The organism is Scytonema sp. HK-05, from assembly GCF_963872035.1.
Taxonomy (GTDB): domain Bacteria; phylum Cyanobacteriota; class Cyanobacteriia; order Cyanobacteriales; family Nostocaceae; genus Kalymmatonema.
On record NZ_CAWMYC010000079.1, the window covers coordinates 57,672 to 115,342 of the forward strand.

Annotated in this window: 51 protein-coding genes and 1 pseudogene (2 of these 52 cut by a window edge); 27 read left to right on the forward strand and 25 right to left on the reverse strand. The window is 42.5% G+C overall.

Features of this window, described 5'->3' with window-relative positions; all coding sequences use genetic code 11:
* The 4 genes from AACT52_RS10715 to AACT52_RS10730 form a co-directional block, all read right to left on the reverse strand.
* On the reverse strand, positions 1 to 152 hold the 5' end (the start) of the coding sequence (locus AACT52_RS10715) for a hypothetical protein (RefSeq protein WP_073630716.1). Its footprint begins 802 nt before the window's first position; only the first 152 of its 954 coding nucleotides appear in the window; its start codon is at positions 150 to 152; the stop codon falls past the left edge of the window.
* Between the two features lie 180 nt (positions 153 to 332).
* Positions 333 to 3,311 (reverse strand): GUN4 domain-containing protein, encoded by a 2,979-nt coding sequence (locus AACT52_RS10720; RefSeq protein ID WP_073630718.1) that lies wholly within the window; start codon positions 3,309 to 3,311, stop codon positions 333 to 335.
* Positions 3,312 to 3,417: 106 nt separating this feature from the next.
* A complete protein-coding gene (locus tag AACT52_RS10725) occupies positions 3,418 to 3,597 on the reverse strand; it encodes a hypothetical protein (RefSeq protein ID WP_233153909.1) in 180 nt (59 codons plus the stop codon).
* A 64-nt stretch (positions 3,598 to 3,661) separates the two neighbouring features.
* A complete protein-coding gene (locus AACT52_RS10730; RefSeq protein ID WP_073630720.1) occupies positions 3,662 to 4,999 on the reverse strand; it encodes a CHAT domain-containing protein in 1,338 nt (445 codons plus the stop codon).
* Positions 5,000 to 5,547: 548 nt separating this feature from the next.
* Here AACT52_RS10730 and AACT52_RS41340 point away from each other — a divergent pair.
* Both AACT52_RS41340 and AACT52_RS10740 read left to right on the forward strand, forming a co-directional pair.
* On the forward strand, positions 5,548 to 5,778 hold the full coding sequence (locus AACT52_RS41340; protein WP_073630722.1) for a ParA family protein: 231 nt from the start codon (positions 5,548 to 5,550) through the stop codon (positions 5,776 to 5,778).
* Complete coding sequence (locus tag AACT52_RS10740; RefSeq protein WP_073630724.1) at positions 5,744 to 6,229, forward strand: ParA family protein; 486 nt, start codon at positions 5,744 to 5,746, stop codon at positions 6,227 to 6,229. Before AACT52_RS41340 ends, AACT52_RS10740 begins: the two co-directional genes overlap by 35 nt.
* A gap of 76 nt (positions 6,230 to 6,305) precedes the next feature.
* On the opposite strand, the gene pgmB is transcribed toward AACT52_RS10740, so the two are convergent.
* Positions 6,306 to 9,179, reverse strand: a complete 2,874-nt coding sequence (pgmB, locus tag AACT52_RS10745) for a beta-phosphoglucomutase (RefSeq protein ID WP_073630726.1) — start codon at positions 9,177 to 9,179, stop codon at positions 6,306 to 6,308.
* A 29-nt stretch (positions 9,180 to 9,208) separates the two neighbouring features.
* On the reverse strand, positions 9,209 to 11,620 hold the full coding sequence (locus AACT52_RS10750; RefSeq protein WP_073630728.1) for a sucrose synthase: 2,412 nt from the start codon (positions 11,618 to 11,620) through the stop codon (positions 9,209 to 9,211).
* A 542-nt stretch (positions 11,621 to 12,162) separates the two neighbouring features.
* On the opposite strand from AACT52_RS10750, the gene AACT52_RS10755 reads away from it, so the two are divergent.
* Both AACT52_RS10755 and AACT52_RS10760 read left to right on the forward strand, forming a co-directional pair.
* Positions 12,163 to 12,381 carry a hypothetical protein gene (locus AACT52_RS10755; protein WP_073630730.1) on the forward strand — a complete coding sequence of 73 codons (219 nt, stop codon included), beginning with the start codon at positions 12,163 to 12,165 and terminating at the stop codon, positions 12,379 to 12,381.
* 804 nt (positions 12,382 to 13,185) lie between these two features.
* Positions 13,186 to 14,151, forward strand: a complete 966-nt coding sequence (locus AACT52_RS10760; RefSeq protein ID WP_073630733.1) for an orange carotenoid protein N-terminal domain-containing protein — start codon at positions 13,186 to 13,188, stop codon at positions 14,149 to 14,151.
* 24 nt (positions 14,152 to 14,175) lie between these two features.
* On the opposite strand, the gene AACT52_RS10765 is transcribed toward AACT52_RS10760, so the two are convergent.
* A complete protein-coding gene (locus AACT52_RS10765) occupies positions 14,176 to 14,565 on the reverse strand; it encodes a type II toxin-antitoxin system death-on-curing family toxin (RefSeq protein ID WP_073630735.1) in 390 nt (129 codons plus the stop codon).
* A complete protein-coding gene (locus tag AACT52_RS10770) occupies positions 14,552 to 14,743 on the reverse strand; it encodes a DUF2281 domain-containing protein (protein WP_233153910.1) in 192 nt (63 codons plus the stop codon). Before AACT52_RS10770 ends, AACT52_RS10765 begins: the two co-directional genes overlap by 14 nt.
* 169 nt (positions 14,744 to 14,912) lie before the next feature.
* Between AACT52_RS10770 and AACT52_RS10775 the strand changes: the two genes are divergently transcribed.
* A complete protein-coding gene (locus AACT52_RS10775; protein ID WP_073630739.1) occupies positions 14,913 to 15,182 on the forward strand; it encodes a DUF433 domain-containing protein in 270 nt (89 codons plus the stop codon).
* Between the two features lie 78 nt (positions 15,183 to 15,260).
* Here AACT52_RS10775 and AACT52_RS10780 read toward each other — a convergent pair whose 3' ends face one another.
* Together AACT52_RS10780 and AACT52_RS10785 are read right to left on the reverse strand one after the other, a co-directional pair.
* On the reverse strand, positions 15,261 to 17,285 hold the full coding sequence (locus AACT52_RS10780; RefSeq protein ID WP_233153911.1) for an AbiA family abortive infection protein: 2,025 nt from the start codon (positions 17,283 to 17,285) through the stop codon (positions 15,261 to 15,263).
* A 169-nt stretch (positions 17,286 to 17,454) separates the two neighbouring features.
* A pseudogene (locus AACT52_RS10785) lies at positions 17,455 to 17,643 on the reverse strand (LL-diaminopimelate aminotransferase); the annotation flags it as partial.
* A gap of 176 nt (positions 17,644 to 17,819) precedes the next feature.
* Between AACT52_RS10785 and AACT52_RS10790 the strand changes: the two are divergent.
* A complete protein-coding gene (locus AACT52_RS10790) occupies positions 17,820 to 18,050 on the forward strand; it encodes a hypothetical protein (protein ID WP_071838395.1) in 231 nt (76 codons plus the stop codon).
* Positions 18,051 to 18,207: 157 nt separating this feature from the next.
* On the opposite strand, the gene AACT52_RS10795 is transcribed toward AACT52_RS10790, so the two are convergent.
* Positions 18,208 to 19,449, reverse strand: a complete 1,242-nt coding sequence (locus AACT52_RS10795; RefSeq protein ID WP_073630745.1) for an LL-diaminopimelate aminotransferase — start codon at positions 19,447 to 19,449, stop codon at positions 18,208 to 18,210.
* 192 nt (positions 19,450 to 19,641) lie between these two features.
* Positions 19,642 to 20,820 carry an RNA-guided endonuclease InsQ/TnpB family protein gene (locus AACT52_RS10800; RefSeq protein ID WP_073630843.1) on the reverse strand — a complete coding sequence of 393 codons (1,179 nt, stop codon included), beginning with the start codon at positions 20,818 to 20,820 and terminating at the stop codon, positions 19,642 to 19,644.
* Positions 20,821 to 20,883: 63 nt separating this feature from the next.
* Here AACT52_RS10800 and AACT52_RS10805 point away from each other — a divergent pair, with 63 nt between their 5' ends.
* Positions 20,884 to 21,030, forward strand: a complete 147-nt coding sequence (locus AACT52_RS10805) for a ribbon-helix-helix protein, CopG family (RefSeq protein WP_073630747.1) — start codon at positions 20,884 to 20,886, stop codon at positions 21,028 to 21,030.
* A 140-nt stretch (positions 21,031 to 21,170) separates the two neighbouring features.
* Here AACT52_RS10805 and mtnC read toward each other — a convergent pair whose 3' ends face one another.
* From mtnC to ttcA, 3 genes are all read right to left on the reverse strand, one after another.
* The gene (gene mtnC / locus AACT52_RS10810) at positions 21,171 to 21,899 is read right to left on the reverse strand and encodes an acireductone synthase (RefSeq protein ID WP_073630749.1); all 729 of its coding nucleotides are present in this window, start codon (positions 21,897 to 21,899) and stop codon (positions 21,171 to 21,173) included.
* A 67-nt stretch (positions 21,900 to 21,966) separates the two neighbouring features.
* Positions 21,967 to 22,485, reverse strand: a complete 519-nt coding sequence (locus tag AACT52_RS10815) for a pentapeptide repeat-containing protein (protein ID WP_073630751.1) — start codon at positions 22,483 to 22,485, stop codon at positions 21,967 to 21,969.
* Positions 22,486 to 22,551: 66 nt separating this feature from the next.
* Entirely contained in the window at positions 22,552 to 23,346 is a 795-nt protein-coding gene (ttcA, locus tag AACT52_RS10820) for a tRNA 2-thiocytidine(32) synthetase TtcA (RefSeq protein WP_073630753.1), read from the reverse strand.
* Positions 23,347 to 23,401: 55 nt separating this feature from the next.
* Here ttcA and AACT52_RS10825 point away from each other — a divergent pair, with 55 nt between their 5' ends.
* Both AACT52_RS10825 and AACT52_RS10830 read left to right on the forward strand, forming a co-directional pair.
* The gene (locus AACT52_RS10825; RefSeq protein WP_073630755.1) at positions 23,402 to 24,106 is read left to right on the forward strand and encodes a TIGR04283 family arsenosugar biosynthesis glycosyltransferase; all 705 of its coding nucleotides are present in this window, start codon (positions 23,402 to 23,404) and stop codon (positions 24,104 to 24,106) included.
* A 273-nt stretch (positions 24,107 to 24,379) separates the two neighbouring features.
* Complete coding sequence (locus tag AACT52_RS10830; protein WP_073630757.1) at positions 24,380 to 25,927, forward strand: mercuric reductase; 1,548 nt, start codon at positions 24,380 to 24,382, stop codon at positions 25,925 to 25,927.
* Positions 25,928 to 25,977: 50 nt separating this feature from the next.
* Here AACT52_RS10830 and AACT52_RS10835 read toward each other — a convergent pair whose 3' ends face one another.
* Positions 25,978 to 27,252: an RNA-guided endonuclease InsQ/TnpB family protein gene (locus tag AACT52_RS10835; protein WP_073630759.1), complete on the reverse strand. Its 1,275-nt coding sequence runs from the start codon at positions 27,250 to 27,252 to the stop codon at positions 25,978 to 25,980.
* Between the two features lie 62 nt (positions 27,253 to 27,314).
* On the opposite strand from AACT52_RS10835, the gene AACT52_RS10840 reads away from it, so the two are divergent.
* Positions 27,315 to 27,482, forward strand: coding sequence for a hypothetical protein (locus tag AACT52_RS10840; RefSeq protein ID WP_198940900.1), 168 nt, complete (start codon positions 27,315 to 27,317; stop codon positions 27,480 to 27,482).
* Positions 27,483 to 27,669: 187 nt separating this feature from the next.
* Here AACT52_RS10840 and AACT52_RS10845 read toward each other — a convergent pair whose 3' ends face one another.
* Entirely contained in the window at positions 27,670 to 28,848 is a 1,179-nt protein-coding gene (locus AACT52_RS10845; RefSeq protein WP_233153912.1) for a PAS domain S-box protein, read from the reverse strand.
* Between the two features lie 851 nt (positions 28,849 to 29,699).
* On the opposite strand from AACT52_RS10845, the gene mgtE reads away from it, so the two are divergent.
* Together mgtE and AACT52_RS10855 are read left to right on the forward strand one after the other, a co-directional pair.
* Positions 29,700 to 31,100 (forward strand): magnesium transporter, encoded by a 1,401-nt coding sequence (gene mgtE / locus AACT52_RS10850; protein ID WP_073630761.1) that lies wholly within the window; start codon positions 29,700 to 29,702, stop codon positions 31,098 to 31,100.
* Between the two features lie 451 nt (positions 31,101 to 31,551).
* Positions 31,552 to 33,033 carry a N,N-dimethylformamidase beta subunit family domain-containing protein gene (locus tag AACT52_RS10855; RefSeq protein ID WP_233153913.1) on the forward strand — a complete coding sequence of 494 codons (1,482 nt, stop codon included), beginning with the start codon at positions 31,552 to 31,554 and terminating at the stop codon, positions 33,031 to 33,033.
* Between the two features lie 60 nt (positions 33,034 to 33,093).
* On the opposite strand, the gene AACT52_RS10860 is transcribed toward AACT52_RS10855, so the two are convergent.
* A complete protein-coding gene (locus AACT52_RS10860; protein ID WP_073630765.1) occupies positions 33,094 to 33,351 on the reverse strand; it encodes a hypothetical protein in 258 nt (85 codons plus the stop codon).
* A 186-nt stretch (positions 33,352 to 33,537) separates the two neighbouring features.
* A complete protein-coding gene (locus AACT52_RS10865; protein ID WP_073630767.1) occupies positions 33,538 to 34,392 on the reverse strand; it encodes an SDR family oxidoreductase in 855 nt (284 codons plus the stop codon).
* Between the two features lie 902 nt (positions 34,393 to 35,294).
* On the opposite strand from AACT52_RS10865, the gene AACT52_RS10870 reads away from it, so the two are divergent.
* On the forward strand, positions 35,295 to 36,899 hold the full coding sequence (locus AACT52_RS10870; RefSeq protein ID WP_073630769.1) for a peptide ligase PGM1-related protein: 1,605 nt from the start codon (positions 35,295 to 35,297) through the stop codon (positions 36,897 to 36,899).
* Positions 36,900 to 36,991: 92 nt separating this feature from the next.
* On the forward strand, positions 36,992 to 38,767 hold the full coding sequence (locus AACT52_RS10875; protein WP_073630771.1) for a serine/threonine-protein kinase: 1,776 nt from the start codon (positions 36,992 to 36,994) through the stop codon (positions 38,765 to 38,767).
* 468 nt (positions 38,768 to 39,235) lie between these two features.
* Here the strand turns inward: AACT52_RS10875 and AACT52_RS10880 are convergent, their stop codons facing one another.
* Together AACT52_RS10880 and AACT52_RS10885 are read right to left on the reverse strand one after the other, a co-directional pair.
* Positions 39,236 to 41,527: an NACHT domain-containing protein gene (locus AACT52_RS10880; protein WP_073630773.1), complete on the reverse strand. Its 2,292-nt coding sequence runs from the start codon at positions 41,525 to 41,527 to the stop codon at positions 39,236 to 39,238.
* A gap of 71 nt (positions 41,528 to 41,598) precedes the next feature.
* Complete coding sequence (locus AACT52_RS10885) at positions 41,599 to 42,675, reverse strand: CHAT domain-containing protein (protein ID WP_272937090.1); 1,077 nt, start codon at positions 42,673 to 42,675, stop codon at positions 41,599 to 41,601.
* Positions 42,676 to 43,348: 673 nt separating this feature from the next.
* Here AACT52_RS10885 and AACT52_RS10890 point away from each other — a divergent pair.
* Positions 43,349 to 43,912 (forward strand): pentapeptide repeat-containing protein, encoded by a 564-nt coding sequence (locus AACT52_RS10890; protein ID WP_073630777.1) that lies wholly within the window; start codon positions 43,349 to 43,351, stop codon positions 43,910 to 43,912.
* A 209-nt stretch (positions 43,913 to 44,121) separates the two neighbouring features.
* Complete coding sequence (locus tag AACT52_RS10895; RefSeq protein WP_073630779.1) at positions 44,122 to 45,306, forward strand: M20 family metallopeptidase; 1,185 nt, start codon at positions 44,122 to 44,124, stop codon at positions 45,304 to 45,306.
* 113 nt (positions 45,307 to 45,419) lie between these two features.
* On the opposite strand, the gene AACT52_RS10900 is transcribed toward AACT52_RS10895, so the two are convergent.
* Positions 45,420 to 46,469, reverse strand: a complete 1,050-nt coding sequence (locus tag AACT52_RS10900; protein WP_073630781.1) for a hemerythrin domain-containing protein — start codon at positions 46,467 to 46,469, stop codon at positions 45,420 to 45,422.
* Between the two features lie 257 nt (positions 46,470 to 46,726).
* Here AACT52_RS10900 and AACT52_RS10905 point away from each other — a divergent pair, with 257 nt between their 5' ends.
* The 4 genes from AACT52_RS10905 (at position 46,727) to AACT52_RS10920 (ending at position 48,821) form a co-directional block, all read left to right on the forward strand.
* Positions 46,727 to 47,467, forward strand: coding sequence for an LmeA family phospholipid-binding protein (locus AACT52_RS10905; protein ID WP_073630783.1), 741 nt, complete (start codon positions 46,727 to 46,729; stop codon positions 47,465 to 47,467).
* Between the two features lie 29 nt (positions 47,468 to 47,496).
* Positions 47,497 to 48,039, forward strand: a complete 543-nt coding sequence (locus AACT52_RS10910) for a DUF2231 domain-containing protein (protein ID WP_073630785.1) — start codon at positions 47,497 to 47,499, stop codon at positions 48,037 to 48,039.
* A gap of 163 nt (positions 48,040 to 48,202) precedes the next feature.
* A complete protein-coding gene (locus AACT52_RS10915) occupies positions 48,203 to 48,613 on the forward strand; it encodes a ribosomal maturation YjgA family protein (protein WP_073630787.1) in 411 nt (136 codons plus the stop codon).
* The gene (locus AACT52_RS10920) at positions 48,597 to 48,821 is read left to right on the forward strand and encodes a DUF167 domain-containing protein (protein WP_069349174.1); all 225 of its coding nucleotides are present in this window, start codon (positions 48,597 to 48,599) and stop codon (positions 48,819 to 48,821) included. The genes AACT52_RS10915 and AACT52_RS10920 overlap by 17 nt, the downstream gene beginning before the upstream one ends.
* A gap of 333 nt (positions 48,822 to 49,154) precedes the next feature.
* Here the strand turns inward: AACT52_RS10920 and AACT52_RS10925 are convergent, their stop codons facing one another.
* Entirely contained in the window at positions 49,155 to 49,778 is a 624-nt protein-coding gene (locus tag AACT52_RS10925; RefSeq protein ID WP_073630791.1) for a glutathione S-transferase family protein, read from the reverse strand.
* Between the two features lie 203 nt (positions 49,779 to 49,981).
* Between AACT52_RS10925 and AACT52_RS10930 the strand changes: the two genes are divergently transcribed.
* The 3 genes from AACT52_RS10930 to gatC all read left to right on the forward strand — a co-directional run bounded on the left by AACT52_RS10930 (position 49,982) and on the right by gatC (position 52,133).
* Positions 49,982 to 50,674, forward strand: coding sequence for an SOS response-associated peptidase (locus AACT52_RS10930; RefSeq protein ID WP_073630793.1), 693 nt, complete (start codon positions 49,982 to 49,984; stop codon positions 50,672 to 50,674).
* 431 nt (positions 50,675 to 51,105) lie between these two features.
* Entirely contained in the window at positions 51,106 to 51,627 is a 522-nt protein-coding gene (locus AACT52_RS10935) for a photosystem I assembly protein Ycf3 (RefSeq protein ID WP_073630795.1), read from the forward strand.
* Between the two features lie 215 nt (positions 51,628 to 51,842).
* A complete protein-coding gene (gene gatC, locus AACT52_RS10940; protein WP_073630847.1) occupies positions 51,843 to 52,133 on the forward strand; it encodes an Asp-tRNA(Asn)/Glu-tRNA(Gln) amidotransferase subunit GatC in 291 nt (96 codons plus the stop codon).
* Between the two features lie 204 nt (positions 52,134 to 52,337).
* Here gatC and AACT52_RS10945 read toward each other — a convergent pair whose 3' ends face one another.
* Positions 52,338 to 52,499: a ribbon-helix-helix protein, CopG family gene (locus AACT52_RS10945; protein ID WP_083630250.1), complete on the reverse strand. Its 162-nt coding sequence runs from the start codon at positions 52,497 to 52,499 to the stop codon at positions 52,338 to 52,340.
* 56 nt (positions 52,500 to 52,555) lie between these two features.
* Between AACT52_RS10945 and AACT52_RS10950 the strand changes: the two genes are divergently transcribed.
* A complete protein-coding gene (locus AACT52_RS10950) occupies positions 52,556 to 53,737 on the forward strand; it encodes an RNA-guided endonuclease InsQ/TnpB family protein (RefSeq protein WP_073630797.1) in 1,182 nt (393 codons plus the stop codon).
* Positions 53,738 to 53,811: 74 nt separating this feature from the next.
* Positions 53,812 to 54,798 (forward strand): glutathione S-transferase family protein, encoded by a 987-nt coding sequence (locus AACT52_RS10955; protein WP_073630799.1) that lies wholly within the window; start codon positions 53,812 to 53,814, stop codon positions 54,796 to 54,798.
* A 63-nt stretch (positions 54,799 to 54,861) separates the two neighbouring features.
* Here AACT52_RS10955 and aroA read toward each other — a convergent pair whose 3' ends face one another.
* On the reverse strand, positions 54,862 to 56,208 hold the full coding sequence (gene aroA / locus AACT52_RS10960) for a 3-phosphoshikimate 1-carboxyvinyltransferase (protein WP_073630801.1): 1,347 nt from the start codon (positions 56,206 to 56,208) through the stop codon (positions 54,862 to 54,864).
* Between the two features lie 127 nt (positions 56,209 to 56,335).
* On the opposite strand from aroA, the gene AACT52_RS10965 reads away from it, so the two are divergent.
* Both AACT52_RS10965 and AACT52_RS10970 read left to right on the forward strand, forming a co-directional pair.
* Entirely contained in the window at positions 56,336 to 56,848 is a 513-nt protein-coding gene (locus tag AACT52_RS10965) for a hypothetical protein (protein ID WP_073630803.1), read from the forward strand.
* Positions 56,849 to 57,203: 355 nt separating this feature from the next.
* Positions 57,204 to 57,671, forward strand: partial view of an RNA-guided endonuclease InsQ/TnpB family protein gene (locus AACT52_RS10970; protein WP_198940901.1) — the 5' portion only. Its footprint extends 219 nt past the window's final position; the window shows 468 of its 687 coding nt (coding positions 1-468); it begins with the start codon at positions 57,204 to 57,206; its stop codon lies off the right edge, out of view.

Consider the following 57,671-nt stretch of genomic DNA (forward strand, 5'->3'; position numbering starts at 1 on the left):
ACGGTTACTACTGTTGTTGATAGTTTTACAAAAATAAGACTTACCCAAAGATACAAATGGACAAGGTATGATTCCTGGTAAATGCTAGCAGTTTCAGTAAATTTTTCGTAGCCTAATGAAAAAAGAAATGTAATCACACGCTCGCGTGCCAAGCTTCAAGTGGCTGAGTAACAAAGATACAGCACCATCTCCTCCTGGAGAACCACGGCAATATCACGTGTCAAACTTAGCCAACCGTTTCACCTCCAATGTCCTTTGATAATTATCCCCCATACGACTCAGCAAAGCCTCTCCATTCTCAGTAAAGCCTAGGACGATGTAAAGCTTATAGGTTAAACTTTACAATCCTGGATGCGAGAGAAGAGAGATAGAAATTTAGTCAAAGGCACAGAACGAACCAACAAACGAGGATCACGAACGAGGATCCCAGAACGCCAAAGAACGAAGAACGGGAGGTGTCCCACAGGAGCAGTGGTATCAAAAGTAACTTTTGAGTAATCTATCCAGGTTTGATTCACTTTCCACCCTACGCGATCGCCAAAGTTATTCCATAGTCTCTCATTAGGCTTGCTCGTACCTCCCAAATTTTTGTAAATGTCCTTCTGAACGCTAAAACCAAAACGCCCCTCGCTCGCATATATCCATAGAAAATCGATTCGACAGAGATCATCACATGGGAAATTTTCGATATCTTCTAAGCCTAAGTAGCCTCGGTTTTCTTTCTTACTTACCTGCAGCATTACAGAAACTATTTCCTCATCAGCTTGTCTCCATTCTCCGCTTAATAGGTAATTAGCAAGTTGACTGTATCTCAAAGGGATTTGAAACTTAACAAGGCGAATTGCACTGTCTGCAAACTGTTGGTCATCTTTGATAGGATGCTGAATTCTTTCCGACGGTGTTGGCAACCTGTAAAAAGTTAATGATTCAGTAAGCTGATTATTTAAACCTTGTTTCTCACTCCAAGATTTTAGCCAGACACAAAATCGATATTTATCTCCCTGGTTGATGCCTGAAATTATTTTTTTGGCATCTCCAGATGGAAATCGCTTACTATGCCAATGTTGAGGTTGGCGAGCTTCCCCTGTCTCATCAAGAAAAAGTTGATACTCAGCACAAGTTATATAGCTATCATTATCAATTTCTAGTTGCTCATCAATTCTGACTAGGCTACTTAATCGTCGTGCTAGTTTGACTTGAGCTGCTAGTTGAAAAATCTCTGGATCATTGGACTTTAATCCAGCCTCCAGCTTATCTGCAAGCTGTTGCCTGACTTGTGGTTCAACTCGCAAACCTTCTTCTTGACAATCTAAGGCAAGTTTTAGCGCCAAAACAGTCGGATTCTCCAAAGCAGCACAGATAATTTGTGTGGCTCCACTTTGGGCAGTATAAAGACGAATCGTTTCATGCCACCAATCATCGTTAATTTTATTTGTTAGTAATAATTCTTGATTGGTTTCTTTAATCTGAACGGCAGCTAAGTATTCTTGAAAACTTTTGTGAGCGAACTCGTATCTGTCTTTTTCTCTTTCCACTAATAAACCGCTGACATTTTCTATATTTTTGATAAATTGTTCTGGAGTTTGATTGTTGCTGGCTACTTTGGTTAACTCACTTTGGATGAGAGAGTATCCCTGTGCTGGAGTGAACTCACGGGTTTCCTTTTTCATTAACTCTAATGCTAACACTTGGAGTACAGCTTTCTTTTGCTCGGCGGTTAATACATCAGGAATACCTTTTGCCTCCTGTCGTCGTCCTAGGAGAACATCACAAATTTCAGCATACAACTCTACCCGCCGTCCTGGTAAAGCACCACGATAACAGTGAACTGTAGCAATCATGGTAAGCAGTAGTGGATTGAATGCCATTGCTGCTAAAGGTAGGGAATTTTTAATGCGTTCTATTAAATCATTGGATTGGTTTCGCGCTAACCGCCTTACACCTATGTCGTCGTTTCTCACGTGGCTCATAATTTCTCGTTGTAAATACCAATTGTGAATAAAGGTCTCTACCTGTCCTAAGCTAAATGGTTGTACTTCTACAATTGTCTTAATTTCTTCTAAAGAATCGCTTTCACTCCTTAATCCATGGGGTCTTGAAGTCAGAAGAAAAAACGCATTGCGATATGTTTTAATTTGTTGATTTATCCAACGACTGACTGAACGGCGAACTTGAAAATCTGCCACTTCATCAAGTCCATCCAACATCACCAAACATTGCTGGGCATTTAATTTTCTTTCAAACCACTGTGGCGGTGGGTTCAGTTGGCTAATGGATTCTTGACGTTCAATCAATTCTGATAATTTCGGTGGATGTGCTTTAGAAATTTCTGTTTGAATATTGCCCTCACGCAGATATACCAGTATGGGAATCAGCTTTGGTGCTTCTCTATGTTGAAGACGCTGGGTATTTTTGGCATAGGTGAGGGTCAAGTGTTGTAATAGAGTTGTTTTTCCCGAGCCAGGCGAACCAATGATTGCTAGACTAGAATAAGCAGATGTTTTTTTGTTTGCCACTAAAATATCCCAAATGCTGCTGAGATTATCAGTCATGCTGCTAGACTGAATCATATTCGGTAAAATTTTATCTGGGCTTTTTGGCAAAACTTTTAATGGCACAAACACTTTATCTAAAGCAAAGGTAAACTCTCCCTTAGTTTTTAATCCTTGAGTTTTATAGTCGCGGCAACTATAAATTAAACTCTCGTAATACTGGCGCTGAAATGGAGAGGTTAATTCCCACACCAAAACTTCAACTCGACTCCACAATATATCTGCAAGATATTCTGCTAATTGGTTTAAACTTAGTTCTGAATTCTGGAAAAGTCGATTTAGGAATTTAATCAAGAATATTGCGGCTAGGGTTAGGAGCGACAAAACGACTGTTAAAAACAAAGACCAGAATGCTTTATCCAATTGAAAGGTAATAATTACAAAATGAAGTGTTATGAATAAACCAACACTTATAAAAAACATTAACAGCCAAATTAATGAAGCTCGCAAAACTCGTTGGTTATTTGGTTGAATAACGTTTGATGTGCTCTGAGGCGGTAGTTGTTCAGCAATAGCTTTCAGTTTTGGGTTTCCCGGATTCTGATTGTGTGCAGCACAAATCAAATTGGTACCCCATCCCTCTGAGTTAGCTACTTTTATTAATTCAAAGACAATATTTTGTAAACTTCCTTCACCTGCAATTGCTCTGAGATTTTTATCTAATTTATATGACAACATTTCCTCTAAAGATGCTGTATTGGGAAAAGCATCAATCAAAGCTTCTTGTAGTTCTTGCAATTGTTTACTAGATAATTTCATATGTTTTATATAAATGGCTCACATACGAAAGTCGGAGTATTTTGAAAATTGTTAGTGCTAAGGGCTATGAGGAAATTAATTGGTTTAATTTTAGGTTCGACCAGTCTTATCGTTTTTTCAAAACTGGTATCGCTCCTTGCGAAAGGTTTTCCATCTCAATAGCAACCATGCCTTCATCAAAGGCTCGTTGAAATACATCTTGATTGTGGGAGATTTTATAACCCAGTCCATCATAAAATCCTTTAGCAAACTCAATTGCTGCACTGTCTTGAATTGGATTATTCATACCGATCGCATAATCAATGTATTGGCTAATAGCGACAGCAGGTCTTGCGGAGATACATATCAAATTACAGCCCACTCAAAATTATTCCATCTCTAGCCCGCATATAAAGCACTGGTGTAGCAAAGTCGCGTTTATCTAATCCGACATCCTGAGAAATGGCATTACGGGTTGTTTGGATGGCAGCGTCTACGGGGTAGCCCAGGGCAAGGGTGCGGTAGAATTCATCAGCAAAAAGCTTGGCGGTGTCGTCAAGGATAGAATATTGCATGGCGACTACTGCTGGTATTCCCCGTCGCACCAGGTTGGGTGCTATTCCTGCAAAAATTTGTTGCTCCGACACCTCTGCCCCTTGACAGGAATTGAGCACAGCTAACCCCAAGTTGCGGTTGCCCAAGAAGAAGTTGGCGAAACCTTCATCATCCAACAATTTAGCTGCCTTATTGGTATCTTCCAGCGCTATGTAGCCTTTATTGTTCTCAAAAACACCGTGTCCAATGAAGTGGAATACATTATAGGGTTTTTCACGCAACTTTTGATTAATGTTACGGATGGTAGCTTCTTGTATAATATCTAACTCTATTTTACCTACTTCTATGTGCTTTTTCAGAGCTGACCGAATAAGCGTTTCTTCGCCAGTTGCATCTAATGTAGCTAAGTCAGTAGGGGATGAAATAACGAGTAGCACTTTCAGGGGTAAATTGGCGGCTATAATGTCCCGTTTTTGCAGGGGAACATCAATATAGCGAGAGAGCACTGTTTGGGTGTTGTTTCCTAAAAAGGTGTTGGTTTCTTCGTCATAGAGGAATTCCCAGGGGAGCGCGGCTAATTGAGGAGATTGAAATATTAAGCGCAAGCGAACGCTGTCTTCATTTGCTTGTGCCCCTGCCATAGTAGCATGGAAGCGAGCGTTAATTTGGTTGGGAAAAAGCGCTTGGTAAAGTTGGTTTCCTAATCTTTTGAGTAACTTATCATTTGTCTTTTTAGACTCAATCAGTTCTAACGCCAGTTCAATTTCGTTCATTTCCAAGCGGAATTCACCCGAAACATCACCTTGCTCTGAAGAAGCGCGAATTTTGTTATTGTTATCAACTAATATTTGAAAATCTTGGTATTTCATAGAAGGGATTTCCGCATTCAACAATTTTTGAGCAATCGCATTCAACTTTGAATTTCTAGGGTTTTCTTTCTGTGCAGCACGAATTAAATCTTCAATCCATCCCTGAGCATTTGCTGTTTGTATTAATTTAAAGACAATATTTTGTAAACTTCCTTCGCCTGCAATGGCTCTGAGATTTTTACCATCTAATTCATACGCCAACATTTGCTCTAAGGATGCTATATCTGGAAAAGCATCAATCAAAGCGTCTTGTAGTTCTCTACGTTGTTGACCGGATAAATTCATATTTATCAATCCCTGATATTTTTGCTACAAGTTGGAAATTGTTGTGGCAGGTTCTGTGCGATCCGGATGGGTGCTCGTAGGCAGTTGGGTTATTGCGCTTCATACCCGTTTGACTATTTCATTGCTTTGTCTTTTGTCACAAATTCAGGATCGCAAGCACCATCTGCCGTCCTTATCTTTTTGTACTGTAGACGATTATAGGAGCAAATCCGAGGACGTTTTGAGAATGATTATCTTCTTACCTGACAAAATGAAGCCCCTTATACCGCAAAATAAAGGGGCTATTTTCTCGGCACTTTATTTGGGTACCTTACATTTTGCACCAATAAAAATTGATGTAACTTCATTACTCAGTAATAAACTGAAACTCTTGATTTTGCCATAAAAGTCAATAAAAATAAGGTAGCTTTTTCAGGCATATTTTTACGTTGCCTGCGTTTGTACGGTGAGGTGCAAGATATCAGGTACCCAAATATTTACACATCCACAAATTCATAATAAATGTGTGCAGGTGCGGTATGATGCGTTTAACTTCATGAGGGAAGATTATGCCGATCATCTCTCTAAGCTCATTTAAAGGCGGGGTTGCCAAAACAACTTCGGCTATCTACCTCGCCTCACTGTTCTCTAAGGACGGTGCAACCCTGGTCATTGATGCTGACCCCAACCGCTCAGCAACAACTTGGGCAAAACCTGGGGGGACTGCCGTTTCAGGTGTGCGGCGAGAAGGAAGCTGCAAAACTGATGCGATCGCAATCGTTCGAGTTCATTATCTTTGACACACCAGCTAGACCCAATGATGTAGAAGTTGAGGAATTGGCGAGCGGTTGTGATTTACTCATTGTGCCAACTCCACCAGACCTGTTGAGCATGGACGCAATGGCACTTATGGCGAAATCCCTACCGGAGGATACCAATTGGAGAGTGCTGCTCACGATGGTTCCACCACCGCCACAAAAGGACGGGCTTGAGGCAATAAAAGCACTCAAGACTCAGGGTTATCCTGTCTTTAGCCGGGGGATTCGGTTTTACAAAGCATATAAGGACGCGGTGACTAGTGGGGTTCCTGTCTACAAAGTTCGAGGGGGTAAAGTGGCATGGCGGGATTGGACAGAACTAAAAGTGGACACGAGATTTATTATCTGCACGGCAGTTGCTTCAACGGGGGGAACCCCCGCAACGCACTGCCTCCTTTATCTGCGTGCATCTGCGGTTCTAAATATCCATTAATCATACTTTTGCAAGAAGTCTAATGTAGAGACGTTGCATCCAACGTCTCTACACGTGTGCTGTCTTTGTTTGCGTTTTACTTACTACTGTTCAATTTCTCTCGTAGTTCCGTCCAGTGAACACCCGCGAGACTAGGTAAGACAACGTGAGCTGCTCCCACTCGTTCAGTAGGACCAAGTCCCACAGCCCACATTCCAGCCGCAAGCGCCGCCTCAATACCTGATGCTGCATCTTCGACAACGACACATTGCTCAGGTTGAAGTCCTAACTGTTCAGCTGCGTAGAGAAATAAGTCGGGTGCAGGCTTGGATTGCGTCACGCTATAACCGTCAGCGATCGCATCAAAGTAATCGGCAATTCCCAGTTTCTCAATCACTGTGCGAGCATTTTTGCTTGCAGAGCCAAGCGCTATCTTGATACCAGCTTGCTTCAACTCATCTAACAACGCAATTGCCCCAGGTAATAAATCCTTTGGTGTGACTCTTTGGATAAAATCCACATAGTAGCGGTTCTTGCGCTCCATCATCTCCTGGATCTGCGGTTCTGAGTATTGCTTTCTACCAATTATTTTCAGCACCGAACCGCGACGAGATACACCCCGCAGCGCTTCGTTTGCTTCGCGATTAAAGGGTAATCCTTCTTCATCTGCCAGCTTCTGCCAGCCTAAGTAGTGGTATTCTGCGGTATCGGTTATCACACCATCTAAATCGAAGATAACTCCCCGAATATCGAGAGGCGTTAAGTGATCTTGCCCAGGACGTAGGTCAAACTCGTGCCACTCGCCGCGCCAATGCAGCTTGAACTGCAAACGTTTCCAGCCAGGAGGCAGTTGTGGCGTTGCTACGGGTCCATTTTCCCCAAGTTGGACACCACCAAACCCCAGAACCACGGCTTGCCAAACACCACCAGCACTAGCCCCATGAATTCCGTCGTCAGCGTTGCCACGAACATCTTCTATATCTACCAATGCGGCTTGCATAAACCGTTCGTAAGCCTCTTTTGATTTGCCCAAATCTGAGGCTAAGATGGCGTGAATTGCTGGTCCCAATGACGAACCATAAGTAATGTCCGTACGCGGTGCGTAGTAGTCCCAGTTTGTCTGTAGTATTTCTTGGGTGTAGGGAAATTCCTGCGATTGTCGCATTAAATACAGAAGCATCAACACATCTGGCTGCTTGAGAACCTGCCGCTTGTTTCCTCCCTCAATGCCCAGAATGGCTTGCATTGAACGGGTGCGTGGTTCGTAGTCAGCCAAGTTGATATCTTCTAACTTGAAAAATCCCTCGAACTGCTCGATCAGTCCTGTGGATGAATCGTAGGAAATCCATATATTGGTAATGATGTCTTGCCAACGGGAAAGCCGTCCTGAAGTCAGTTGCAGTTTCTGCTGTAATGTGCTGAGTCGGTCGGGGTACGTGTTATGCAGCCAGTCATACACGGCGATCGCCTTCTCTAAGTGCCATTGCACCATCCGGTTCGTAAACACGCTATTGTCTGCGAGTTCGTGGTACTCATCCGCTCCAATCACCCCACGAATTTCATACCGTTCGTCCTTGGTATCATACTCAACGCGACTCCCCCAGAACACAGCAGTATCCAAAATAATTTCCGCGCCGCAGTCCCGCATCCACTCGTCGTCGCCCGTAGCTTGCCAATAGTTCCAAACCGCGTAAGTGATATCAGCGCTAATATGGATTTCGCGATCGCGGCACCAAATCCTAATGTCTTCTCCGTAAAAATCATTAGGAGGTAACCAACGTGGTGTCACTTCATCACCAGTCTCGGCGCTTTCCCAAGCATACATTGCCCCTTTATACCCGTAGTGAGATGCCTTGCGTCTCGCTCCATTTAATGTATGGTAGCGGTAAGAGAGCAAGTTACGAGCAAGTTTTGGTTGAGTGTAAGTGAAAAAGGGCAGAATAAAAATCTCTGTATCCCAGAAAACATGACCGCGATAGCCAAAACCCGAAAGTGTTTTCGCAGGTATACTGACTTTGTCATCATACAGTGGGGCACTAATCAGCAATTGAAAGATACTGTACCGGACGGCAAGTTGAGCTTTCGTATCCCCTTCAATCAAGATGTCGCTTTTGTGCCAAGCTTGCTCCCATGCTTGTACATGGGCGTCTATCAGCACCGGATACTCAGGCAGTTGAGCAAGTTTTTCACAAGCGGCTTGAGTTGGATTATTCACATCTCGCGATGTAAAAACTGCCACCAGCTTATCCACCGTTATGGTTTGTCCTGACGAAGCCAGGAATGTGGTCGTCAAAGTAGGATAGCCTGGTGGACTGGTGACTTGTATCGGGGCATCAGTTCCCGATACTGTGATTCCCACAGCCATCCCCAAGGCGATGCGGGTGTTGCGAGTCTGGAGGTGCAGCCATGTTCCTTGGTCGAACTTGCCCTGATCGATCAATTCCCAGTGGTTGAAACCTTGATTTTCTGGATAGCCGTTGATGCTAGCCTGAACTTCAATGAAACCGTCAAAATCTACTGGCGTTAGCTGACAGCGCAGCCCCAACACATGCTCATCCGCCCGACTGGCAAAGCGTTCAAAGTAAAGGTCTATTGTTTTCCTGTTTGGGCTTCGCCAACGTATCTTACGGCTGAGAATACCTCGATGCAGGTCAAGCTGCCGCTCATAGTTCAATATCTCGCCGCGTTCCATCCGGAAGCGTTCCCCATCAACTATGATAACCAGCGGTAGCCAGTCAGGACAGTTGGCAAGTTCGGTGTATACAAGAGGAACATTATCATAGACCCCATGAATGAACGTTGCTGGCAAGTCATTCGGAAAACCTTCCTCAAAACCACCCCGTGTTCCCAAGTAACCGTTGCCAATTGTGAAAACGGTTTCTCTGTGGTGAATCTTGTTGGGGTTAAGCTGGGTTTCAATGAGTGTCCAATCTGTATAAATAAAGTGGTGGGAATAATCTTTTTGATCCATAACAAACCAGGGTTTTTGAGATGAAACCGTTACCTTTGCATGTGTTGTTCTAGAATTTTTTCAGCCCTAGGTTTGTAGAGCAGATGGAATAAACTTTCCAGATAACGAGATCTGGCTTCGCCGCTTTCTTGATTGACAAAGTTCCAAAAGCTATAGATTTTAGCTAACAATAACAACTGCTTGCTGTGTAACTGCCAGTTATATTTGTTACGGATGTGCTGAATCGCCCACTCTGATATTTTATCCCAGTGTTCTAAATAAGCATTGCACTGGTCAACAAAGTTCAATATCTTCTTAGCTGTTCCTTCTAGATCTGTTGGATTCAGATGAAAACCATCTTCTCCATCTTCGATAATTTCTAAGGAACCGCCAAATTGAGTGGCGAAAGTTGGCAACCCGGAACTCATAGCTTCGAGAATGGTGCGTCCGAAGGCTTCAAACCTGGCAAAATGGACGAATATTCCCGCAAAATCCGCAATAACACGGTATGCTTCTCCAAGGTCAGCTATGGGGAGGTGTATTCCTACCCAACGGATGTGACCATGAAGATTATACTCATTGATGATCTTGTGGAGTCTTTCGATTTCTCCTGCTTCTTCTGAATTTATCGCTTGTTGCGGATGCAGCTTATCAGTCAAAATAATTAAGTTGCAACGCTCTTGCAATTGTTGACTTTTGCCAAAGCATTCCGCCAAACCTGCAAGGTTATCAAGAGGAGTCATCGCACCAACCGCGAAGATGGGTCGCTTGCTTTGGTTCTCTAGGTGTCCTAGAATTTGCGGGTCTTCGCTGGTAAAGAGTAAGTCTTGGACTCTTCTGCTAACAGTAATGTCTCGATCTTGTATCTGGTTATAAGGGAAGAAAATCTTTTCATTCACCCCTGGCGCTACTGTATTGAACTTAGGACTAAATAGGTCAATACCATCGACCACATGATACAGCTCGGGCATAGTAAAACATTTGTAAGACTCATACTGGCCCACTGTATCCGGTGTCCCCACAATTTCCTGGTAGGTCGATGTGATGATGAAGTCCGCAGCATTCATGCCGATGACGTCTGCCGTGTATTGTGCTGAAAAATGGTATTTCTCTTCTAAATTCTGCCAGTACAAGTTGCTGAATAAATTTTTGGGTTTTTCTAACGAGTGAGCAATGTTGCACTGGGTAACTTTCAGACGGCGGGCAAGCAGAAAGGCAACTAAGTTACCATCACTGTAGTTGCCGATGATTAAGTCGGGACGACCTCCAAATTGAGCTAAGAGTTCTTTTTCTGCATCAAGGGCAAATGTTTCTAGGTACGGCCAAATCTCATATTTAGAAATCCAGTTTTGCGTGACATTCGGATTAAACTCAGCAAAAGGAACGCGCAAAATCCAGGCATTTTCTGTTGAGTCAACTTTTTCGATGCGCAGGTTACACAGTGTTCCTTCGCAGTTGGGAATCAGGCGCGTAAGAATAATGACTTGGGGTTTAATACCAAGCACGTCTAGTCCAGCAAGTTTGATTTCTTCTTGCAGTTTATTTTCTAAGTTACGCGCTTGCTCAAGAACGTAGATCACTTGACCTGTTGTTTCAGGTCTTCCCAAAGCACCTTCTTGAGAAATCCAACCGTGTATGGAAACGAGGACAACGCGAAAGACTGTTGGAACGCGAGAAACAAACGCTTCTAGAATGGCTGGTTCTGGAGTGAGAATCAGTCGGTCGAGGAGTTCTAAGGTTTCACGCACCCGCGATGCAGTGTTACCCCAACCCGCTTCAAAGCCAAGTTCTTGAAGATCTAAGCGAAATTTCTCGTAGGGTTCGTTGGGGGGACGTTCGTTGAGGAAACTCAGGGCTTGCTTGACTTGTTTCGCTAGCTGGATAACTGAGACAATGCGATCGCCCAGCAGCAAGGGGACGCCATTGTAAGAACGTCGGTGAAGAACATCAAATAATAACTCTAACCAGTATTGCGGGTCAGTCAACACTTGACTGCACAGGTAACGGTTGAGGAAACCTAAACCCTGACCAATGTTTCTCGGGTCGCTAATTCTGGGGTAACCGTGGTAAAATGGACTGAAGTCTATTTCTAAAATTTGCGGTTGATAGCGGTTAACGAGGCGATCGCGCGCATCTAACAAAGCTTGTGGCGTCATCTGTTCAAAGCCACTCATGTTTGCTCCTAGCCGCCAAACTTCTTGGCTACCAATCCTTGGTCGCAGAACAAACCAAGTATTTTCCTCTTCTAAAATAATTTCGTGAGTATAGTGTATGAGTTTTCCTATAGAGGAAGAGTGGAAAAAGTAGGCTGGCTTTTGGGAATGCTGACAGTAGTCAGCAAAAGCTTGCGAAATCTCGTTTCTCAGAAAGTACCTTTTATCTAAGGCACTCAAAGCATCGATTACCTGACGCAGAGCAGTTTTTTCATCACTGTTTAGGACAGTTTGAACAAGTTCATGCATAGCAAATTCCTGAACATTAGCTAGATCAAGACCTCATTGTTCTCCACTTAACCTAAAAAATAACTCTGTTCTCGTAGAACGGTTCCAACAGAAAATCATTTACCCCCTACCTTAGCGCATATCCTACTTTAGGGATCAGCTTCTACAGAAAGGTTTTAGGTATCTGTTTACAATCTCAAACACCTGGTAGCCAGTCATATTTGGGTTAATTCTGGAAAAAATCGTAATGAATATATATATAATTTTATTTGCTCTAAATAGCTTCTTGACAAAATAATTATTAATTCATACAAAATTGATAATTTGTATTTTGTATGAATTATGAGTTATCAATTACCCTATTACGAATTATTTTGATTTATTAAAAGAGAAAGAAAAATGCGCATCGGCAATTAATGCCCCCGTATTCATAGGTGGGGTAATAATTATGAATCACTAATGATTAATTATGAATTATTTTGACCTCTGGACAAAGCGCACCTTATCCGCATGCTGAAGCACAAAGGTCATATACTAGTTTACTCAAATCAGAAATAAACCCTATGCCGATTTCTAAAATAGAAGCCAAGCAGCTGCTACAGCGTCTTATTTTTGAGGATGCAAGTCCTCAGGACTGGGTGCAGGATGTCTGGGGATTAAGTCCAATATTAGGAGACAGTGCAGCAAAATTGCTAGAGGTTTTTGAAGCGTTGATAGAATGTTGTCCTGAAGAGAAATTAGACAATTTGCTGCAAAGCTTTTATCAAGACTACGTTGAGTGACAGGTTAAATGCCACGAAGAGCGATCGCGCAGCCAGACACTGATGCCTTTGCCGATGACTTTATTTAAGGCTGCACTACAGGGCGTTAGGATTCACTTGAAGATGTGACGGCGTCGCGTTTACCATCCTTTGTAGGGGCGCAAAGCATTGCATTGGTGTCAACACTCACGCTTAAACACGCAATTTACCGTCGTCTTAGATCCCCCAACCCCCGAAGCCTTGGGGGATGTAGTTTTATTTCCCCCCTTGGATCGGGGGGATTAAGGGGGGAACGAAAATCTAGATGATACATCAAAAAATGCTCAAATGTTTGTCAATAATGACTTTTGGCTTAAGTTGATACGCATGAAGGCATTGCTATTTTGCGTCCCTACTGCCTTTGCCCTATAAATTCGCCCTAGAAATAGGAATCTGGATTGAGCTCGGTTGCCAGCAATTTTACTGTTATTTTTTAAAAAATTTTACAAAAGTTAAATAAACTGTTAAATTAGTTTACAAAGCGGATGAAACCACAGGTCAGGAGTTTTCATGAGCACGCAGCCACGTCGTTCATGACTAAGGTGAGCGCCACCTCTGTAATCCAGATGTACTTGCACACGTAGCTTCCAGATTGGCTTCATCCCGCTTGTAGAAAAACGCAATGTGCACGCAAATTACCATAGTTGGTTTTGTCTAGTTCTTGGCGCTCGCTGAGGTTTTGACTAGACATTGTTTGATGCGGGAGCCAGCTTGTTTAGTACTTGAAGCTCCTACGCTCTGATTTTAAAAGCAACAAGTTAATAAATAAACCAGGAGATTCTGACGATGTCCTTATCTATTGAGTCGGCGCAAAAGATTTTCTCTGGCACTCAAGTTCCTAGTCCAATTCCAGCCGCCATAGCACTGTTCGATCAACTGAGCGTTGACGATAAATTGGCATTACTCTGGTTTGCCTACACTGAACTAGGTCGTACCATCACACCCGCAGCGCCTGGAGCTGCACGTCTGCAATTAGCAGAAGGACTGCTAAACCAAATCAAGCAGATGTCTAATGCCGACCAAACGCAACTCATGAGGGATCTTGCTGGTTATGTTGACACTCCCATCAGCCGTTCCTATGCCAGCTTTAGTGTCAACACTAAGCTAGCTTTTTGGTTTGAGTTAGGAGAGTTGATGAAAAAGGGCATTGTTGCTCCCATCCCGCCTGGCTATCAAATTACTGATGGCGTCAAATTCGTGCTAGAAGCCATTCAGAAACTCGATCCAGGTCAGCAAATTACGGTACTGCGTAATACTGTAGTAAACATGGGATTTGAGCCTGAGGTTAATTCCAGTGGGTACTCAAAAGCAGCTAAAGAACCAATGTTTCCGCGTACCCAGCCAGCTCCCACTCAGATCACAGTTGAGGGCATCACAGAGCCTGCTGTATTGAGCTATTTTGAGGCTCTCAACGCAGATAATTTTGAGGCTGCTATTGCTTTATTTACTCCCGATGGTGCCGTGCAACCGCCATTCCAGAAGCCGATTGTTGGTCGTGAGTCAATCATTGCCTATATGCGTGCAGAAGCACAGGGACTCAATATTATGCCGGAGCAGGGTATAAGCGAGGCTCTACCAGATGGTTCTAAGCAACTGAAAATCACAGGCAAAGTCCAAACTCCTTGGTTCGGTGTCCAAGTTGGTATGAACATTGCGTGGCGGTTCTTACTCAATCCCGAAGGCAAAATTTTCTTCGTGGCAATTGATATGCTGGCATCTCCTCAAGAACTGCTAAACCTGCGTCCTAGGTAGAGCGATTGGGCAAGGAACAGCGCCCTAAGGGGCGATCGCCTTCTCCAAACAACCCACCAAATCTGACTTGCTCATTTGGCTTTGGGCAACCTGCATCACCAAGTTATAAGCTTCCTCATTCGTGAGATTGAGGGAATAGCCATTCAACCGCAAAAATGTATCCATCACTGCAAACGCTGTGCGTTTGTTACCGTCGATAAACCGATGGTTCATTGCCAGGTGATAAAGGTAGGCTGCTGCTTGCTCATGAATAGTGGGATGCAGCAGCTCACCTGCGAATGTAGCCTGGGGTTGAGCAAGAGCAGATTCCAGCAAGCCCTCATCTCGGATGCCTGGAGTCCCTGCAAACTTCTCAATTTGTCTGGTATGAAACTTCAGAACTGTCGTTTGGTTGAGAAAATCAGGAGTTGGCAAGGCGACGGTAAACCTCCTCTCTCTCCCGTTCTGAGTCCAGGTATGCCTGCCATACCCGGTTTTCTAAGTTGGATTGCTGCTCCGCTTTTAAAGAACGCACAAACTCAAGTACCTCCTGCAAGGCAGAATCTGGCACTTGGTCAAGTTCCTGAAGGAGTTGTTCTTTGATTGTCATCATCCTAAAGTTAAAAACACAGCTTTTTTTATTTTGCAACTTCCAAGGGTTACTGCACGACATGAGCGTCCACTTGAATATTATGACAGTGTTACTGCTTGAGAAGTTAGGCGTGCAATTATGAGTGATAAAGCGTCACAATAAAGACTGATAATAAATTAAAGATTTAATCATGGTTCAGGCTACAGAGCATATCTATATTGTTAGGGATGATGCCATCTTAGGTGGTGAACCTATTATTCGAGGAACACGCACACCCGTGAGAGCTATTGTGGAAAGCTGGCGGATGGGAGCTGCACCTGAAGAAATCCCGCAAGGTTTACCCCATCTGACTCTGGCTCAGGTGTTTGATGCTTTGAGCTACTATCTGGAGCACCAAAGTGAAGTTAACAGCTACATTGAGCGTAATCGAATTCCAGAGGAGCTAATTGATTCCGTATAAGCGAACGCTATTATGAATTTCTGAGATTTGGAGATTCAGTCATTGAGCTTGACAGATTTGCCAGTGCTAGTGATACCACTACACAAGGAAGTCTAGACATTTGCCCACGTGTTCGTAGTAATCCAAATATTCTTCTCGAGTAACTTCCCATGCCATGCTACTATCAGATCCAGGATGTGAAACACTGTTTGAGTTTCTACGATCAAATAAGTTTCTTATCTTTATGCATATTTCATGCGGAACGCTTTTAGAATAAAGAAATTTGACTACATCGTTAACATCATAGTCTTTTTTATTTGCTTTCTCGTGTTTTATGCATAAAGCATGTATTTCATTAAGTAGGTGATTAAGTGCCACAGAATAGGAACCAGTTCTTTCGCTTAAAACCCTTAATCGAGTTTGCTCAATTACATCGGGCATTTCTGATATTTTTCTCATCTGCATACAGGTCAAACCATAATATCCAGGTTGATCACAATTTAATTTTGCATCCATAAAAATATTAACAATATCTTGCATATGAATATTTTCTTTAAGTTTTAACAGTAAATCATTGTCGCTAAAATTAGTTTGACAAAGAAATTTAATAATTAAATCAGCATCACTTGTAGTAATGATTGTTTTTTGTAAATAAAATTTTTTAAAGTTTTTTATCGCTATTTCATCTGTTAAAAGTATAACTAAAATTTCCAGGGGTTGGACTTTAATTAAATCAAAGTTAAAATATTTAAATATCTCCTTAATTTTTTTCTTATTTACAGGTTTATCAAGTATCTGTTCTACTCTCTTATCAAAGACTTCTTGAAGAATTTCTTCTTGAGCTGATCTCTCTCCTATAAAATAATCTTCTACTCTTGATTTTTTAATATTTCTTAACTCTTGAAATATTTTATTGAGTTTATCTTGTGGATTCTTAATAGTCTGGTCAATATTTTTACTTTTATCCTGATCTTCTTGGTTCTCTCGATTAAGCTTAATATATTCATCACTTGGTGATAATTTTCGTATGTTTCTAAGAAGTTTTTCCTTCTCTTCATTTCTTGCTAAACGGTACAATCTTGTTTTTATATTTAACTTAAGACTTAGCTTGCTGTACAAAACTTCTGCAATTTGAGATCCTATTAAATGAAGAAATACTCCTTGACGCTCCTGTTCAATCCCCTGCCTAAAAGTTATTGAAATATATATGTCATCGGTGTAACGAATAATTTTATGTGAATCTATAACATCTCTATTTTTTTTCAAAATATCATCTATGAATAAGTCCCCAAATACCAAATATAAATATCCAATAAAACTAGATATTATATTGTTATCTGATTGAGGAATACCAGATTTGCCATTTGCTATAGATTGAAAGAAACAGATAATTTGCTCTCTTGTAAAAAGGTCATAAGCCATATTCACTTGCACACTGGGTTTGATAAAGATATGTAAAAGATGCAATAGTTTTGGAATAGACAACTCATTAAAATAATTCTCAATGTCAAGTTTGAGAATTACTTTATCTTGTGTTCCACAAATAGTTTCTTCCTTGATTTTTGATTTGAATTGTTCATGAAAATTTCGGTAATAAATGTTTTTAGATGTAATTTGTATTTTATTCTTATAACTAAGACTACCACCATAAAAAGCTTCTATCGTTTCTATTTTTCTGTAGTTTTCAACTAAAAACTCTTGTGAGAGCTTCAGTAAGTAAAGCCCAACTGCATAGTATATTGTTCGCATTGGATATGTAAAAAATTTATAGTCTCTAAGCCCGAGACCCGGTTTAGGTATAACATAAGAAAATACAGCGAATTCTTTCTTTAAGCCGTAAAAGAGACTACTTTGTATTTTTGTCTTAAAATATTCTTGTGAATCAAGATTTAAACACGCTACATCAAGCTTTTCATAGTTAAAAATACTTAAAGTATTATAATGTCTATTAGTTTGCTTCTGTTTAATTTGAAAATTTAAAAGTTCTAGAGCATCTTGCCAATATTCATATTTTATGAAGTAGCCAAGTTGGGTTTTAATTCTATCTGTCATGCGTGTTGGTCTAATAGGACTCAATTCTCTAAGGTTTCTAGGGTCTATAGGATAATTTCTGAAATCAAGCAACTTTATTCCAGCATCTCTAGCATCACAGAACGTATGCCCTCAGTTAAATAGGATAATTTCTGAAATCAAGCAGCTTTATTCCAGAGTACTCATTTATTGTAAATGTTTATACGTTAATATTGGCTTTAAGCGAGGTAGGGTGGGCATAACCCACCACAACCTTTTCACCTTACACCTTAAACTTCTCCGTAATCCGCTGCATCGCCTCCTCCACATTCTCCCGACTATTAAAAGCTGAAATGCGAAAGTAGCCTTCACCTGCTGCACCAAACCCAGAACCGGCTGTGCCTACAACATTGCAGGTGTGCAGCAACTTATTGAAAAAATCCGAACTGGACAAACCATTGGGCGTTTTCAGTTCTCGTGAAAACCCATGTTTGGGCAGAGCGATCGCCATTTCTCAAACAGCAATAATTATGGTAATAATTACTCTCACTAAATAGTATAAAATTTTGTTTTTTGTACGGTTGGTGCGAAAAGCTATAGAAATTACTTAACAAGTATATTAAGTCAATTCTTATACGTATAAAAAAGATGAGAGAACGAAAACGCGACCAAATTAAGCAATTTGTACTAACTCATCTCGGCGCAAACTCTCCACCCAACCGTAGACGCAAGAGAAGAAAGGTTGCTCGATACGTTGCCTACAAGGTATTGGGGCTAGAGACACAAGAAGGGCGGCTAAATGACTCGTATAAATCTCTAGAAACAAATGACGAGACGGATTGTATTTATTGGGAAATAATGCGACAAATGTCAAAATAATTCGGTTCTGTAATTTTACTCAAAACGAGGAAACAAGCTTAAATTTTCGCCCCTCCAAGAAAACCTGGAGGGGCGAAAGGATATCTGTGTTTACTCCTTGGAATAGCGATTGGCTTTGCCACTGCCCCTTGGGCAATCGCCTAAGATTTTTAAGAAATCAAAGGTATGATGTAAAGCGGTCTGTAATTCGCTTCATCGCCTCCTCCACATTCTCCCGACTATTAAAAGCGGAAATGCGGAAGTAACCTTCACCCGCTGCACCAAACCCAGAACCAGGTGTGCCTACAACATTGCAGGTGTGCAGCAACTTATCAAAGAAATCCCAACTGGACAAAGCATTGGGCGTTTTCACCCAAACATAAGGTGCATTTTCACCGCCAAAAACTCCTAATCCCGCATCTGTGAGTTTCTTGCAAATAATTTTTGCGTTTTCAAGATAAAAGTTGACTAATTCCTTAATTTGTGCTTTTCCTTCCTCAGAGTAAACTGCCTCGGCTCCGCGTTGCACTATATAGGACACGCCATTGAACTTGGTGGACTGGCGGCGGTTCCACAGCTTCCACAGTTCTACATCGGAACCATCGGCTGCTTTTGCTGTCAGGTTCTTCGGTACGACTGTAAGCGCACAGCGAGTGCCGGTAAAGCCTGCATTCTTGGAGAAGGAGCGAAACTCAATCGCACACTCCCTTGCTCCTTCTATTTCGTAGATAGAGTGGGGAATTTCTGGATCGGTGATGTAAGCTTCGTAAGCGGCATCAAAGAAAATGATAGAGCTATTTGCTCTGGCATAATCTACCCATGCCTTCAGGTGTTCTTTGGTAGCAACGGCTCCCGTGGGATTATTGGGGAAGCAGAGGTAAATTAAATCGACTTTTTGAGAGGGAATTTCGGCAGTGAAGTTGTTCTCAGCCGTAATTGGTAAATAAACTAAGCCCTCGAACTCGCCCTTATCGTTGGCGGCTCCAGTATTTCCCGCCATGACATTGGTGTCTACATACACCGGATAAACGGGGTCAGTCACTGCGATGATGTTGTCGTTGCCGAAGATGTCGAGAATATTACCCGTGTCGCATTTGGAACCGTCCGAGATGAAGATTTCAGATGCATCAACCTCGCACCCCCGTGCTTGGAAATCTTGTGCCGCTATTTTCTCCCGCAACCAAGCATAACCTTGCTCTGGACCATAACCCTGAAAGGTAGCGCGATCGCCCATTTCTTCAACCGCTTTAATCATAGCTGTGCGGCAAGCTTCCGGCAGTGGTTCTGTAACGTCACCAATCCCAAGCTTAATGATCTTAGCGTTACTGTTAGCTTGAGCAAAGGCATTTACCCGTCGCGCAATTTCGGGAAATAAATATCCTGCTTTCAGCTTGAGGTAGTTGTCGTTAATCGTTGCCATAGTCCTTTGTTACAAATGCGATAAATAAACAGCTTACTGCAATTGCTATGTGTAATTTGATGAATAACGTATTGAATATAGCTAGCAATTAACTATCTTGCAATTTATTGCATCGATACAGCTCATGCATAGCATCGATACATTTTTGACACTCCCACGGCTTTAACGAAGTGGAGCCGTGGGATTCTTGCTTCATCCAGTCAACTTACTTAAAGGAGTTTCCTCACCTAAGCAGAGGTTGTTCTGTCCACAAGCTTTAGATTCCGTATGCCCTACGGTACTTTTTATTCCTCTGATCAGAATTTGTTTTGCTGCATTGTGATCACGATGCAGGACTGTTCCACATTCATGACACTTGTGGGTACGAGTAGACAAAGATTTTTTAACTCGTGTCCCACAATTGGAGCAGTCTTGCGATGTGTAGTGTGGTGCAACTGCTATTGCCCAAGTACCAAATATTTTGGCGTAGTAGTCCACCCAACTAGTGAACAGTGACCATGATGCATCGCTGATAGACTTAGCCAAGCGTCTATTTTTTATCATGTTCTTTACCTGCAAGTCCTCATAGACTACCAAGTCGTTTGACTGGACTAGAGTTCTTGCTGTCTTAACAGCAAAATCTTTCCTCTGTCTACTTACCTTGAGGTGCTTCTTAGCTAACTTCTTTACAGCTTTCCGACGATTAGATGAACCTTTTTTACATTTAGATACTTTGCGTTGTTTACGTTTTAAAGCTTTCTCAGCTTTACGCAAGACTCTAGGATTTTCAACAGTACTCCCATTAGAATCAGTGTAGAAAAACTCAAGTCCTACATCAATTCCTACTTGTTTTCCATTATGCTGATGTTGTTCTTGACGTTCTATATCAACACAGAATTGACAATAGTAACCATCCGCCCGTTTAACTATTCTGACGCGCTTAATCTGCTTAACAGAGTAGAACGGAAGGTACAAAGTACCAACAAGCTTAAATCTTCCAGCCTGATAACCATCTGTGAATGTGATGTTTTTTCTGTCATCTGATAGCTTCCAACCTGTTGTTTTATATTCAACAGAATGTCCTCGTTTTTTAAATTTTGGATAGCCTTTTTTACCTGGTTTCTGCTTTTTGCAATTATCGTAGAACCGAGATATTGCAAACCATGCTCTATCAGCAGATGCTTGACGAGCCATAGAATTTAACTTATCAGCAAAGTCAAATTCTTTAGCTAAAACACTACAGAGTTTTTGAAGGTCATTCTTGCCAACATCCTTGTTATCCATCCAATGTCTTAGAGCCTTGTTACGAACAAACAAAGCCGTTCTAATTGCTTCATCCAATAGATTGTATTGACTTTGTTTCCCTTTTAACTTGGCTTCTAAGACTAACATCGTTTTGATCTTTTGACGATAAATATATGTTAGCATATTTGTGTTCATATATGCAACACAAATATGAAAGAAATTAGATTAAGCATTAGAGTTCCAGAACATGAAATGAGAATTCTAGAAAAGTATGCAGAAAAAACAAAACGAACCAAGACAGACTTAGTTCGTGAATGGATTCGTTCTCTTGAGAAGATAATATCTGACTGCACCTAAAGGTGCTACGCATTCATGAGGACAGTGCTGAAGGAGGGTTTCCCGAACTCACAGCAACTGTCCGTCCCACACGCTCGTTGGAGTGGGCTTTCTGCTTTTATTGCTGTAAAGATAATCTTGAAATAGCAGTACAAATCGACTCAAACGCTATCAAAATTCTGAATCACCACAAATCCTTCCGAGTCCAACGAATGATTTCCTGGTCGTATGGAAAAGAGCGTTTGCATTTTAGCACCCTGAGCAGCTTTCAACTCAGCTGTTACGTCTGAGATAAAGAGAATCTTTTCTGGTGCGACTCCAATAGCATCGGCTATTTTGTGATAGCTTTGAGCCTCCCTTTTAGAACCAGTTTGGGTGTCAAAGTAACCGCTGAGAAAACCAGTCAAATCTCCCTCCTCGCTGTAGCGAAACAGGAGCTTTTGCGCCTGGACACTGCCAGATGAGAAGATAAATAGCCGTTTGCCAGCCTTTGTCCAACGTTCAAACGCGGGTTTTACGTCTGCAAACATCTGCGATCGCAATGTACCATCCCGATACCCTTGCTCCCAAATCTTACCCTGCAACGATTTTAACCCTGTTGATTTGCGGTCAATAGCAATCAAATGGTGTATGTACGCAACAGCCGCCGTCGCCTCCGTTCCTTGCCAATCAGGAACTGATAACCCCTGCGCCAAATCACTTTCGTACTCTTGCCTTAACCATTGCAAATCGGTTTGCACCTCTGCTTGGTGCTGATGAGTTGTGAGAAAATTGGCTACATGGTCACGGGCAAACGGAAATAACACCCCAAAGACATAGTCAACTGGGGTAGTGGTGCCTTCAATATCCAGGAGGATAACGTCTGCTGTATCGGAATAGGGTGCAGTCATAACTAAATCAGTTAACAGTTATCAGTTAACAGTATCAACTGATAACTGATAATTGATAGTTGACTATTCAGCGACATCCTAAGCTGTCACGGGTTGACACGCCTGTCACCGGATTGACTCCATCAGCACGTTCGCACATCAACTTCGCTTCGTAGGTATCAAGGATTGCACCAGAAAAATCTGCTCCTGTAATTTCCGCCTTCAAGAAGCGACTGCTGGTGAGAATAGCATCGGTAAAATTGGTGTTCGTTAAATTGGCTTCAGCAAAAATGACGCGATCGGCAAATGTTCCCGCAAGATTTGCTCCGCTTAAGTTTGCTTTTACAAACGACGCTTTGGTGATAATAGTTCCACTGAGATTTGCTCCTTGGAAGTTTGCCTCCTGCATATTTGCACCTGCAAAGGACGTTCCGTGTAAATCTTTATTGGAAAAATCTTGATATCGTAAGTCGGCAAGCGTATAGTTGACAGTGTTTTCCTGTGCCAGAACACCGGGGGTATTTACGAGCAACCAGCCAAGAGTCAGCCAAAGGAGGAACAGGGCACCGCAAATAGAGTGTAACCAAGCTTGAACTTTCCGCTTCATTGATAGTTTACAAAATATATCTTCAATTCAGATACTAGCTTCGCTAGGGCTTGATTGAGCCTCCTCCTAAGTACTCAAGCTTGCAAAATCGAATAACTGGGTATCGGCGAGATGAGATGGGCAAACATTCTGAAGGCTACTAAATAAACTCTCAATTCTGCCTGGATTTTCTTTTTCCCACGCTTGCAGCATCTGCTTGATTTGTGTTCGTTGTAAGTTTTCTTGAGAGCCGCAAAGGTTGCATGGAATAATCGGAAATTGTCTGAGCTTGGCGTATTGCTCAATGTCATGCTCAGAACAGTATGCTAGTGGTCGAATGACTACGTGTTGCCTGTCGTCACTCAAAAGCTTTGGTGGCATTGCTTTGAGTTTTCCTGCATGGAACATATTCAGAAACAAGGTTTCCACAATGTCATCCCGATGATGTCCTAGTGCAATTTTTGTAGCGCCTTCTTCGCTTGCGATCCGGTAAAGAATAGCACGCCGCAAGCGTGAACATAAACCACACATCGTCTTTCCTTCCGGAATAACGCGTGTCACAATGCTGTAGGTATCTTCTTCTACTATCCTGTAAGGTACACCCATGGATTCCAAATATTCTGGCAGGATGTGTTCTGGAAAACCTGGCTGTTTCTGGTCTAAGTTCACCGCGAGAATCTCGAAGTTCACTGGGGCTTTGCGCTGGAGGGTGAGCAGCAAATCAAGCATGGTGTAGGAATCTTTACCACCAGATAGGCACACCATGACGCGATCGCCATCCGAAATCATGTTGTAATCACTGATAGCTTTTCCTACTAAACTACGCAGATGCACCTCTAGCTTTTTCAAGGTTTTGGAAGTGAAAACCTCCGTTGCTTCCATGAAATATCCCTCTGTTTTACGATTCTAAGAACAAATATAAGGAGAAACTTTTATATTGTCAGAAATTGAGACTCAAAATATCAACACTGCAAGAATTTCCATTATTATTCCGGTTCTTAATGAGGTGAAAAATATAAAACAAGCTGTTGCCAGCACTCAACCAAGTACAAATGTAGAAGTGATTGTGGTAGACGGTGGTTCAAATGATGGTACTGCGGAAATTGCTGAATCCTTAGGTGTTAAGCTTATCTCTGCTCCTCGTGGTCGCGCTACTCAAATGAATGCGGGTGCTTTGGCTGCAACTGGCGATATTCTGCTGTTTCTGCATGCAGATAGCCGCTTACCTGCTGAGTTTGATATCATGGTTCGCACTGCACTGCAACAAAGAGGGGTTGTGGCGGGTGCTTTTGCACTCAGGATAGACGCACAGCTATGGAGTTTGCGGTTGGTGGAATGGGGGGTGAATTGGCGATCGCGTTTTTTGCAAATGCCTTATGGGGATCAAGCCATTTTTTTAACTAAAGAAACATTTGATCTAATCGGTAAGTTTCCAGAATTCCCTATTATGGAAGACTTTGAACTGATACGACGCTTAAGAAGGACTGGACAAATCACCATGATTAATGTGCCTGTTTTGACATCTGCACGTCGATGGCTGAAAAACGGAGTTTTCAAAACCACGCTGACCAATCAAATCATTATTCTGGCTTATTTACTTGGTGTTTCTCCAAAACGGATTATAAGCTGGCTCGGACGATAGAAATTAAGAAAGATTTAAGCTGGACATCATATAAGTGTCGTATTCTTAGTTTGATATACCAATTGGAGATATTCTTAAATTGGAATTAGAGTATTAAAATTACATTCTTTCGTGTTTAGTAGAGAAATGCGTGGAAAATCTTTGTCATTTTTTTAACTGACAAAAAATTGCAAAGGTTCTCATCCTTATGAAGTTAGCAATTTAGATTTTATCCTGTGCAAAAGTAACAGCCATAAGGATTTTGCATTTTCAATTCTTAAAGGAGGTACGCCAATGTCAGAATTCCAAAGAGTTACAGTTCGCCCGATGGATGAGTATAACCAGACATTGGTTTCTTACGTACATCCACAGAATTGGGTCAATCCTCAACCTGCTGATTGTTACGACTTAGTGGTTATTGGTGCGGGTACAGCAGGCTTGGTGGCGGCTGGAGGTGCAGCGCTTGTGGGTGTGGGTTTGAAAGTTGCCTTGATTGAAAAACACCTTATGGGTGGGGATTGTTTGAATTTTGGTTGCGTACCATCAAAGAGCATTATCCGGTCTTCTCGGGTGGTTGGCGAAATGTGGAATGCAAAACAATATGGAATTCACGCGCCAAGTCCATATATTGATGTTGATTTTCCTGAAGTTATGGCACGAATGCGGCGCATAAGAGCCGGGATCAGCTACCATGACTCAGCGGTGCGGTTTCAAAAGATGGGGGTAGATGTCTTTTTAGGGAACGCTCAGTTTGTCAGCAACGATACCGTGGAAGTTGGCGACAAAACTCTCCGGTTTAAAAAAGCGGTGATAGCTACGGGAGCCAGACCCATGTTACCTTCAATTCCAGGAATTGAAGAAGCGGGTTGCCTGACGCATGAAACAGTGTTTTCTTTGATCCAAAAACCCCAAAGCTTGGTGGTGATTGGTGGTGGACCTATTGGCGGCGAATTGGCGCAGGCTTTTCGACGCTTAGGTTGTGAGGTGACACTTTTGCACAAAGGAACTCATATCCTCAATAAAGAAGATGCTGACGCAGCGGAGATTGTCGAAAAAGTCTTCATTCGCGAAGGAATTCGCTTGGTGCTGAATTCCCAGATACAGAACGTGGAAAAGACTAACGAAGGTAAAAATGTTTACTTTACCTGTAATGGCAAGCAGGATGTTGTGACAGTAGATGACATTTTAATAGGTACAGGACGCGCCCCAAATGTGGAAGGTCTGAATTTAGAAGCAGTCGGGGTAGAATACGACCAGCGCCACGGTGTGATGGTGAATGATTACCTGCAAACGACAAATCCAAGGATTTTTGCAGCTGGCGATATCTGCATGAACTGGAAGTTTACCCATGCTGCTGATGCTGCTGCGCGGATTGTGATTAGAAATGCACTGTTTTCTCCTTTTGGTTTGGGACGACAAAAACTCAGCAATTTAGTTATGCCTTGGGTCACTTATACTGATCCCGAGATTGCTCATGTTGGAATGTACGAACACCAAGCGCAGGAAATGGGTATTGATGTCGCGACGATTAAAGTACCATTTAGTGATGTAGACCGAGCGATCGCCGATGGTGAAGAGGAAGGATTTGTGAAAATCCACCATCCAAAAGGGTCTGATAAAATATTAGGCGCGACCATTGTTGCCCGTCATGCGGGTGAGATGATTTCACAGATAACAACGGCAATTGTCCATAATATTGGCTTGAACAAGCTGAGCCAAGTGATTCATCCTTACCCAACTCAAGCTGAAGCCATTAGGAAGGCTGCAGATGCTTACTATCTCTCTACTGCCCTCACACCAAACACCAAACGACTGTTAGCATGGGTGAAAAAGTTTTCCTAACCCGTAATAAGACTGTTTGTAGTGAGGACTTCAGTCCTCTGTAACGTGAACTACCCAACACCGACCCTATCGGGTACGGTGCGGGCTTCTGATCTCACAGACCGTTGCCCCTTGCCTTTACGGGTAGGTGGTCTTACACAGCCTCTATCAGCAATAACGGGGTTCCCTCCGCCCTTCGGGTTCGCCACTTTGCTTATGCCGGGGAACCCGTCCACCGCAAGTGGCTCACCATTTTTTAATATCCGAATTCCTTCATTTCTTATGTTCAGTGCTGCATTACTATCACGGTCGTGATGAGTACCACATGATGGACAATCCCATTCACGGATATCGAGCGTTAGCTCATCAAGAACGTGACCGCAACATGAGCAGGTTTTTGAACTAGGAAAGAATCTTCCTATTTCTGCAAGCTGTCCATCTTTAGCTTTCAGCTTGTAATCAAGGAAGTTAACAAACATCCCCCAGCCCACATCGGATATTGATTTTGATAGCTTGCGGTTCCGTACCATTCCCTTGACGTTGAGATTTTCTACAACGATAACTTGACTTTCATCTACCAGCTTTCTACTTAGTTTATGCAGAAAGTCTTGGCGGGAATTTGATACTCGTTCATGAACCTTGGCTACTAGTTTTTTGTACTTGTTTCTTGAATTAGTTCCTTTTACTTTACGAGCAAATTTTTTCTGCTTCCTAGCTAGATTCTTCTCATGACGCTTCAGGTGTTTTGGATTTGAATACTTAATAACTTCATTGCCATCATGAACAATAGCGAAGTCTTTCAAGCCAAGGTCAATACCCTGTATTTTGTCACCAGATATCTGACTTTCTGCACCCTCAATCTCAAGTAAGATTGAAGCGAAGTACTTATCTGTAGGCGTTTTACTGATAGTGACAGTCTTAATTTTTCCTTCAATAGGTCTATGAAAGACTGCTTTGATCACACCAATTTTGGGAATTTCCAAACAATCACCCATAACCTTAACGTTCTGAGGATATTGGATTGATTGTTTGTGATGCTTTGATTTGAACCTAGGGAACCTAGCTCTACCCTCAAAGAAATTAGCATAAGCCTTGTTTAAATTAATTGCGACACACTGTAAAACAGCAGAGTAGCAATCCTCTTTTAACCAAGGGTGTTCGACTTTGAGTTGAGGTAAATAAGCTTTATATACACTTACTTTTAACGATTTTCCAGTTTCTTCGTAGTGTTGAATGCAAGCATTAAGGGCGTAGTTCCAGTACCATCTTGCACAACCGAAAGACTTGGCTAGAGCAATTTCTTGCTCAGTTGTTGGGTATAACCTGACCTTAACTGCTTTCAACACTTTTGATCACCTCCTTGTTGCTATTATGATAACATAAACGCAAAGGCATTGTATAGGCAATTATGAAAAATAAAGCATTAAACTTGAGAATATCAGAACGCAGATTAAATAAGTTGCGGCTATACTCAGCTTGGAAAGATAAGACAATGACTCAAATACTGGAGGACTTCATTGACTCGTTGCCAATCCCAGAGATAGGCAATTCCTCATCGACCGACATTGCTGATTGAACTGCGTTCAATACCGCTCGTCGGTCAATTCGTCATCGCCCGGAATTCATCCCGACACCGACTCTTTGAGTACGGTGCGGGGCTTCTTCCGATTCAAGCTAAAGTCCTGACTACGAACTTCCGCACCCCATGAAAATGAAACCACAGATACACACAGATGCACACAGATGATTTATATTTTATATATTTATATATCTTTAAAAATTATGTGATGTTTGGAATCAAAGTAAATTTGACCTTGTTGTTGTAACTTGCCCATAAGTCGTGTAATAGTTACCCTGGTCGTGCAGCAGGCGCTAGCAAGTTCTTCATGAGTGAAGCGAACACTGAGGCGAATTCCTTCTGCTAGTGGTTGACCAATTTCCTGTTTTAAAAGGAGTAATAATTGCTGAAAGCGGTCTTGTACTCGTCGTCTACCAGCAATCACCAAAAAAAATTCTGTTTGCCGTAATCGTTGATTAATTTTTGGTAACAAAGTATGACTGAGGTTTGGTGAAGCAGCAATTTCTGCAAGGTCAATTGACACTAATTCTACTTCCGATAGAGCTGTTGCTTGATAAGTGTGTAGCATGGTCAAACTTGAACCAAAAACCATTCCTTCTGCTGCCAACCCAACCATGACTTCCTCGCCTGTTTCACATAGCGTAGTCAGCTTGACGCAACCTTGACATACATACCAAAGAGTGCTTAAGTTGAGGGAAATAGATTCTCCTTTGCAATATTTATGCCAGAGGCGGTCTTGAGTTAGGTCGCGGTCATTTTTCAACAGCGCTAATTCTACTTGTTTGCGTTCAGTAATATCACGTATCAGCCAGCGGAGTCCTATTGGCTTACCTTGCTGATTGCGGACAACTCCCACTGTCATGGCGGCGTCCAATAACTCGCCATCACGTTTTTGGATGCGTACGACTAACTCTTTTACCTTGGTGCATTCGCATATTTGGGTGAGGTAGCTGCGAAAAGTTGCACGGTCTGGAAGCGCCACGAAGTTCACTATTGGTTTGCCTATCACATAGTTCTGTGAGACTTTCAGTAGTGTCACCGTCGTATGGTTGGCTTCACGAATCATGCCTAAAGTATCTGTTACTAAGTAGGCATCTGGTGCAAACTCGAATAAATCCTGGTAGCGTTGACGTTCTGCTTCTAGCAAAGTTCGTGTTTGTATGAGTTCTTCATTCTGCTGATGAAGTTCCTCTGTAGCCAAACCGACTATTTCTGAAGCACTACCAAGTTCGACAAGAGCTTGCGGTAGCACATCTGGCATGATAGGCACTGTGTTCAGATTTTCGTATAAATCTGTTAAACGCCTGTACATTCCCTGCGTGCGTTGGGTAAATTTGTCTATTTCTAATTTGTCTATATTCACTGCAAATTCCTAGGATAAAGCCTACAAAGATTGAACAGAATACGCTACGATTGGGAGGTGTAGGATAGACATAATGCGAATTAGGCAAACCTACATCACCAAATCACTAAATAAAAAAATTAAATTACCATTACCTCACAGGCTCATGAAATTGACTCTACAGCAGTCGTAAATAATTTGTGAGTAGGTAAAAGGTGGTTGGTAATGAGCAGTAGGTGTTAGGTGTGATTGCTTCCCTCTTTACTACACAATAACAGTTTCACAATACCAATAGAATTGTTATATTAATTTACATTTCAACGTTTTTGGTAATATTGAATCACCCACAATATTTTTCTAAAAAGTGTTGAGGTATAGGAGACAAGGAAAGCCAACCCCTAAGCCCTTCGGGCACGCTGCGCGTTGGCGGAGCCTGCCCGAAGGGCTTACGCTTAATTCAAAATTCACGCATTCGCTCATTCAAAATGGAAGACCTCATGGATGAATCCGGGGGCTTAAATAATTAGCTCTGGCTTCTTTTCCTGTCCATGACTGAAGTTGGGGGCTTGTATCCTTTTCTTTTTTGGTTATTATTCCTAAATGCACAATACATCTAAGCAACAAAAAATAATAACAGACATAAACCGAATATTTCTTCTATCTATAGCGAGAGAATACTAAAAATTTAAGCAGATACAGGAAAATATCAAGTTTTACTTTTTACGTTTGCACTTTCTCGTAAACTAAGGTCAGAAACAGTTTTCAATTTCAATCCCTGATTTTCACTCCCTGCTGGGGATTCATAAGTAACTTGCCCTCCCTTATACATATTAAGTAGAATATACCATTTCGCATCACCCTCGTTGTATTTTATGCAAACTCCAAACGGTATGACTTCTACCTTCCAAGACGTATCGCGCAGGGAATTGCGAGAGTTAGTCAGAGTTCAATTACAAATGCTCCTGGAAGCGGGAGATTTGCAGGGAGCAAAAGCGATTCTGGTACCCGTACAGGCTCCAGATATTGCCGAAGCAATTGAAGGGTTACCAGAAGCAATGCACGCTTTGGCATTTCGCTTGCTTTCCAAACAAGAAGCAATCGAAGTTTATGAACATCTCGACTACAGCGTCCAAGAACGGCTGATTGAGGAATTGAGAAGTCAAGAAGTCCTCGACATTGTCGATAAAATGTCGCCAGATGACCGAGCTAGGTTATTTGATGAATTACCAGCAAAAATTGTTAATCGATTGCTGGAACAACTGAGTCCAGGCGAACGCCAAGCCACGGCTCAACTGTTGGGTTATGAAGCGGGAACGGCTGGGCGAATCATGACGCCAGAGTTAATTTCGCTCAAAGAAAATTTTACCGTGGCGGAAACTTTAGAGCGGATTCGCCGCCTAGCTAATGCGAGCGAGATGATTTATTATCTCTACGTCACGGATGCAGCAAGGCGTTTAACTGGGATTTTGTCCCTACGGGAGTTGGTGACGTCTCAACCTGAGCAAAGAATTGGCGACGTTATGAACCGTGAACCGGTGTTTCTCTATACCGACACAGACCAGGAAGAAGTCGCCAGGTTCATACAACGATACGACTTTCTCGCAGTGCCTGTGGTAGATCGAGAACGGCGTCTTGTAGGTATTGTCACTGTTGATGATGTTATCGATATTCTGCAAGAAGAAACCACTGAGGATATATACACCTTGGGTGGTGGTGTGCAAACCGGAGGCGACAACTATTTTCAGTTGGATTTAATCTCAGTAGCTCGCAAGCGGGTTGTATGGTTGTTGGTCTTGCTTGTGACTAACACTGTTACCGGAACTATTATTAGATCACAAGAGGATATCTTGGCAAAAGTCGTGTCGCTGGCGGCGTTTATCCCTTTGCTGACCGGTACTGGCGGTAATGTTGGCGCGCAATCTTCCACAGTGGTGATTCGCGGGATGAACACCGATGAAATTCGTGCTATGGGATCTTTGCAAGTCATTGGACGCGAAGGTCTTGCAGGTGCTTTGCTGGGAGGAATATTGGGGACGATCGCTACAGTGTGGGCTTTCTTGCTGCAAAAGAATTTAGAAGTGGCGATCGCAGTCGGAATCAGTCTCGTCGCCATTTCTGTTTTAGCTTCTGTCTCTGGTTCCGCACTCCCATTTTTGTTCCGCATCCTCCGTTTAGATCCGGCATTAATGTCAGCACCATTCATTACCACAGCAGTGGATGTATTAGGTGTTTTGATTTACTTCAACTTAGCGCGAGTCATTTTAAGGATGTGAGTTACGAAGAAGAACTCAGAACTCAGAACTCAGTAGCAATCATCCTGAATTTTGTATTCTGAATTCTTCACCTCTAACTCTTAACCAATGCGTGGATTTTAGATTTTAGATTTACAGATTGTGTTCACGCGTAGCGTCTCGTAAGTATCGTATTTGATATATGAAAATTGAGAGACACAGATCCCCGACTTCTTAAAGAAGTCGGGGATCTTGTTTTTCACAAATGATTTAGCACTGCTATAGATAAAAATGACACAATGCAATAAGTTGCAATTTAGGTGATAAAATCACTGCGAGTCAAATGTTCTTGAGAAAACAGCTCAACTCAGTTATCAGATTGCTATTACTAGCACTTTTCATACTTACTCTTGCTATTATTCCTTTTTCAAAAGTTAATCAGGCTGTATTACCAAAACCAAGCCAGACAAGCAATCCTATAACCATTGAAAATATGAAGCCAGGTACAACAGATTGGCAGTTAACCAATCCTGCTACCAGGCGGGAAATTGAAGGTTATGCTTCGCTCACTAGTGTAAATCGCGGCAACGAAATCAAGTTTTTTGTAAATACAAAAGAACCCAGCTATACGATGGAAATTTTCCGTATGGGCTGGTACGCTGGTTCTGGAGGACGCCAAATGGCACCTGTCATTACACGCAAGAGAGTACAGCAACCGCCGCCACTTGTAAATGAAGCAACTGGATTGATTGAATGCAATTGGAAAGATCCATATGTTTTGAAAATTCCCTACAACCCAGCAGATCCTTCACAGTGGGCAAGCGGTGTCTACTTAGCAAAACTCACTGCAAGTAAGAGCGGCAAGCAAAGCTATATTATTTTTGTCGTCCGCGATGATAGCCGTGCTTCTGATATCTTGTTCCAATCAAGTGTCACAACTTATCAAGCGTATAACAACTGGGGTGGGATGTCGCTTTATCGGTGGAATAGTCGCGGTAAACAAGCATACAAAGTTTCGTTCAACCGTCCTTACGCTGCTAGTCCAAACTTGAAAGCTGCTTATGGAGTGGGAGCAGGAGAATTTTTGACTAACTTTCAGCCGAAAAGAAGAACCTCTAGCGCTGGTTGGGAATACAACATGGTGCGGTGGCTAGAACGGGAAGGCTACGATGTCGCCTACTCCACAGACGTTGACACCCACGAAAATCAAATTGACCAATACACTGGTAAACCAATACTGTTATTGCATAAAGCTTTTCTTTCGGTCGGTCATGATGAATACTGGTCGTGGAATATGCGGCAAAATGTAGAAGCGGCAAGAGACAGGGGTGTGAGTCTCGGCTTTTTTTCTTCTAATACCTGTTATTGGCAAATTCGTTTTGAGTCAAGCAATTTGACAAAACAGATGAATCGCACAATTGTGGCATATAAAGAAAGCGCTATCCTAGATCCCTTTGCTAGGGACGACGATCCAAACAACGATTATCTCGTGACGACTCGTTGGCGAGCAAAACCTGTGAGTTTGCCAGAGGATGCTCTAATTGGAGTGATGTACGAAACCTTTCAGGTGAACGCCGATATTGTTATCGATCATACAGCCCCAGATTGGCTGCTTGCTGATACGCAGTTAGGTAATAGTAATACTCAAGCTTTCGTACATACTAATTTGAAAGCAGCCGACAAGCAAATGCGTCTTGAGGGACTTTTGGGCTACGAAGTTGATCGGATGTTTGGTAATGCCCCGGCAAATACTATCCGCATTGCTCATTCACCTTATCGTTATGGTAAAGGCATTCGGTATGCAGATATGACAGTTTATACAGCAAATTCTGGGGCAACAGTGTTTGCTACTGGCTCGATACAATGGAGTTGGGGGCTAGATGATTACAATGCGCCGCAACTACGCCCCTCTGTTTTAAATGCTGACGCACAAGCTATTACGCGTAATATTTTCGCCAAGATGGTGAGTCAATAAAAAATCAGGAATTAGGAATTATGAAATTTTTTATCATTCATAATTCCTAATTTTTAATTCTCACAGGTTTGATGCCGTATCTGGGGCAACGATTTCCCCAGTCCCCAAATTCAGTATCAAGTCCTGATCGGTAATCAAGTCGGTGAGTTCCTTAACTTGTAAATTCATTTCCTCACAGGCTTGCCGTAATTCTTGTGCAAAGGTGTTGAGGTCATCTCCATAGCCACATTGATAAGCAGCAGTTTCAATTCCCTGCTTGGCATTCGCTCTTGCACAATCTACCAATTCGGTGCCTTTGAGTGGTGTTTGAGATGCCATATCTGTAGTTATTATTAATGAGGGTTTTCTTTGCTAAGTTATCAGTTAGTTTAAGATTATCTCATCTTCCTAGTGGTTTAGGAGAGTCAAGAGATAGAAATTATGAATTATGAATTATAATGATAAAAAATAATTCATAATTCACAATTTACATTTCCTCATTGAAAACTCGCAACTCTTAACCTTTTACGCGTTGACAACGGTACCACCGTTCGGGTGTAAAACTTGACCAGAGAAATAAGAAGAGTCATCTGATGCTAAAAATACATAGCTGGGTGCGACTTCTTCAGGTTGTCCGGCTCTTTGCATTGGGACTTGTTTGCCGAAACTTTCCACTTTCTCTTCCGGGAAAGTAGAGGGTATCAAAGGTGTCCAAATTGGACCTGGTGCTACGGCATTTACACGTATTCCTTTTTCGACTAGACTTTGTGACAAGGAACGCGTAAAGGCAACGATCGCCCCTTTTGTGGAAGAGTAATCAAGTAATTCTGGGCTGCCTTTGTAAGCTGTTACCGATGTGGTATTGATAATGGCGCTTCCTTCTTTGAGGTGCTTCAGCGCCGCTTTGGTTAAGAAAAACATCGAGAAAATATTTGTGCGGAAAGTACGCTCTAATTGCTCTTTGCTTATCTCCTCAATGCTTTTTTTTGGATGCTGTTCAGCGGCGTTGTTAACTAAAATATCCAACTTGCCAAACTCATCCACAGTTTGTTGTACAGCTTGCTGACAAAAAGTTTCATCGCCAACATCGCCAGCGATCGTGACTGCACGACGCCCAAGCGATTCAACCAAATGTTTTGTTTCTTTAGCATCGTCGTGTTCGCTGAGGTATAATATAGCCACATCTGCTCCTTCTTTAGCAAATGCGATCGCCACTGCACGACCGATACCACTATCTGCACCTGTAATCAAAGCGACTTTGTCTTTTAACTTGTCACTTCCCTTATACTGGGGATCATCTGCTTTGGGTTTTGGCGTCATTTGTGATTCAACGCCTGGTGTTTCTTGAGTTTGAGGTGGCTGTAATTGTTCTTCTGGCATAGTATAATGCTCCCTATAAATAGACAACGCAAAAAATCGCATTTCAAAACTAAACCTTGGATCGATAATTCAATCCAAGGTTTCATTTTTGTGTTCGCTCCCAATTGCCATTTACCAGCTTAGGCTTTTCCCCCGTTTGTCAGCCTATCGTACTCATTGCCAAAGCAACTGTACGCAACTGTTCTAAATTTTCCTCACACTTAACGCACGCTCTTAATCTGACAATTGAACACAACTACACAACTCTACCGTCATGAAAGATTTAAAACTTTCATATGTCTATTAAGTTAGCTGTTGTGTTGCTGCTATTTATCACTCTTTAGATGTAAACAAACTCAAAATTGCTCAATCTAAAGACGTAAAAACAATTTATACAAAAAAAGTGAGAAGAACTCAGAATGCAGAATGTAGAACTCAGAAAGCAGTTATCATTTATGAGTTCACTGTTCACTAGACTTCTTGGAAAAGTCCTTCTTTTTGAAATCTTCTTTGCGCCTCTGCGCGAGACATAAAATTTCTGCAAGAGGTCTACGGAACTCATCTCCCAGTCCTACACAATCATGGCTGAGTTCTGTGTTCTGAGTTCTTCCTTACGGTTTATTGAAAGTTCTATTTATTTCTCCCTTGGATAGTAGAAATCATGAGATGAAAAGCCGTATGTAAAAGAAGTGTTGCATCTTATCGGCATCCAAAGATTAATTAGGATATACCAGAGTTAGATAGTGCTAGAGAAAGCAAGGCAGGGCTAAACAATTCACGCATTCCAAAATTTAAGAGCCAATTCAGGCTAACAACCAGGGTACCAACCAGGGTACCAACCAGGGTACCAACCAGGGTACCAACCAGGGTGCTAACCAGGCTGCTAAGTGTATACAAGCTTATTTGTGGAATAATTTATTACTATGCAAACGCTCAATATTTCTTCTTTAGAACAAACTGACAAATTTCGGGATCTTCAGTTAACTTTGCGGGATCGCTGGAAAACTACTGAGATATTTGATAACAGCGACGCCGATATTTTAGTCATTCCCTCCTTGAGCATCGACCAACGGGAACTCAAAAAAATCGAAGGTTGCGAGCATTATGAGGAACGACTGCTATTTTCCTTGATTCGGTTGCAGAATCCCCGCACTCGGCTGATTTATATCACTTCAATGCCAATGCATCCCAGTGTCATTGATTACTATCTGCAACTTTTGCCGGGAATTCCTTTTTCTCATGCTCGCAATCGCTTGCTGCTACTTTCCACTTACGATTCCTCTCAAAAACCCCTCACTCAAAAGATTTTAGAACGCCCACGGTTGCTTAAGCGGATTCATCAAGCCTTGAGGCTCGACAAATCATTTATGGTGTGCTATAATTCTACCGAATTAGAAGCGGAACTGTCTTTAAAATTAGGAGTGCCGCTGTACGCTGCCGCACCAGATTTGCAAATTTGGGGAACGAAAAGTGGCAGTCGGCAAATTTTTATCGAGAGCGAAGTTCCGCTTCCAGATGGCAGCGAAAGAGTTTGGAATGATATAGATTTGGCAGAAGCTGCTGCTGATTTGTGGGAACGCCAACCAACTTTAAAACGAATGGTGGTGAAACTCAACGAAGGAATTTCCGGAGAAGGAAATGCACTGTTGGACTTAAGACCGGTTAAGAATTTAGCACCTCCTGATGGTTCTCATGCCGAACGGGTAGAAGCGATGAAAGAGCGCTTCCAAAATATGCGCTTTCAAGCAAAACAAGAGAATTGGGAGAATTTTTCTGGACGAATCGGTGAGTTGGGGGCAATTGTTGAGGCATTTGTAGAGGGGGAAATTAAGCGATCGCCCTCTGTGCAAGGACGCATCACACCCAGTGGGGAAGTGGAAATCCTCTCAACCCATGACCAAATCCTGGGAGGACCAGACGGTCAGATTTATCTTGGTTGCCGATTTCCTGCCGATGAAACCTATCGATTGCAATTGCAGCAGATGGGGTTAAAAGTTGGCAGAAATTTGGCAAAAAAAGGCGCAGTAGAAAGATTTGGCGTTGATTTTATCGCCGTAGATAAGGGTGATGGACAGTGGGACATTCAAGCGATTGAAATTAACCTGCGTAAAGGCGGTACGACCCATCCGTTTATGACCATGAAATTAATGACGAACGGTCGCTATGAACTCTCGACTGGTTTATTTTACAGTCAGCAAGGGCGTCCTAAATACTACATGGCTACTGATAACTTACACAAAGAACGCTATCAGGGGCTTCTACCCAACGACTTGATGGACATCATCGCTCACCACAGACTGCACTTTGACACCGGAACCGAGACAGGAACGGTATTTCATTTGATGGGTTGTCTTTCCCAGTTTGGCAAGTTGGGATTGACAAGCATAGGTGATTCTCCACAACAGGCGGAAGAAATTTATAACAAAGTTGTCAAAGTCTTGGATGAAGAAACTTCCAGCAGCAATAAGGATTTCTCCTCGGAATCGGAATACAACTTCCCCATCACCTGGGATGGATGTAGCTGTTAGAAAACAGTTCGTAGTTGCGCTTAAGCGCAACTACGAACTGTTTTCTATCCCCAGTTATGTACAATCGACTCAGGCTATGTCTTTGAGCGCTTGTGTTTCACATCAATCAAAATGCAGTTCATTGCATTAATTCAGATTGTCCACGTCCTTATCCCCAGCCTTGGGGAAACAAATTTTGCCACACCTGTGGCGCACCGCTACACCTTTTAGACCGCTATGTCCCACTCCAACGTTTGGGATCGGGCGGTTTTGCTCAAATTTATACAGTTTGGGATCAAAAGACGCAAACAGAAAAAGTGCTGAAAGTGTTGGTGGAAAGTTCACCAAAGGCGTTGGAATTGTTTGTCCAAGAGGCTGCGGTTTTAAGAAGTTTGCGACACCCGGGTGTTCCCAGAGTCGAAGGTGATGGGTATTTTTCTGTAGAGATGTTGTCTGCAACGACTCTACAAAACAATCTCAACCCTCACCAGTTCCGTTGTTTGGTGATGGAAAAAATTAACGGTCAAACTCTAGAGGAAATATTTGAGCAGTATCCCCAAGGCTGTCCCCAGGAGTGGGTGTTCAATTGGCTTGTCCAAGCTGTGGAGATTTTACAGGAGTTACACAGCCGCAAGATCATTCACCGCGATATCAAACCTTCTAATTTAATGCTGCGTACCCAGCCAGCGTCCTTAAACAAGGGGGGGACAAAGAAGGATCAGCTCGTACTGATTGATTTTGGTGGAGCAAAACAATTTAGTTCCAACCAGTTTGGTTTAAAGGCTTCCTCAACTCGGTTGTATTCTTCTGGCTACAGCCCCCCAGAACAAATTGCTGGGGGAGTCATCGGGCCTGGTGCTGATTTTTATGCCCTCGGTCGAACGATGATTGAGATGTTAACGGGCAAATCTCTCTCGGAGTTGGAAAATCCCGTGACGGGAGAGTTCGTTTGGCGCAATAAGGTAAATGTCAGTCCTCAACTCGCAGATTTTCTAGATGAGATGATACAGGAGGATGTGCGATCGCGTCCAGCAAACGCCGCCATCATTCAAAAACGTCTCGGAAAAATTTCCCGAGTATCGCCACAACCAGCAATCTTTTCCCAAATAGAGCAATCTTTTCGCTCTTGGTTTGGACAAGCAAAGGGATTTTTATCCCAAGTTGAAGACTCCGTTGGACAAGCACTGATAACCTCTGCTCACGCCGTCGGTAAAACGACTTTCTTTGTATTCAAGGCGATTTTCAACATCTTACTTGCTTGTCTGGACACATTTTGGACAATGCTTCTCACCGGCATAGGCGCTAGTTCTGGTGCAATAGCTGGGTTTGTTTTGGCGTCTGGGACAACCATAGACGAAGATGTTACCAAATTCATGTCTCATCAGCTACCCGCACTGGTGACAACGACTCCAGCTATCTCAGGATCAGAGTTTCTTTTGTTTGCAGGAGCTGGCTTGGGAACCGCATGGGGACTAACGCTTGCAGGGGGTTTTGGTCAGAAGCGGCGATTTTTTGTAACGTCGTTGATGGGTGTTATTAGTTATGCATTCGGTTGGCTAGTTTTACAATTAATCACACCGCATCAGGGAGGTGAGGGATTAGTAGGATTGATTTTAGCTGGTGTTTCTCTGCTCACCATTAGCTTGGGTCTTCGCAGCCATCATATCGTTCACGCTGTCATTGCTGCATTTGGCACTGCTGTTGTTTTTGCGGGTTTAATTTTTTTAGGACTTCCAACGAATATATTTGACCTGTTGCGATCGCCCGGCTGGAGCGACATATGGCTTCCCGTGACTTTTTTTGGTTTTGTCGGCGTCTTGCTCAGCTTCTGGCTAGGGGTGAGTTACTACCTGATTGTTCCTGGGTTGCGCTTGTTAGGCTGGCGTTAGTTTTGGGGGAAGTCGGGGGAAGCACCTGAGCACCTAAGCAGGTACCGTGTACACACATCTCACTCAAAACCTCACCCTCGCTTTTAGCTACGCTAAAATCTTTCCCTCTCCGAACTCGCGGAGAGGGATGCCCGACAGGGCAGGGTGAGGTTCCGAACGCGAGTGCATCTCGCACCAGAAGGAATTTTGAGTCATATCATGTCCGCTTGAATGCCCGTCCGCCGCGCTAACTCAGATCCTGCACCAGTCGCATTACCCGCCTAGGGTTTAAACCCCAGGCTAATAGCTAAAGTCTTCGCGCATAAGACTGAGTAAGAATTTCAGTCTATTTCAATGGACTTGGGCTACTCGCTGTAGAAATTTATTTCTTGGCGGACGAGAATTATGGTGCAAAATCTGAGCTAACGCAATTACATAAATATTTTTGCGTACCTACTTACCAAAACCTCATACACAACATTTTTAGTGTCATCCTATCAATTTTGTTCCACATACAGTACAAAACTTGCAACTAGCCGCATTATTATGACCACATTTACTATTACTACAGACAATATGCTTTTGAACTTGTGGAACAGAGGGTTCTACTGGAATTGCTTGAACAGGTGCGAGATTTTTTTGACCATAAGAATTAGCAAAGTGCTGACGCAACAAATCATGCATAAAGCGATAACCACCACCGACTCGTTGTAGAAATAGACGATTGGTGCAGTAGTCGAGGAATTTCGCATAATTCCAAGGAGCGTAACCATTAGACCAGAGAATTACGCGCAAAACGAAATGTTTGATAGCAGGTGTTCCACTTTTGGGTATTGCAATAAGCAGTCCAAAAGATACTCCATACTCTAGACTAAAAATTAGTGCTTTTAAATTATCTGGTTCTTGAAGTTTTTTAATGATAAATATTAAAAATGTAGTTAGTAAACAAATCACTGATGAGATAATAATAGTGTTAATAACTGATTGACGAATACCTTGATTCGGAATAGTTTTGTTTTCAATTTCTTGCCCATCTATTCCAAAAATCAGCGCTAAAATCAGCCCTGAACTCAGGGCTAGGGCTAAGTTCAGTTTGAAAATCAGCCATGAAATCAGCACGAAAATCAGCCCAATGGAAGAGTTTTTTAGAGAAAATTTCATCTTTTCAACTGTTTGAATTTCATCTCCAATTAGCCCAAAAATCAGCCCTGAAATCAGCCCTGAAATCAGCCCATAAATCAGCGCTAAAATCAGCCCTATCAGCCATAAAATCAGCAATGCAATCCTCGAATTCTGCGCTAAATTCAGCTGTGAAAGCAGCTGTGAAGTCAGCCCTGAAATCAGCGCTAAAATCAGCGCTAAAATCAGCGCTAAAATCAGCCCTGAAATCAGCCCATAAATCAGCCCTGAACTCAGCTCATTTATATTTGTTATCCGAAAAAAGAGGAAACTATTAATTAATTTCTTCTTTTCTATTTGATTTTCTATTAGCTCTCCAATCAGCCCATAAATCAGCCCATAAATCAGCCCATAAATCAGCCCATAAATCGGTCCATAAATCAGCCCTGAAATCAGCCCATAAATCAGCGTTCCTGTAAATCCCCATACAATCAAATTATAAACAACTTTTTGAATTTTATTTTTCAACCAACTAGGTTGCATTCCTTCAATCAAAAACTCAGTTGCACTTTCATTGCTCAACCTTTGTGCCAACCAGCGTAACCAGCGTTTAGTCTTTTCTTGTTCAGGTTGCTTCCCTTTATAGTTAGGTCGTTTCAGCATTCTACTGACGTAAGCCTCAAATAGATAGCTTAGCCGTTCCTGAGAAGACTTAAACTGCTGCCATTTTTCTATTGATAGTTCTTCAGCAGAAAGTACAATAATATTTAATAAAAGTGGTGTTTTAGCTAAATTGCTTAATTCTTCATCCTGATTAATACTGTCCCAAAATCGTAAATGATCTGTTTTTTGTAAATATTGGTAGACTTGTTTTTGAGTAAAAGGGCGTAATTCCAGAGAATTATTTAGTTGAAGCTTTGCTTTACAATATTTATACTCTTGTATCCGACTACAAACAACTACAGAGTTAGTCCAATTACTAGGATGTATGAATTCATTGATTTTGATAACACACTTTTCTTGACGTTCCGCCGCTAGTTCATCCAAACCATCTAGGAGAGGTATAATTTCTTGATCATCTACTAGCTTTTTACCAATATCTTTTCGCACTCCATATTTATCCTTAAGCTCATTAATTAACCAATTCTTGATACTTTGACTATCATTCTTCCAAGAAGATAAAGAAAATAGCATTGGTATAGGATGATTAAAATTATCATTAGCACGCTTTACTAACTCCTCTGCTAGTTTATAAAGTATGGTTGTTTTTCCTGCACCGGGGTGTCCTAAGATTAATAATCTGCCAGCTACTTCTGGTTGGTCAAAAACATTAAGAATTTCTGTATTGTTTAAAGTAATTTTTCGTTGAAAATTTACCTTCACTTCTGCCTGTAAAGGAGACTCTATCTGGTCTGGATTCTGTTCCATTTCTGGAACAATGTAAACTCTTTTGTCAAGGGAAGTGTTTATTAATCCTCGAACACGGTTAGTCACATTTTCTAACAATTTCTGTCGAATCTGAGTATAGTTTTTATTCTCTCGTCTGAAATTGAATTTAACTTCATAATAATTTCCTTGGACATAATCTCCCTCGATCCGCTCGTTATAATTGCCGTTATCAACATTAATATGGCGATTCTCAGGTTCGTGACTTTTTGTCATGGTTTAATCTCCGTTAGTCTTTTCAATGTAAAGGAAAGCAAACGTCTAAAATTCACAGAAGAGTTTTAACTTTATTTAGTTTTTTGCCAATCGTCCAAAGCGCCAATGACAAAGCTAGCAGCAGGATGATTAAGTAACTGTGCTAAAGCTTGAGTACCACCTGCCTTCAACGCACTGAGTACCCGTTGTGCTAAAGCCTGGTTACTATCAATGTACTCAATAGCCTCAGTGGCGATCGCCATTTTCCCAGTAGTAGTATTGTTGGGATAAGATTTATCTAACTGTTCCAGTAACTTTTGAATTTCAGCAGCAGCATCAACAAGGCTTTGTTTTTCACCACCAGCATAGTAATTCCCTTGAACGTAGTTACCTTGAATACGCTCGTTATAATTACCGCTACCCATGTTTATGGTACGTCCACCGCCACTCATATTTGCTTTTGTCTCCTTTGAATTAGGTAGGAATAAAGATTTAGAAGAATTTCGACTTTTAATAACAGGAATCAAATCGCCCGGAATATTATTAAGGTCGATATTGTTGCAACCAAACTTAAAAGCATCTGCATAAGTTCTACCAGCACCAATGGCGTCATAAAATCCCACAGAGAATTTAATGGCAGTGTTATCTGGGATAGCACTATTCATGCCAATAACGCAATCAATATACTGATAAATAGCGTTACTCTGATTTTCGGAGTAGCAAGCGTTGAGCAAAATACACTCAACTTTGTCTTTGAATAACTCAAAGAGTTCTGTAAGTGCTTTTGTGCTAACCAGTTGCGTCTGCCCAAAGCCATCCTCCAAAACTATGCCACTAGGTTGCAAGTGTCGAGGAACAATGTCACGTTCTCTAGTTTGTTCCTGATTATTATTCAACAAAGCATTTCCAGTGTTGATTCCGTGTCCAGAGAAATGTACAATCTGTGGTTCTTCGTCTAACAAAGCACGACGTAAATCATTAATCCGAACCGCCCATTTGGTAATGACTTGAAATTCTTCTCTACTTCTGGAACGTTCCAATGCTGATTGGATTTCCCGCACTTCTTCATCTAAACGAAGCTGGTTTGTATTTTTGGGATTCGCTGATAATATCAAAATTTTTTTCATATTCTTTTTTTGAAAACGACATCGGAGATTTTGGCGGGGCAAATCTCAAACAAAGAACACATAAGCATCAAAATCTTGTGTAATAATAAACACAAGCAGCGATTTTGATTTTGGTTTAGTGAATAGGGAGACTTCGTTTGCTTTCAACCACTGCTCAATTAGTTCCACAAAAAACTACACATGTGTAAAATGTGATTCCGGATAAATGCCTAGGAGGTTAAGGTTTTCCTCTCATATCAAGTTCGCTTAATCACTTATAATCCCGCCCACCCGCGCTGTCAGGCACCCTCCCCGAACTCCCTCTCTATGAGACGCTACGCTAACGGAACCTCACCCTGCCCTGTCGGGCATCCCTCACGCCAGGTGCTACAACGGGGGGAACCCCCGCAACGCACTGGCTCTCCTTATTAAGGAGAGGGAAAGATTTTAGCGAAGCGAAAAGCGCGGGCTAAAAATAATTTCCCCCCAGCCCTTCATATATCAGGCTCGGGGGGAACAAATAAGTCGTAGTCTATAGAGTTTCTGTATAAGTCTCAAGATGTTTCTATTGTATTAACCATGTTCACTTTTGAACAGTGTAATTATAACAATTTACGCAAATTTAACAACTTCTTTATTAGTTCTTTATTTTTACTATTTTTTAAACTAGTCCTATATGTAAGTATAACAGTACATATTCGTCCAAATTTTCTAACTTGAGTCTATCTGTAAAAATATGAACATTAAGATTGTCGTTACTACTGTCCTGTTCACCTTTTTTGGGTTGACAGCACAAGCCTTTGCACTTAATGAGCAAGACTTGGAACTCTTGAAAACAACCAATACTTGTCCGCGTTGTGATTTAAGTGGTGCTGACTTATCTCAAGCTAATTTAAATAAAGTAAATTTACGAGATGCAAATTTAAAAGGTGCTAATTTATCTCAGGCAAATCTCTCAAATGCGGATCTCACGGGTGCCAATCTAGAAACAGCGGTATTAACTTCCGCGAATCTCAAGGGCGCTTCCTTAACAGGTGCGAATCTCAAATCCGCATCCCTGGAAAATGCCGATTTGAGTGCTGCTGGGTTCATAAGTACCAATTTGGAAGCGGCTAATCTTAAAGGAGCTAAATTGCAATACACAAACTTCCGGGGTGCAAACTTCCGGCTGACAACAATGCCTACAGGCGTCGTCACTTCTAACAAACCCTATTGGTGGTCGTTACAGCGTGAAACTCAAAAAGAATGTGACAAGTTCAGAACTGAGAAGGTTCCTGGTTCAACTTGCTACAGCGAGTGAGGAGGAGTGGGGGAGTGAGGGAGTGAAGGAGTGAGACAAGTTTCCCTCCCTCTCTCATCCCCTCCCTCTCTCATTACCTCCCTCTGTTCCTCCTCTTTTTCCTTGTCCCCTAGCCCGACTTGCAAAAAATATGGAAGTTAAATCAGCAGTTGGTTAACATTTCTTTATGATGAGAAAAATGCCAAAACAGTATGTAACTTAATTCACCAATGCTTACTCGTATTAAAGACTTAGCAACAAAACTGGCACCCCGCTTAATTGAAATTCGCCGTCATATCCACTCTCACCCAGAACTCAGTGGTGAAGAATACCAAACATCTGCCTTTGTTTCTGGTGTTTTATCTTCTAGTGGTCTTCACGTACAAGAGGGAGTGGGTAAAACCGGGGTCATCGGAGAACTACAAGGTACTGGCAAAGATGAGCGTTTATTGGCAATTCGTACCGATATGGATGCGTTGCCAATTATAGAACGCACTTGTTTAGAGTTTGCCTCTCGCTCACAAGGTATCATGCATGCCTGTGGTCATGATGTCCATACCACAGTTGGTTTGGGAACGGCAATGGTTCTGTCTCAGATGGCAGAGGAGTTACCTGGTCGGGTGCGGTTTTTATTTCAAGCAGCAGAGGAAATTGCTCAAGGCGCTTCTTGGATGGTGAACGATGGGGCCATGGACGAGGTTTCAAATATACTGAGTCTTCATGTATTCCCCTCTATACCCGCAGGTTCGATTGGTGTGCGTTACGGCGCTTTGACGGCGGCGGCTGATGATTTAGAGATTATCATTATCGGGGAATCAGGACATGGCGCTCGTCCTCATGAGGCGGTAGATGCTATCTGGATTGCTTCGCAAGTCATAACTACACTGCAACAAGCGATTAGCCGGACACAAAATCCTTTACGTCCAGTAGTATTGAGCATCGGGAAAATTGAGGGTGGTAGAGCGCCCAATGTGATTGCTGATAAAGTGCAGTTGTTGGGAACTGTGCGTTCTCTGCATCCGGAAACCCGTGCCAATTTACCAAATTGGATTGAAAAAATCGTCGCTAACGTCTGCTATTCTTACGGCGCAAAATATCAGGTGAATTATCGCCAGGGTGTCCCTAGCGTGCAAAACGATTATTTCCTAACGCAGTTGTTGCAGTCAGCAGCAGAGGAAGCATGGGGTAGCGATCGCGTCCAAGTGTTACCCGAACCCTCCCTTGGTGCTGAAGATTTTTCTGTTTATTTAGAAAAAGCTCCCGGTTCGATGTTTCGCTTGGGTGTAGGTTTCAGAGATAGAATCCTGAATTACCCGTTACACCATCCCCTGTTTGAAGTTGATGAATCTGCGATTATCACTGGGGTTGTCACTATGGCGTATACGGTTTATAAATACTGGCATCAGAATTGTTAAACGAAAACACTCAAATAAATACAACAAAACTCCCATCACTTGGTGCTGGGAGTAGCTATTAGAGCGAGAGTGATCACCAGACGCAAATTTTTGCGTCTAGTGATTCCTACCAACTACTTAGAGCTAACAACGCCCTGTTTTTGTTGAATCTGGGTCTTAGCAGCTTTGAATTCTGTAGCAAGTTGCTCGCTTTGCTCGGTGCTCAAGTTGTTGCGAATAGCAGCGAACATTGTGCTTTCTTCTTGACGAATGTGGTCGCCAACAGCATCCATGAGCTGTTTAATTTTACCTTTGAATTGATCCATGTTAGAGGGGTTGATAGCCTTAATTTCCTCCAACATCCGCTTCATTTCAGCTTGCTCGTCATACAGTTCTTGAGTATCGTTCTGACCGTAGAAAGGACGTACTCTGGGGTAGACGACTTGCTCTTCAGCTTCAGCGTGAGCACTCAGATCCTTGTAGATTTGACCGAAGTACTCTTGAATCTTTTGTGGATCTTGGCTTGCCAACAGTTCGGTGAACAGGGTATTTACCTTGTTGTGATCCAAGCGGATTACATCCTGGATGTTGAGATCCTTCTTGTCAGTGGTTTGGGTAACAGCGCTACCTACCACGCCACTTACTGCAGCCATAGCGTCTTGAACGCGTGCCCAAATACCTTGATCCGCTTCTTGTCCGGTCAGTTCGCGAACACCCAAAATTTCCAGAACGCCTTTGAGTTGCTCTTGGTGAGCGCGGTTCTCAAAGTTGATGGTGTTGAGAGGTCCAATTGCCAGCAACACGTCAGCACCAACTTTTTGTGCTGCTTTGTGAATTGTCAAGCCGGTCATGACTTGCTGGTGCTTCAGCAATTCATGTTGAAATACTTTTTCGTACACGCTCAGCTCAGAGCTTTGCTGCAATTCACGAACCTTTTGAATCAATTGTGTAACGGTTTTTTCTGGCTCCGCTTGGATGCCATACTGACCGATTACAGTTTCCAGAACACCCAGATTTTTTCTGTCATCTTCGAGAAAGTCCCGGAGGCGCTGAGCGATTTCTTGGTCGTTGACTTGTCTGATCAACTGTTCTTCATTTTCGATAAGCAAGTTTTGAATCGCTTTCATATCTGCCAGCTTAATGGCAATAGCAGAACGCTTGGTATCGTCTAATGTTGTAACCATTTTCTGGTTCCCCTCTGGAAGTTTTTCGTGTTCATTTCTACTCTCAAATTTGCACAAGAATCAAGTCGGTTCCATCTTTCTTTTGACCGATAGGCTGCAAAACTTCGGGTAGAAAAATGAGATGAAACTTCAAAAATATTTATATATACTTTTAGGTAGATAGGGGATGTACCTATGCTCCATCGCCAGATAGATAAATTTCTTATGCCAATTTTCTAGATTGACGCAAGGATGGTTAAATAGGAGATAAAGTCATAATGCCCGATAATCAGGGGCTGGGAGAGCAGGCACTCAATAAGGCCGCAGAAATAGGAATATCTAGCCAGTTAGATGAAGTAGAAAATTTGGATGTAGATGTCAAAACAGACCCACTGAAACTGCTTGGGGGAGAGGTTGATTCAGTCAAAATTGAAGGCGAAGGATTGGTCATGCAAAAAGACCTCCGGGTAGAGGAGTTGGAAATGCAAATGGGTAACGTCGCCATCAATCCCCTGAGTGTAGCTTTTGGTAAAATTGAACTCACCAAGCCAACTAAAGGCAGTACGCGGGTTGTTTTGACGCAAGACGATATCAACCGTGCCTTCAATTCAGAGTATGTCGGTTCACAACTGCAAAGCCAGAAAATTCACGTTAACGGGCAATTAGTGACGATTGTTCCTCAACAGGTAGATTTTCGTTTACCTGGTAATAGTAAAGTTGCAATAAGCGCCTCGATTCTATTAAGAGAAACTAATGAAACTCACCAAGTCGCTTTTTCCGCAGTACCCAAAGTGGGTGCTAACGGACAAACAGTTTCTCTAGAAAATGTTGAGTATGGTGACACAAACGAAATATCGCCAGATTTGACAAAAGCTTTGATAGATGCAACGAGCGAAATTTTGAATCTCAGTAACTTTGATTTAGAAGGAATGAGCCTACGAGTTAAGCAACTCCAAATAGAAACAGGTAAACTGATAATGCAAGCTGAAGCTTACGTGGAGCAAATTCCCTCCGCATAAAATCAGAATACAAAAGAATACTAAAAATTATGGAAACTACAGAGAGAGCTTCGACACCGTTCCCAAATCTGCCACCAGTTATTGAAAGTGACGATAGAGAGTATAACGACACTGGTGTACCTAGCACAGTTGCGATCGCAGGGCATCCCTTGCACCCCCTGAGTGTCATCTTTCCCATAGCCTTTTTAGCCGCTGCCTTGGGGAGCGACTTCGGCTACTGGTTAACTCGCGATTTCTTTTGGGCAAGGGCTTCGCTGTGGTTAATTGGACTCGGATTGGTTGCAGGCGTGGTAGCAGCCCTAATTGGCATGAGCGACTTTTTGCAAATTGAACGAGTCCGCAAGCGCAAGGCAGGCTGGGCGCACATGATTCTTAACGTGAGTATCCTAGTTTTGACACTTGTCAACTTCATCTTGCGTCTGGGAGATCCTGCATCAGCAATATTACCTTGGGGACTTATAATCTCACTCATTGTTGGTACCCTGACGAGTGCTTCTGGCTGGTTCGGTGCCGAACTATCCTATCGCCATAAAATTGGTGTCGTAGGTGCTGGTAGCAGAAGATACCCCTAACTAGAAGAAGCAGAGGAGAAAGGAGTAGGGAGAGGGGGAGAGGAATTTTCCGCCTTGCACCCTGCATCCTGCTTCTTCTTTGACGATATTTTAGATTTCGCATGCAACACAAAAAGCTTTGGTGCAAGGGCTAAAATCTTCTTTAGTCCCTAGTTCCTAAAAAATGCTATCAAAACAAACTCAAAGCTTTTATATTATCCCCTCCTTGCTCATCGTTATAGCGATGGGCTTTTTCTTTAAGTACTACACTGGTTTTGCCCATAAGTGGTTTAATGATTACGGAGCCGCAGTCTTTTACGAAATATTTTGGTGCTTGCTGGCATTTGTCTTTTTTAGGAGTCGGGCAGCAGTGAGGCAAATTCCTCTCTGGGTATTTATCATCACCTGCATACTGGAATTCATGCAATTATGGCATCCACCTTTATTAGAGCAGTTTCGCGCTACGTTGATAGGTAAATGGTTAATTGGAACCACCTTTGCTTGGTGGGATTTTCCTCATTACGTGTTGGGTTGTGTTTTGGGTTGGTTGTGGTTACGACAATTGCAAGCACAAGGTTATGCAAAAAAAAGTTAAAGTGAAACCGAATTCAAAAGTTCAAAAGATTGAGGAACAAGCTGACGGCAGTCTTAGCGTGCATTTAAAATCCCCCCCTGTAGATGGTAAGGCTAATGAAGAGTTAATTAAACTACTAGCTGAAAAATTTGATGTGCCAAAATCCCATATCACAATTAAGTCAGGTTTATCTTCTCGGCAAAAGCTGGTTGAAATTGACACAGATTAAGCAATTCAAAATATGCCCTACGGGCACGCACTTTACAAAATTAGACTTCACTTAAAAATAAATAAGGGGACAAGGGAAGAAGGATTTTTATTTTTCGGTGGTAACTTTATTCATAATTATATTTCTGGCAAAAATCCGGTTTCGGGCTATTTGGAACCGCAGATGCACAAAGCATTGGACGCAGATAAACATAGATAATTTATCTGTGTCCATTTGTAGTTTGATATTCCAAAAATTGACTTTCGCATGCAATAGGTGGATTGAAAAACCCGCCCTAGAGGAGGACGGGAGAGACGCCAGCTATACATGGAATTAATTGTTTTGAAAGCAAAATTACCAAGGCTTCAATTCTTCCGTAATACTGATATACCTGGGTTCTGCTTTCACTCGCTCTATCCAAGCTTGGATAGCAGGAAAGTGTGCCAAATCAAATCCCCCTTCATCAGCTACATGAGTGTAAGCAAATAAGCTAATATCAGCAATCGTATAACGCTCTCCTACGAAAAAAGTACGCTTTGATAAATGTTTTTCCATCACCCTAAGAGCTGCGTAACCAGGTTCACGTTTTTGCTCTATGGCTTCATGGTATTGCTGAGCTTTACCTAGAATAGAAATCCAAAATCTCGATGTAGCAATATAAGGCTCATGGCTGTACTGTTCAAAGAATAGCCATTGCAGAACTTGGGCTCGTAAAAAACGGTCATAAGGTAAAAATTCTGTCCCTTCACTCAGATACACCATGATCGCATTTGATTCTGCTAAATATTTCCCTGGTTCTACTTCCAAAACCGGAATTCTTCCGTTTGGATTTTTACTTAAAAATTCTGGCGTTCGAGATTCAGCTTTAGTGATATTAACCTCTACCCTTTCAAAAGGCATACCCATTTGTGTCAATAAAAGACGAATCTTGTAGCCATTGCCTGAGGGTAAAAAATCATACAAACGCAGGATTTCCATGCCAAAAAAAATAGGGATGAAATGGTTGATTAATCATGCAGTAAAAATACAGCATCTCATCGAAAAAGACAAATGGATATGATAAAATCAGTAGATATATAGCATTTTAGTACGATACAGAATTCTCTGAAAGATAAAAATTAAAAGTAATATTTGTTGCAGTATTTGGGTGTTTAATTTTAATTGGTGGTCGAGGAAAAAATATGTGTGGAAGATTTACTTTGAGCCAAACAGCAGAAGCTATATACCAAACCTTCCATGTAAACAAAATTCCCGACCTAGAGCCGCAATATAACATTGCTCCCACGCAAATGGTGGCGGCAGTCTTGTACAACCCAGAAAGCAAGCAGCGTGAATTTCAAAAGTTACGCTGGGGGTTGATTCCCTCTTGGGCTAAAGACCTAGGAATGGGAGCAAAGCTGATCAACGCTAGGGCAGAAACAGCGGCAGAAAAACCAGCTTTTCGCTCTGCATTCAAGCACCGTCGCTGTTTGGTGGTGGCAGATGGATTTTACGAGTGGCAGACAAAAGAAGGCAAGAAACAACCATATTATTTTCATCTGCAAGAAGGAAAAACTTTTGGCTTTGCAGGCTTGTGGGAGCAATGGCGATTGCCTCCGGCACGCGAAGCGCGATCGCCTCAAGGAGAGGAAATCACCTCATGTACAATTTTGACTACGAAGTGCAACGAATTACTGCAACCGATCCACGAACGTATGCCAGTGATTCTTCAACCGCAGGATTATGATTTGTGGTTAGATCCCCAAGTGCAAACACCTGAACCACTACAGCAGCTATTGCACCCGTACCCATCAGAGGCGATGATGGCTTACCCAGTCAGTACACTGGTCAACAGCCCGCATCACAATAGTCCAGATTGTATTAAGCCTTTGTAACTCGCAATGAGCTACCAATCAGTTACATTAGCTTGTAGTGAGCGCAAAGAGCGCTTGCGATGAACCGAGTCCGCAGTCATGATTGTGGCAAACCTATCACATAAGCCGCTCCGAAAAACCTATACAGAACTAGTCAAATATAGACAAAGCTGTACAAAGTCGGAGCGTGCAGTCTAAGCCATTTATGGCTACGTTCGATTGGTCATGACACCTACAAGTCAACGCCAGCTTGTAGCTCTGTCGAAGGCAGTTAAGTAATCAGTAAACTGGTTTATAGCTGTAGTGCTGTCTTCCTAACAAGCCATTTGAACATTGACGAGGCAAACGTTACCCGCAAGGGGTTGGCAGAATATGCCATTGATACACATCTATACAAAATGATGATTTTTGTATAGATGTGTACAGAAATCGAGTTACAATTACTAACCCTTATGTCAAGAAGCCAGAAAAACAATAACTTTATTGACAAAACCTTTACGGTCATGGCAGATATGATCCTCAAGGTTTTGCCAACCAATAAACAAGCCAAAGAAGCTTTTGCCTACTACCGAGATGGTATGTCAGCGCAGGCAGACGGAGAATACGCCGAAGCTTTGGAAAACTACACAGAAGCCCTAACACTAGAGGAAGATCCCAACGATCGCAGCTATATCCTGTACAATATGGGGCTCATTTATGCTAGCAACGCCGAATACGAAAAGGCACTAGAGTTATATCACCAGGCTCTTGAGTGCAACCCGCGCCTAATCCAAGCCTTGAACAACATCGCGGTCATTTTGCACTATCAGGGAGAAAAAGCCAAGGAAGCAGGAGACGACGACTTGGGAGAAGCACTGTTCGACAAAGCCGCCGATTATTGGATTACAGCTATTCGCATGGCTCCCAACAACTACATCGAAGCCCAAAACTGGCTGAAAACTACTGGGCGTTCTCAAATTGACATATTGTTGTAGTCGTTAGTCATTTGTGAGCCAGCGCAGCATGCGGAGTGTTTCCAACTGTCACGGCGACTGGCATACCTCCACGCATGAGGTCGCACGCACTCGCGTTTGCGAACGCCAGTTGCCTAGGTCGGGAAACCCTCATTCGGCACTTCGTGCCACGCTACGCGAACAGCACTGGACTCACTAATGACTAATGACTAATGACTAATGACCAAGGACTAACCATGATAGACAGTGAACAAGTTCGCAAAGTAGCTCATCTCGCCCGTTTAGAGTTAACACCCGAAGAAGAAGAGAAATTCACAACTCAGTTAGCAAGTATTCTTGACTATTTTGAACAACTGAGTGAATTGGATGTCAATAATGTGCCACCGACAGCACGGGCAATTGATGTGAGCAATGTCACACGCGCAGATGAGCTGCAACCTTATCCCAACCGCGAAGACATTCTCCAGAGTGCCCCTCAACAAGAAGGCGACTTTTTCAAAGTGCCTAAAATCCTAAACGAAGAATAGTCATTAGTCCTTTGTGAGTCAGCGCAGCATGCGGAGTGTTTCCAACTGTCACGGCAACTGGCGTTGGCGCAGCCTCTGCGGAGGAGATACCCGAAGGGTCCTTTGTCCGTATGCAAATAGCCAATGACGAAGGACTAATGACTAATGACTAATGATCAAGGAGTACGTCCTAAACACTAAATTCCTGGGATACTCTGAACAAAGCTAAACTTCGCGATTTATATTTTTGACCTTTTTCTTCAAAGATTGAATATACTCTCGTAGCACTTCACTTCTATTCAAATCAACCGTTTGACAATATGCATCTAACGTTTTTAATTCGTCCGCCGTAACTCGAATTTCTATTCTTTCCGTTTGTTTAGCCATTGACTTACCGTACAATTGTCCGTACAATAATTTAGAACAAAAGGACAAAACCAGCAATGTACGCCATCAAAGTAGAGCTAAAACTAAATAACAAAGAGCGAACTTTGATGCGAAAGCATTCTGGCTATGCACGTTTTGTCTACAACTACGGCTTGGCGTTAACACAGAATTTATACGCTTTTGGGGTAAAAGCAAGTATTGCTAAACAGATAAACGAAATAAAAAAAGTCTTCACCGGATACACAAAAAAACAACCTGAAAATCAGTGGATGAACAAACTTTCATCCAAAGTGTATCAACAGGCTTTTATGGACTTAGGGCAAGCGTATCAAAGATGGTCTAAAGGGCTGTCTGCGAGACCTGTTTATAAGTCCAAAAAGGACGGCGATTCGTTTACTGTTTACGACGGCAATGGGAAAACCTTAACTTTCGCTGGCAACAAAATAAAAATCCCGACTTTAGGGACTTTTCGCCTGAAGGAAGCTTTACCTTGCCGTTATGTGAGCCAAACTTTTACTATTAGTCGCCAAGCCAATAAATGGTACGTGTCTTTTGCAGTAGAAGCTGATAGAATTCCACCAACTTATCACCCAGAAGAATCGGTGGGAATTGACTTAGGCGTGAAATGCTTTGCTACTTTGTCAGACGGCTCTCAGGTTGAAGCCCCCAAGCCTTACAAAAAAGCGAAAACCAAACTATCTAAGGCGCAGTGGCGGAACCGAAAGAAGCAGTTTGGTAACCGTCGTCAAGGGGTAAAGCAGTCAAATAGAGCGCATATGTTTTTTGACTCTCTTGCCAAAAAACACGCACGAATAGCTAATCAGCGTCAAGACTTTCTGCATAAGACAACAACAGGTATAAGTCGTAAGTTTTACCGTATTCGGATAGAAGATCTTAATGTCTCAGGAATGCTAGCCAATAGGAAGCTGTCAGCAGCAATTTCTGATCTAGGATTTTACGAATTCCGTCGTCAACTAATTTACAAGGCTGAGTTTTTTGGAACTAAGGTAGAGGTAGTTGATAGATGGTATCCATCGTCAAAATTGTGCTCAATCTGCGGGAACAAACACGACAATCTAAAACTTTCTGAGCGGATTTACCAGTGTCAGAATAAGTCGTGTTTAGCTCACACAATAACGATAGATAGGGACTTGAACGCTGCTTATAACCTGCTGAATGCACCAATGGATCGTGTACGGCTGGCTCAACCGGAAATCACGCTCGCAGACAAGAAGTAGCCGACTACCTTGGTTGAAGCGAGAAATAAACAGCAATGTGAGCGCATTGTATAAGTTTTATGGAGCAGTTATTTATGGGTTTGGGAATCCTCAAGGATGGCAAGTGGATATCTGAACGCGATCAAGAAGACTCAGAAGGTAAATTTATCCGTCCTTCAACGACTTTCCGCAACCAAATTACAGCTGATGGTTCTAGCGGGTTTAAAGCTGAAGCGGGACGCTATCACTTATACATTTCTTGGGCGTGTCCTTGGGCAAACCGCACCGCAATTCTGCGCCAGTTGAAAGGGCTGCAAGATGTCATCGGTATGTCGGTGGTAGCGGCAGAAATTCATGAAAACAGTTGGGAATTTTCTGATGAACCAGGATCTATTCCCGATACAGTCAACTCAACTCAGTATCTCTGGCAAGTTTATCTCAAAGCTGACCCCAACTACAGTGGACGGGTGACAGTTCCGGTTTTGTGGGACACACAAACTAAGACAATTGTCAATAATGAATCCCGCGAAATCATCCGGATGTTGGATACAGAGTTTGATGCCTTCGCCAAACAAAATGTAAACTTTTATCCAAAAGATTTGCAAAAAGTTATTGACGAGACAATTGATGCGATTTACCAGCCGATAAATAACGGTGTGTATCGGGCAGGATTTGCTACGACTCAATCAGCTTATGATGAGGCGGTAACGGAACTATTTGACGCTCTTGACCACTGGGAGAAAGTGTTAGGAAAACAACGCTATCTCTGTGGTGAACAAATAACTGAGGCGGACTGGTGTATGTTTACGACCCTGTTTCGCTTTGATGCTGTTTACTATGTGCATTTCAAGTGCAACTTACGCCGGATCGTAGATTATCCCAATCTGTGGAACTATCTCAAAGACCTTTACCAACATCCGGGAGTCAAAGAAACTTGCAACCTTGACCACATCAAACGGCATTATTACAGGAGCCACCCTAAGGTTAACCCAACTCGCATTGTGCCGAAAGGTCCGATTATTGATTTTGATGCACCGCACAACCGCGAGCAACTGCCTGCTGGTGTGCAGGTTGGAAAATGAACCACAGATGCACACAGATGAACACAGATAGGAACAAAAATCTGTGTTCATCTGTGGTAAAATTTAGCCGCAAACTTGTTGCAAGGTGCTTGTGAAGTCTGGGTAAGAAACAGCTGCAGCTTCTGCACGATGGATGGTCGTTTTACCAGAAGCGTTGAGAGCAGCGATCGCGAAACTCATGGCAATACGATGGTCAGTATGGCTATCGACATCAGCCCCAACCAAGGAAGTTCCGCCAGTAATTTCCATACCATCGGGTAATTCTGTTACCTTTGCTCCCATTTTGTTGAGTTGCTGCGCCATGACAGCAATGCGATCGCTTTCTTTGACTCGCAACTCAGCCGCATCGCGAATAATTGTGGTTCCTTCAGCGAACACCGCCGCCACTGCCAAAATTGGAATTTCATCAATCAACCTGGGGATAATATCACCTGCTATCGTGCAACTTGTCAAACGACTCGAACGCACCCGTAAATCAGCAACCGGTTCCCCAGCAACCTCCCGCTGATTTTCCTGTTGGATGTCTGCTCCCATCATCGCGAGAGCTTCTAAAATCCCTGTGCGGCTGGGATTGACGCCAACATTTTCAATCACCAGCTCAGAATCTGGTACAATAGCCCCAGCCACTAACCAAAAAGCGGCTGAACTGATATCCCCTGGAACAATCACTGTTTGCCCGTAAAGTTGAGTCGGTCCAGTGATGGTGACGCTGTTGGTTTCGGGGTCAGTGACTAAGTCTGCCCCAAATGCCCGTAGCATCCGTTCGCTGTGGTCGCGCGAAAGTGATGGTTCTGTGACGGTAGTTTTTCCCTCAGTCGCCAAACCTGCAAGCAGAATGCACGATTTGACTTGGGCGGAGGCGATGGGGGAATTGTAGTGAATTGGTTTGAGGGACTTTCCTTGAACTGCTAAGGGTGCAAGCGTATTGCCTTTGCGTCCCCAAATTTCTGCTCCCATCTGTTGTAATGGTTTGACAACACGGGACATAGGACGCGATCGCAAGGAACTATCACCCGTTACGGTAAAAAAGCGCCCTGCATGAGACGCCAACAGTCCCAGCATCAGACGTATTGTCGTCCCGGAGTTACCAGCGTTCAAGATATCAACTGGTTCTTGCAAATTCCCTAAACCAATGCCTTTAACACGCACTAATTCCGTATTTAGTTCCGAAATTTCTGCCCCCATCGCTTGGAAGCAGCTTGCTGTGCTACACGGGTCTTCTCCCAAGAGTAGCCCTTTAATTTGGGTTTCCCCTTCGGCTAAAGCACCCAACATTAAGGCTCTATGAGAGATAGATTTATCACCTGGAACACGGATGCGACCTTGTAGAGATTGAGAAGTAGATCGCTGAATGATTAAGTTTTGAGAAGCGTTTTCTCTAGTTTCTACAGTTATAACAGAAGCTGACATTAGGTGAAACTGGCGTTGACTGCGCTAGTATCCTATCGCTTTCCCTGTACCGCCAGCTGTACCAATATTTATCAATTTCTTCTTGTAATTCATTTCATGTCATTGGCTTTTTGCCTTTATCGCTGCCATGCTTACTCATCATCGCAAGCCCGTGTGCCTATCACTCATTTCCACAGACCTGCCCGTTAGGTCTGTTGTTGAAGCTGCTGCGACCCTTTATCAAAAAGACCACCAGAGATTTCACCTACTTTTGTCCACACCGCCTGTAAAAAATTGTGAAGCGGTAGACAATCCTCCTTCTACACACAAGATTTCCCAACACCAAGGTAACGTTCAACTCCCCAGTACTCCCCGGATATTGTGGCTCGAGATTTCCCCATACCGAGTGATCATGACCATGCAAGGCAATGATCAGTTGAGTTACCGTCACTATTGGGAAGAGGGTGTTTACGGTGTTAGTCGTTACTGGTTGCCTGCTGAGTCATTACAACCTTGCGAAGCTATTCGCTTACGAAATTTTACTCGCAGCCTGACACTCAACGGACACCTCTTACCAGAGCATTTGCGGGTGGAATACGAATTGTGTGCCGGAAAAGTCCAACTAGGTTCTTACATCCTTAGTTTAGAAGTAAAACACTGAAAGCAAGTCATGAACATCCTCCTTTGCGATCACTTTTGATTTGCAAAGGAGGATTTTTCTTCTATCATTAGGTAGATTCTGACAATATATGTAATGTCGCTCACACAAAAAATTTAACAACAAAGAACTAAGGCGTCATTCTGATTTCTGATTTCTGACTTCTGACTCCTTCTTCAACATTCTTTAACGAATGGGGAGTTTGAGGGGCTATAAGTCCCGCGCTGTACACTGCGTGTCAGCGTCGGGATACATGGACCCCTCATGCTAGTTATAGGGGTTCGATGCCCCTATAGCTAGCATTTAGAATATCGTGTTTGTATGTTAAAATGAGTGAGCGAAGATTAAACAAGTACTCATGAGCCTAGTTCTAAACTACACGTATCGCATATATCCAGATGCCACCCAGGAAGCAAAGCTTCTTGATTGGTTGGAAATATGTCGTGGGAGTTATAACTATGCTCTACGAGAGATTAAAGACTGGTGCAACTCACGCTCAGGTGCAGTAGACCGCTGCTCTATAGAATCAGAGTACATTATCGCTGCGGATACCCCATTTCCTGGATATTATCGGCAGCAGAACTCTCTACCTAAAGCAAAGAAAGAATATCCGAGGCTTGGGGAAGTTCCGTCGCAGGTACTACAAACTACCATCAGACGGCTCCATGATGCATGGGAGTTTTTTCAAAAACGAGGATTTGGTTTTCCTCGATTCAAAAAGTACGGACAACTCAAGTCAATCTTGTTTCCTCAGATAGCGCCCGATGCAATTACGGGGTGGCAAATAAAAATTCCTAAATTGGGATTAGTACGAATTAATTTGCAC

Excerpts from the sequence above, each read along its gene's own strand:
- AACT52_RS10720 (WP_073630718.1), bottom strand. The coding sequence starts at position 3,311 with ATGAAATTATCTAGTAAACAATTGCAAGAACTACAAGAAGCTTTGATT.
- AACT52_RS10725 (WP_233153909.1), bottom strand. The coding sequence starts at position 3,597 with ATGAATAATCCAATTCAAGACAGTGCAGCAATTGAGTTTGCTAAAGGA.
- AACT52_RS10730 (WP_073630720.1), bottom strand. The coding sequence starts at position 4,999 with ATGAATTTATCCGGTCAACAACGTAGAGAACTACAAGACGCTTTGATT.
- AACT52_RS41340 (WP_073630722.1), top strand. The coding sequence starts at position 5,548 with ATGCCGATCATCTCTCTAAGCTCATTTAAAGGCGGGGTTGCCAAAACA.
- AACT52_RS10740 (WP_073630724.1), top strand. The coding sequence starts at position 5,744 with ATGCGATCGCAATCGTTCGAGTTCATTATCTTTGACACACCAGCTAGA.
- pgmB (WP_073630726.1), bottom strand. The coding sequence starts at position 9,179 with ATGGATCAAAAAGATTATTCCCACCACTTTATTTATACAGATTGGACA.
- AACT52_RS10750 (WP_073630728.1), bottom strand. The coding sequence starts at position 11,620 with ATGCATGAACTTGTTCAAACTGTCCTAAACAGTGATGAAAAAACTGCT.
- AACT52_RS10755 (WP_073630730.1), top strand. The coding sequence starts at position 12,163 with ATGCCGATTTCTAAAATAGAAGCCAAGCAGCTGCTACAGCGTCTTATT.
- AACT52_RS10760 (WP_073630733.1), top strand. The coding sequence starts at position 13,186 with ATGTCCTTATCTATTGAGTCGGCGCAAAAGATTTTCTCTGGCACTCAA.
- AACT52_RS10770 (WP_233153910.1), bottom strand. The coding sequence starts at position 14,743 with ATGATGACAATCAAAGAACAACTCCTTCAGGAACTTGACCAAGTGCCA.
- AACT52_RS10775 (WP_073630739.1), top strand. The coding sequence starts at position 14,913 with ATGGTTCAGGCTACAGAGCATATCTATATTGTTAGGGATGATGCCATC.
- AACT52_RS10790 (WP_071838395.1), top strand. The coding sequence starts at position 17,820 with ATGAGAGAACGAAAACGCGACCAAATTAAGCAATTTGTACTAACTCAT.
- AACT52_RS10795 (WP_073630745.1), bottom strand. The coding sequence starts at position 19,449 with ATGGCAACGATTAACGACAACTACCTCAAGCTGAAAGCAGGATATTTA.
- AACT52_RS10800 (WP_073630843.1), bottom strand. The coding sequence starts at position 20,820 with ATGTTAGTCTTAGAAGCCAAGTTAAAAGGGAAACAAAGTCAATACAAT.
- AACT52_RS10805 (WP_073630747.1), top strand. The coding sequence starts at position 20,884 with ATGAAAGAAATTAGATTAAGCATTAGAGTTCCAGAACATGAAATGAGA.
- mtnC (WP_073630749.1), bottom strand. The coding sequence starts at position 21,899 with ATGACTGCACCCTATTCCGATACAGCAGACGTTATCCTCCTGGATATT.
- AACT52_RS10815 (WP_073630751.1), bottom strand. The coding sequence starts at position 22,485 with ATGAAGCGGAAAGTTCAAGCTTGGTTACACTCTATTTGCGGTGCCCTG.
- ttcA (WP_073630753.1), bottom strand. The coding sequence starts at position 23,346 with ATGGAAGCAACGGAGGTTTTCACTTCCAAAACCTTGAAAAAGCTAGAG.
- AACT52_RS10830 (WP_073630757.1), top strand. The coding sequence starts at position 24,380 with ATGTCAGAATTCCAAAGAGTTACAGTTCGCCCGATGGATGAGTATAAC.
- AACT52_RS10840 (WP_198940900.1), top strand. The coding sequence starts at position 27,315 with ATGAAAAATAAAGCATTAAACTTGAGAATATCAGAACGCAGATTAAAT.
- mgtE (WP_073630761.1), top strand. The coding sequence starts at position 29,700 with ATGCAAACTCCAAACGGTATGACTTCTACCTTCCAAGACGTATCGCGC.
- AACT52_RS10855 (WP_233153913.1), top strand. The coding sequence starts at position 31,552 with ATGAAGCCAGGTACAACAGATTGGCAGTTAACCAATCCTGCTACCAGG.
- AACT52_RS10860 (WP_073630765.1), bottom strand. The coding sequence starts at position 33,351 with ATGGCATCTCAAACACCACTCAAAGGCACCGAATTGGTAGATTGTGCA.
- AACT52_RS10865 (WP_073630767.1), bottom strand. The coding sequence starts at position 34,392 with ATGCCAGAAGAACAATTACAGCCACCTCAAACTCAAGAAACACCAGGC.
- AACT52_RS10870 (WP_073630769.1), top strand. The coding sequence starts at position 35,295 with ATGCAAACGCTCAATATTTCTTCTTTAGAACAAACTGACAAATTTCGG.
- AACT52_RS10880 (WP_073630773.1), bottom strand. The coding sequence starts at position 41,527 with ATGACAAAAAGTCACGAACCTGAGAATCGCCATATTAATGTTGATAAC.
- AACT52_RS10890 (WP_073630777.1), top strand. The coding sequence starts at position 43,349 with ATGAACATTAAGATTGTCGTTACTACTGTCCTGTTCACCTTTTTTGGG.
- AACT52_RS10895 (WP_073630779.1), top strand. The coding sequence starts at position 44,122 with ATGCTTACTCGTATTAAAGACTTAGCAACAAAACTGGCACCCCGCTTA.
- AACT52_RS10900 (WP_073630781.1), bottom strand. The coding sequence starts at position 46,469 with ATGGTTACAACATTAGACGATACCAAGCGTTCTGCTATTGCCATTAAG.
- AACT52_RS10905 (WP_073630783.1), top strand. The coding sequence starts at position 46,727 with ATGCCCGATAATCAGGGGCTGGGAGAGCAGGCACTCAATAAGGCCGCA.
- AACT52_RS10910 (WP_073630785.1), top strand. The coding sequence starts at position 47,497 with ATGGAAACTACAGAGAGAGCTTCGACACCGTTCCCAAATCTGCCACCA.
- AACT52_RS10915 (WP_073630787.1), top strand. The coding sequence starts at position 48,203 with ATGCTATCAAAACAAACTCAAAGCTTTTATATTATCCCCTCCTTGCTC.
- AACT52_RS10920 (WP_069349174.1), top strand. The coding sequence starts at position 48,597 with ATGCAAAAAAAAGTTAAAGTGAAACCGAATTCAAAAGTTCAAAAGATT.
- AACT52_RS10925 (WP_073630791.1), bottom strand. The coding sequence starts at position 49,778 with ATGGAAATCCTGCGTTTGTATGATTTTTTACCCTCAGGCAATGGCTAC.
- AACT52_RS10930 (WP_073630793.1), top strand. The coding sequence starts at position 49,982 with ATGTGTGGAAGATTTACTTTGAGCCAAACAGCAGAAGCTATATACCAA.
- AACT52_RS10935 (WP_073630795.1), top strand. The coding sequence starts at position 51,106 with ATGTCAAGAAGCCAGAAAAACAATAACTTTATTGACAAAACCTTTACG.
- gatC (WP_073630847.1), top strand. The coding sequence starts at position 51,843 with ATGATAGACAGTGAACAAGTTCGCAAAGTAGCTCATCTCGCCCGTTTA.
- AACT52_RS10945 (WP_083630250.1), bottom strand. The coding sequence starts at position 52,499 with ATGGCTAAACAAACGGAAAGAATAGAAATTCGAGTTACGGCGGACGAA.
- AACT52_RS10950 (WP_073630797.1), top strand. The coding sequence starts at position 52,556 with ATGTACGCCATCAAAGTAGAGCTAAAACTAAATAACAAAGAGCGAACT.
- AACT52_RS10955 (WP_073630799.1), top strand. The coding sequence starts at position 53,812 with ATGGGTTTGGGAATCCTCAAGGATGGCAAGTGGATATCTGAACGCGAT.
- aroA (WP_073630801.1), bottom strand. The coding sequence starts at position 56,208 with ATGTCAGCTTCTGTTATAACTGTAGAAACTAGAGAAAACGCTTCTCAA.
- AACT52_RS10965 (WP_073630803.1), top strand. The coding sequence starts at position 56,336 with ATGCTTACTCATCATCGCAAGCCCGTGTGCCTATCACTCATTTCCACA.